Raw genomic sequence first — 57,671 nt, 5'->3', positions numbered from 1 at the left:
GCTCGAGAGCCTTCGCCGGGTGGCCGAGAACCGGAACGCGCTGGGCGCCCGGCTGGCTCTTGGCGATATCGGCGATGTCGCCGAGAACAGACGACGCCGTTGCGTTGCCACCGGCCCCGGGGCCAACCATCAGCAGTTCGCCGAGAATGTCGGATTCGATCGCCACGGCATTGGTGACGCCATCGACCTGGGCAATGACGGAATCGACCGGAACCATCGTCGGGTGAACACGCTGCTCGATGCCGGTATCGGTGCGCTGGGCGACGCCGAGGAGCTTGATACGGTAGCCGAGATCGGAGGCCGCACGGATATCCTCGATAGAGATATTGGTGATGCCTTCGAGATAGATGTCGTCGGCCGCGATCTGGTTGCCGAAGGCGAGCGTCGTCAGGATCGACAGCTTGTGCGCGGTGTCGTTGCCCTCGATGTCGAAAGCCGGGTCGGCTTCGGCATAGCCGAGGCGCTGGGCTTCAGCCAGGCAATCGGCGAAGGAGAGGCCTTCCTTCTCCATCTTGGTGAGGATGTAATTGCAGGTGCCGTTCATGATCCCGTAGATTCGGGAGATCGAATTGCCGGTCAGCGATTCACGCAGCGCCTTGATAACTGGGATACCGCCGGCGACAGCCGCTTCGAAGTTGAGCAGCGAGCCCTTCTCCTCGGCGATCTTGGCGAATTCGACGCCGTGATAGGCAAGCAGCGCCTTGTTGGCGGTCACCACATGGAGACCACGGTCGAGTGCTGCCTTGACAGAAGCCTTGGCCGCGCCTTCGGAGCCGCCGACGAGCTCGACGAAAACGTCGATATCGGCCTTGGCAGCCAGCTCTTCCGGCGTATCGTACCAGGTGATGCCGCCGAGATTGATGCCGCGGTCCTTGTTCTTGTCACGGGCCGTGACTGCCGTGATGTGGATCGGACGCCCGCACGTTGCGGCAAGCTCGTTGCTCTTCTGCTGGATGATACGGACGAGCGAGGCACCAACGGTACCGAGACCCGCAATGCCGATTTTGAGGGCGTCTGCCATGAAGCGATCCTGAATGTTCATGAGTGGCAGCCGCAGGGCGCGGCTGCCGATTGGGAGGTTTCTATCAGCGGTGTGCGTTGAGCGAGATGACGTTGTGCATCGTCTCGTCGGCCGTCGACAGGAATTTCTTGATGCTGCGCGCAGCCTGGCGGATGCGGTGTTCGTTCTCGACGAGTGCGAGACGAACGTAATCGTCACCCATTTCGCCGAAGCCGATGCCCGGCGCAACTGCCACATCGGCCTTCTCGACGAGCAGCTTGGAGAATTCGAGCGAGCCGAGATGGCGGAATTTTTCCGGGATCTTCGCCCAGGCGAACATCGTCGCTGCCGGCGGCGGCACTTCGAAGCCGGCCTTGCCGAAGCTCTCGACCATGACGTCGCGGCGGCGCTTGTAGACGTTGCGCACCTCGGCGATGTCAGAACCGTCGCCGTTCAGCGCGTGGGTCGCCGCGACCTGGATCGGCGTGAAGGCGCCGTAGTCGAGGTAGGACTTCACGCGCGTCAGCGCGGCGATCAGGCGCTCGTTGCCGACGGCAAAGCCCATGCGCCAGCCGGGCATGGAGAAGGTCTTAGACATCGAAGTGAATTCGACGGTGACGTCGATGGCGCCCGGAACCTGAAGAACAGAGGGCGGCGGCTCGCCGTCGAAGTAGATTTCAGAATAGGCCAGATCCGACAGGACGATGATGTCGTGCTTCTTCGCGAAGGCGATGACGTCCTTGTAGAAATCAAGCGTCGCGACGAAGGCCGTCGGGTTCGACGGGTAGTTCAGGATCAGCGCTAGCGGCTTCGGGATCGAGTGGCGCACGGCGCGCTCGAGCGGAGCGAAGAAGTTCTCATCCGGCTCGACCGGGATCGAACGGATCACGCCGCCTGCCATCAGGAAACCGAAGGCATGGATCGGATAGGTCGGGTTCGGGCAGAGGATGACATCGCCCGGCGCCGTGATCGCCTGCGCCATGTTGGCGAAGCCTTCCTTGGAGCCGAGGGTCGCAACGACCTGCGTATCCGGGTTGAGCTTCACGCCGAAGCGGCGGGCGTAATAGGCGGCCTGCGCGCGGCGAAGGCCGGGAATGCCCTTGGAGGACGAATAGCGATGCGTGCGCGGGTCCTGGACCACTTCGCAGAGCTTGTCGACGATCGCTTTCGGGGTCGGTAGGTCAGGGTTTCCCATGCCGAGATCGATGATATCGGCGCCGCCCGCTCGCGCGCTTGCTTTCAAACGGTTGACCTGTTCGAAAACATAAGGCGGCAAACGCCGGACTTTGTGAAACTCTTCCATTTCATTCCCCATGGAAATGCGGCCACCGCGGCCGCGCTCGAAGTTCGTCCTGTTCCCGGCTGCTTGCGATACGAACTTCAGAATCGCATGCGCCGTATTCATCAGACTGTCTGCAGGCGGCGATTCTTTGACGGATGCCGCAGCTGCGAAGCATTATCGGGAAAATTCATGTCTCCCGCCAGTGCGGAAGGCTTTGCGTGCAAATTGCCTGAAAGGCAAGGCCTACTTGGTGATTTCCGAGAGTGTGTCGGTGCCATGATCGGCGGCGAGCTTGCGGTATTCCGCAACGCGGCGCTGATACTCGGCCTCGGAAATCGTACCCGCCTTGCGCTGTGCGCCGAGCGCGGTCAGCTTTGCCTGCAGGCTCTTGGCTTCGTCGTCGTTCATCTGAACGTTGGCGGCAGTCAGGGGCGCGCCGAAGGACGGATAGCCGTCGGGCGAATGCGAAAGACCGCTTTCGGCCGGCGCTTCGCCCTTGGTGGCGGTCATCACGACCGCCGTGGGGGCCGCTCGCTTGGCGGCAAGCGCTGCCTTGTGCTCCGGCGTCGACGTGCAGCCGGCAAGCGTCATCGCCGCGGCCGCGGCAATAATTGCCATGCGGGTTGCGATTGCGATGCCAGAGCTGCCGCTGTTCGTCATGCCAGATCTTCCAAATCCTGAAGCTTCTGCGACTGTTAAATTTGTCGCAGCAACAAAGCAATAGCACGAGCGGCGTTGTGTTGAACTTGTTTTCTCGTTCCGGCACGATGTACAAATTGATTTCAGATGATTGCTGCCGCCGGAGGACATGCGTGACCGACAGCAAGAAAGGCGAGACGGACAAGCCGCAAGGCTTCGATGCGACCAACCTCGATCCCTATATGATGAAGGATCCCGAGGCGATGGCGGTGAACTTCGCCCGCGCGCTCGAAAATCTCGGCAAGGCCGCTTCTGCATGGCTGGCACCGCGCGAACGCGGCGACGTCAACGACAAGATCGCCGAGCCGATGACCGACATGGTCAAGACGCTGTCCAAGATCACCGAATACTGGATGTCCGATCCACGCCGCACTTTCGAGGCGCAGACGCAGCTGATGAGCAGCTATTTCGGCGTCTGGATGCGCTCGATGCAGCGCATGCAGGGCGAAGCCGCCGAGCCGGAACCCGACCGCAAGGACAAGCGCTTTTCGGATCAGGACTGGGAGAAGAACCCTTTCTTCGACTTCCTGCGGCAGGTTTATTTCATCACCGCCGACTGGGCGGAGAAGATGGTGACGCAGACCGAGGGGCTGGACGAGCACACCAAGCACAAGGCCGGCTTCTATGTGAAGCAGATCACCGCTGCGCTCTCGCCGACCAATTTCGTCGCCACCAACCCGCAGCTCTATCGCGAGACGATCGCCAGCAGCGGCGAGAACCTAGTGCGCGGCATGAAGATGCTGGCCGAGGATATCGTGGCGGGCCATGGGGACCTGAAGCTTCGCCATACCGACATGACGAAATTCGCCGTCGGCCGCGACATGGCGCTGACGCCAGGCAAGGTGATCGCCCAGAACGATATCTGCCAGATCATCCAGTATGAGGCCACGACAGAGACTGTGCTGAAGCGCCCGCTGCTGATCTGCCCGCCATGGATCAACAAGTTCTACATCCTCGACCTCAACCCGCAGAAGTCCTTCATCAAGTGGTGTGTCGACCAGGGCCACACGGTTTTCGTGATCTCCTGGGTCAACCCCGATTCGCGTCATGCGCAGAAGGACTGGACCGCCTATGCCCGCGAAGGCGTGGATTTCGCGCTGGAGACGATCGAGAAGGCGACCGGCGAGACCGATGTGAACGCCATCGGCTATTGTGTCGGCGGCACCCTGCTTGCGGCGACGCTTGCCCTGCATGCCAAGGAAAAAAACAAGCGCATCCGCTCGGCGACGCTGTTCACGACCCAGGTGGATTTCACCCATGCAGGAGACCTGAAGGTCTTCGTCGACGAAGAGCAGTTGCAGGCGCTTGAAGCGCATATGCAGGCGGTTGGTTATCTCGACGGCTCGAAGATGGCGACGGCCTTCAACATGCTGCGCGCCTCCGAGCTGATCTGGCCCTATTTCGTCAACAACTACCTGAAGGGCGAAATGCCGATGCCCTTCGACCTGTTGTTCTGGAATGCCGATTCGACCCGCATGGCCGCAGCCAATCACGCCTTCTATCTGCGCAACTGCTATCTCCGCAATGCGCTGACGGCAGACGAGATGGTGCTCGACGGCAAGACCCTGTCGCTGAAGGACGTGAAGATCCCGATCTACAATCTCGCCACCCGCGAGGATCATATCGCGCCGGCGAAGTCGGTGTTCCTCGGCAGCCAGTTCTTCGGGGGCAAGGTCGATTTCGTGCTTGCCGGCTCCGGCCATATCGCCGGCGTCGTCAATCCGCCCGACAAGAAGAAATACCAGTACTGGACCGGCGGCCCCGCCAAGGGCGACTACGATGTCTGGCTGACCAAGGCAGAGGAGGCACCGGGCTCCTGGTGGCCGCATTGGCATGCCTGGATCGAGGCCAAGGACGGCAAGCGGGTTCCCGCCCGCAAGCCCGGCGGCGCGTCGCTCAATGCCATCGAGGAAGCACCGGGCAGCTACGTGATGGAACGGGCCTAGGCTTTTTTTGAAACGGCGCCGTCCATTTCCTTTGCCGCATAAAGGAATTGGAAACCATAATCGCCCATAGTTACTAACAGCGGATTAGTTGCGCTGTGCCTCATTTAGGCCCTGTTGCTTCATTATCGGCTCCGGCTAAAGCGTCCTGCGTAAGCTGCCGGTATTAGTGACGCGTTGGGAAACCGAGTAATATGGCGTTTGCTGTCGAGGCGCGTGAAAGCGCTAACCCTTTCGGCTGGGCAATTTTCGGCTCTGCCAAGCTTTTCCGGGCTCTTCCGGTCATTGCTGCCATCGGCCTGGGGGCCGCTGTATCGACCTGGACACTGGCATCGGTTGCCACGATGCATTCGTCGGCAATGCCTGCCAACGAAGACAAGAGCTTGTTTGCCGATATCGCCATCGCTCCGAAGGCGCATGCGCATCACAATGCCGGCGCCGCGCAGGCCCTCGTTCACGTCAGCAAGTTTTCCCGGCTTCCCGGCCAGACGACCGTTTCCGACCGCATGACGGCGGATGTTCCCGCAAAATCCTCCAAGGACATGGTAGCGCTGATGCGGCGCCGCGGACTTTCGCTGCTTGCCATGCGCAACAATGGCAGCGAGATCGCTTCGGCGCTGAAGCAGCAGGCAGAGACACTCGCCAGCGCCGCGCCGGTCCCGGCCGTGACGACGCCGTCCGCCCTGCCCGCTCCGGTTCAGGTTCAGGTCGCAGCCGTCAAGGCGCCTGAACCCGCAACGACCATGGCCGCCGCCGAAGCAATGCCGCAGCCGCGCCCGACGCCCGCCGCTTCCCCGATCGAGACCGCGCTCGCCGATGGCGTCGCCGCCTCCGACGAACCTTTCGGCCTCGTTCTCTCCGACGGCGGCGAAGTACCGCTGCCGATGGCCCGCCCGAACCGTCCGAAGACGGCAGCCAATGCACCGGAGACGGCGCTTGCCTATGCCAAGGTCGACGACGAAGATATCGAAGACGACATGCCGAAGGTCGGCAAGCCGACGCTGACGCCGATCGCCCGCGCTGGTGTTGCCGTCTACGACATTTCGGCCGGTACCGTTTACATGCCGAACGGCGATCGCCTGGAGGCGCATTCGGGCCTCGGCAACATGCGCGACAACCCGCGCTTCGTCGATCAGAAGATGCGCGGCCCGACGCCGCCGCATACCTATAACCTTCAGATGCGCGAAGCGCTGTTCCACGGTGTCGAGGCGATCCGCCTGCATCCGGTCGGTGGCGCCGGCGCCATCCACAATCGCGTGGGTCTGCTTGCCCACACCTACATGCTCGGCAAGCGCGGCGACTCCAACGGCTGCGTTTCCTTCAAGGATTACAAGCGCTTCCTGGCCGCCTTCAAGCGCGGTGAGATCAAGCAGCTGGTCGTCGTTCCGAAATATAGCGGCACCTCTGCCGGTTCGCCGAAGTCGACGCTGGCGTCGCTCTTCTCGCGCCGCTCCTGATCGCAATTTCGATGCAAGACAGAAGAGGCGGCCGCGCCACCGGCCGCCTCTTCTGCGTTGAGATGACACAAATCGCCGACGCGCCCATTGATCGCGATGGACGAACCCGGCATAGCTGCATTATGTACGACAAGGACAATTTCCGCTAAGGCCCTGCAATGGTGAATTATATCGAAGCCGCCACGGCGCCGCCGAAGAATACCGGCGCAATCAGGCTCTATGGCCCCGACGCTTTCGAAGGCATGCGCAAGGCCTGTCAGCTGACGGCACGCTGCCTTGACGAGCTGGCATCCATCGTCAAGCCCGGCCTGCCGACGGATGCGATCGACCGTTTCGTGTTCGAATACGGCATGGACAACGGCGCCCATCCCGCGACACTGAACTATCGCGGCTATACCAAGTCGACCTGCACCTCGATCAACCATGTCGTCTGTCACGGCATTCCCGATGCCAAACCGCTGCGCGAAGGCGATATCGTCAACATCGACGTCACCTTCGTGGTCGATGGCTGGCACGGCGATTCCAGCCGCATGTATCCGGTCGGGCAGATCAAGCGCGCCGCCGAGCGCCTTCTTGACGTGACGCATGAATCGCTGATGCGCGGCATCGCTGCCGTGCGGCCGGGTGCGCGCACCGGCGCGATCGGCGAGGCGATCCAGACCTATGCTGAAGCCGAGCGCTGCTCCGTCGTGCGCGACTTCTGCGGCCACGGCGTCGGCCGGCTGTTCCACGATTCGCCGAATATCCTGCATTACGGCCGGGCCAACGAAGGCCCTGAGCTCCGCGAAGGCATGATCTTCACCATCGAGCCGATGATCAATCTCGGACGGCCGCATGTGAAGGTGCTGGCCGACGGCTGGACGGCGGTGACGCGCGACCGGTCGCTCTCGGCGCAGTACGAGCATACGGTCGGCGTAACGGCCACCGGCTGCGAGATCTTCACGCTGTCGCCCGGCGGTCTCGACCGCCCCGGCCTGGCGCCGCTCAACGGGTGAGACAAAGATGGCGAAAGGCCCCGTTCTGAATTCCGATGATGAACTGCCTTTCGACGATCTTCCCGTCGACGAACGCCTCTTCTTCGCAGAACAGCCTGCCAAGCCGGCGCCGGTCGCAAAGACCGCGCCGCCATCGATCGGTGGCGAGCAGCATTACCACGGCCATCGCGAGAGATTGCGCAACCGCTTCCGCGAGAATGGCGACGGCGCGCTGGCCGACTATGAAATCCTCGAGCTGCTGCTCTTCCGGCTGATCCCGCGCCGCGACACCAAGCCGATCGCCAAGGCGCTTCTCGACCGCTTCGGAACGCTTGCCGCCGTCTTCGGCGCGCCGGCCGCCCTTTTGCAGGAGGTCAAGGGTGTCGGCGAAGCTGTGGCGCTCGATCTGAAGCTCGTCTCCGCCGTAGCGCAGCGCACGCTGAAGAGCGAGCTGCGCAACAAGCAGGTGCTCGGCTCCTGGTCATCCGTGATCCAGTATTGCCACGCCGCAATGGCGCATGAGGCCCGTGAACAGTTCCGCATTCTCTTTCTCGACAAGCGCAACGCGCTGATCGCCGACGAGGTGCAGGGGCGTGGCACGGTGGATCACACGCCGGTCTATCCGCGCGAGGTGGTGAAGCGGGCCCTGGAGCTCTCCGCCACTGCGCTGATCCTCGTCCACAATCACCCTTCCGGCGATCCGACGCCCTCGCGCGCCGATATCGACATGACGAAGATGATCATCGATACGGCGAAGCCGCTCGGCATCACCGTTCACGATCACATCATTATCGGCAAGGACGGGCATGCCAGCCTCAAGGGCTTGCGCCTGATCTAACCCCTTTCAGGTATCTGTCAGTTTCAGCTCGCAGAGAGTGCGTGCTGCATATTCCGCAGCGCGATTCGAGCTAGAGATTTCGATGGCACTGGCATTTCCGCGTCTGACCGTTTCTCCGATCACCAAGCGCATCCTCAACGTCTTCGGCCTGCTCGCCGTCCTGATCGGCGGTTACTATCTCTATCTGCTGGCGACCGACAATTTCCATGCCGTCGTTGCCGGTGAGGTCTACCGCTCCTCGCAGCCGTCAGCCTCAGCGATCGCTCGCTTCGAAGGCAAGTACGGGATCAAGACGATCCTCAACCTGCGCGGCGAGAACGAGAAGCACGGCTGGTATGACAGCGAGGTCGCCCAGTCGAACGCGCTCGGCATCAAGCATATCGATTTCAGAATGAATTCGTCGACTGAGCTGACGCCGGATCAGGCAATGCAGCTGATCGCCATCATGCGCGATGCACCGAAGCCGCTGCTGATCCATTGCCAGGCCGGCGCGGACCGAACGGGCCTTGCCTCGGCACTCTATCTGGCCGCCATCGCGCGCAAGAGCGAGAAGGTTGCCGAGGGTCAGCTGTCGCTGCGCTACGGCCACATCCCCTACTCTTTCTCGCATGCTTTTCCGATGGACATAACATTCGAGAAAATGGAACCCCTGCTTGGCTTCGGTGATTCCTGATACCTGCCCCTTAAAGCATCTGTAACATTGACCAGATACCGGTGAATGCGCGACATTTTGCGGCGCAATATCTGATTCCTCTTCCAAGCCGGGGCTGAGCCATGTTCCAGTACGATCTCGTTGTTGTCGGCAGCGGCCCCGCAGGCCGCCGTGGCGCCATTCAGGCTGCCAAGCTCGGCAAGAAGGTTCTGGTCATCGAACAGGGCAAACGCGTCGGCGGCGTCTCGGTCCACACCGGTACCATCCCCTCGAAGACGCTGCGCGAGACGGCGCTCAATCTCTCCGGCTGGCGCGAACGCGGCTTCTACGGCCGCGCCTACCGCGTCAAGGATGAGATCAGCGCTGAAGACCTGCGCCGCCGCCTGCTGATTACCCTCGACCACGAAGTCGAAGTTCTCGAACACCAGTTCGCCCGCAACCGCGTGCAGCACATGCGCGGCAAGGCGAGCTTCGTTGACGCCTCGACGCTGCAGATCGTCAAGGACGACGGCGAGACCATTCAGGTGGCAGCCAACAGCGTTCTGCTCGCCGTCGGCACCAAGCCATTCCGCCCTGATTATATGCCCTTCGACGGCAAGACCATCATCGACAGCGACGAGCTGCTCGACATCGAGGAACTGCCGCGCTCGATGGTCGTCATCGGCGCCGGCGTTATCGGCATCGAATATGCGACGATCTTCAGCGCGCTCGACACCGCCGTCACCCTGCTCGATCCGAAGTCCACGATGCTCGATTTCATCGACAAGGAGATCGTCGAGGATTTCACCTACCAGCTGCGTGACCGCAACATGAAGCTGCTGCTCGGCCAGAAGGCCGACAAGGTGGAGAAGCTCGATAACGGTAAGGTGCAGCTGACGCTCGACAACGGCCGCCACCTCACGACCGACATGGTGCTTTTCGCTGCCGGCCGTATGGGCGCCACCGACACGCTGAACCTGCCGGCGATCGGCCTCGAGGCCGACAATCGCGGCCGCCTGAAGGTCAATCCGGAAACTTTCGAGACCTCCGTTCCCGGCATCTATGCGGCCGGTGACGTCGTCGGCTTCCCGAGCCTGGCCTCCACCTCGATGGAACAGGGCCGCATCGCGGCGCGCGTTGCTGTTGGCGCCGTCGCCAAGGAGCCGCCCAAATACTTCCCCTACGGCATCTATGCCGTTCCGGAAATCTCCACCTGCGGCCTGACCGAGGAGGAAATGAAGGAGCGCGGCATTCCCTATGAATGCGGTATTGCCCGTTTCCGCGAGACATCGCGCGGCCACATCATGGGTCTCGATACCGGCCTTCTGAAGCTGATCTTCTCGCTGAAGACGCGCCGTCTGCTCGGCGTTCACATCGTCGGCGAAGGCGCGACCGAGCTCGTGCATATCGGCCAAGCCGTCTTGAACCTGAAGGGCACCGTCGAATATTTCGTCGAGAATACCTTCAACTATCCGACGCTCGCGGAAGCCTACAAGATTGCCGGCCTCGACGCCTGGAATCGCATGGGCGACATCAAGTCGGAACTCTGAGCCGGCTCAGTTCGCCAGCATATTGTCGGGTTTCATCCAGTCGAGCTCGCCCAGAGCCGCCAAGAGATGCTGCGCGACGGCCTTGTTGCCCTCGCGCACCGCGATATCATAGGCGGTCAGGCAATATTTCACCAAGGGCCTTGTCAGCATCGGCTCTTCCGACACCGGACAGACGATCCCGGCATAGAGATGCGGAACGCCGCTGCGTTCGCGGAAGCAGCGGCCGAACACCATGACATAGGAATAGGTGCCATCGACCTGGCGTGTCCGGTAGCTCTGCTGCTCGGGCTCGCCGGTGGTGATCGTCTGGTGGATCGTGGCGGCGACGCCCGGCCGGTCTTCCGGGTGAATGCGCTCGATATAATTCTCGAGCGGCAACCCGCGCTCGGCGGTGTGATAGTCGAGCCCGAAGAGATCGGCCACCGCGCCATCTGCATAAAGCAGGTTGGAGGCTATATCCCAGGTGAAGAAACCGGATTCTGCAGCCAGGCCGCTATCGGCCTCGCCTTCGATGGCGCTGTTCTGGAAGGCCACGATTTTCCCCTCTGCATATCGACGCAATCCTGAAGTGTAGAGGATAGCCCTCACACCGCAAGACACTGATTAGCAAATATGAAACTTCTTCACAGCCTGTAAGTCAGTACGCTTGCCGACAAAGAAAAAGGCCCCGCCGCGAGGCGAGGCCTTTCGAAATCCTGATCGGATCAGCCGATTATTCGGCGTCGCCTTCGGAAGCCTTCTTCTTCGGAGCAGCCTTCTTCTTCGGAGCTGCTTCTTCGCCTTCAGAAGCTTCAGCCTTGGCAGCTGCCTTCTTCTTCGGGGCCTTCTTGGCGTCCTTGTCCGAGCCTTCGCCTTCTTCGTCGGCGAGCAGCTCTTCCTTGGTGACCTTCTTGTCGGTGACGTCGATCTCGGTCAGCAGATGGTCGATGACCTTCTCTTCGAAGATCGGAGCGCGGATCGAAGCGGCTGCACCCGGCTGGCTGCGGAAGAAGTCGAGAATCTGCTTCTCTTGGCCCGGGTACTGGCGCAGCTGTTCGTAGATAGCGCGCTGCATTTCGTCTTCGGACACTTCGACGCCGGCCTTTTCGCCGATTTCGGAGAGAACGAGGCCGAGGCGGACGCGGCGTTCAGCGAGCGTCTTGTACTCTTCCTGTGCCTTGTCTTCGGTCGTGCCTTCGTCTTCGAAGGTGCGGCCCGACTGGGCGAGATCGTTGTTCACCTGGCTCCAGATGCCGTTGTACTCGGCGTCAACCAGCGACTTCGGGGTCTCGAACTTGTACATCTCGTCAAGCTGGTCGAGGATCTGACGCTTCACCTTCTGGCGGGTCAGCGAGCCGTACTGCGATTCGATCTGGCCACGGACGATTTCGCGCAGGCGGTCAGCCGATTCCAGGCCGAGCTTCTTTGCGAGTTCGTCGTTGATCTCGGTTTCGCCCGGAGCAGCAACGTCCTTGACGGTGACGTCGAAGGTGGCTTCAGCGCCAGCGAGGTTCTTGGCCGGGTAATCGGCCGGGAACGTCACAGTGATGGTCTTTTCGTCGCCAGCCTTGACGCCGACCAGCTGGTCTTCGAAGCCCGGGATGAAACGGCCGGAGCCGAGAACGAGTTCAGCGCCCTGATCGGTGCCGCCGTCGAAGGCAACGCCGTCAACCTTACCGACGTAATCCATCGTGACGCGGTCGCCGTCGGCAGCCTTGCCCTTCTTGGTTTCGTAGGAACGGGCGCTTTCAGCGACCTTCAGGACCTGCTCGTTGACTTCGTCGTCGGAGATGTCGACGACTTCGCGGGTGATCTTGATGCCCTTGGTGGACTTCAGTTCGATCGGCGGCAGAACTTCGTAGGACAGCGTGAATTCGAAGTCCTTCTCTGCGGAAAGGATCTGTTCGGCCTCGTCCTTGTCCTCGGTCATGGCGACTTCCGGCTGGGTGGCGGACTTTTCGCCACGGCTGGAAAGGATCTGGGTCGGCTGTTCGCGAACGATCTCGTTGACGAGGTCGGCCATGATGGACTTGCCGTAGACCTTCTTCAGGTGAGCCGGCGGTACCTTGCCCGGACGGAAGCCGTTGATGCGGACCTTGTCCTTAACGTCGGCAAGACGCTCGTTCAGCTTGCTTTCCATGTCCTTGGCCGGGATAACGACCTTGATTTCGCGCTTCAGCCCTTCAGCGAGCGTTTCGATAACCTGCATGTCTTCCTACCTTCATTTCGTTGGCGGCCGTGCCCAGACGCCTTCGTTTCGATGAGCACGACGCCGGACAAACTTGGCCGCGCGTGGCTTGTTGTTCAAATTCCAATGCATCCCGCCGTTAAGGGGGACGGCGCCATCCTGCCGGGTAATCGGGATCTCCCGCCTGCAAGCCAGCTTTGGTGCGGGTAGAGAGACTTGAACTCCCACGCCTTGCGGCACCAGAACCTAAATCTGGCGTGTCTACCAATTTCACCATACCCGCGTTCGCAAAACCGCATGCATATGCCTGCGCATGAGGCCTTCCGGAGCGCGGCGTCTCTATATCACCCGATTTGGTAGAGGCAAAGGAAAAATGAAGACCGGATGACCGGGAGTTTCCACCCGGCGCGTGGCAATCCACAGGGCAATCGGCGCCTCAGTAAACCGGCTCCTCATAGGCGGGCTTTCCATCGACCAGCAGGCTGCGGATCTGGGCCGTTCCATCGGCCGAAACACGCACGGCGATGGAGACGTTTCCATCCTGGCGGGCCTCCTCCAGCGGCTTGCCCTCGCCTTCCGGAACATAATAGCGCTCGATGCCATATTCGACGCGGATCATGTCGCCGCTCGACGCGCCGTAGCTGTAGAATGGCTGGCTTTTGATGACGACGCTGCCGGTCTCAGGCATCAGCGCGGTGAAGGACGATTCGGCGATCGCCCAGAAGCCGTCCGGCTGCGGCCTGAGCCGCACCCACAGCACCTGCTCGCCCGCATCCTTGGGAAGGCCGCCCTTGAGGGTGCTGACCGGCACCGAGGAGATGTCGTAATTCAGGATGACATAGTCGCCGCGCAGGAAATCGCGCGGATCGACCGGCGCGGTCTTCAAGACGACATCGGCACCGCTGCGCAAGATCGCGGCGCGGCTCTCTATTATATAGCCGAGGATCGCCGTCTGCAGCACGGCTGCGATGATGGCGGCAACCAGATAGCGGCGGCCCGCACGCGGGCTCGAGAGGACGGCGCTCATCGGGCGACCTCCTGGCGCTTGCCGCCGAAGCGTCTCTCCAGGCGGATCACCAGCCAGGCGACGACGGCGACGAAGAGGCCCGACAGCAGGAAGAGACCTGACGTGCCCAAGATCGAGCCGACGGTCTCGGAGGCCAGATAAAGGATCTCTCCGGCAAACATCAGATAGGCGAGATAGCGCACCGCGCCGTTATCCCTGCCCTGCAGCGCGATCGCCAGCACGGAGACGCCGAGCGTCGCCAGGCTGAGCAGGATCAGCGCTCCACCCTGCTCCAATTGTATATTGAGAAGCAGCAGGCCGACGGCGGCGACCAGGAAGGCGTAGAAGGCGGGAGCGGCTCCGGCCGTCAGGATGAACTCGGTGACGCGCAGCGGCGGCAGGCTGACGGCAAGGAAGACGGCCATGCCACAGACGACATAGACCATCGCGAGCCACAGATCCTCGTTCAGCGTATAGATCCAGGCAAGCCAGGCGACGGCGAGCAGATAGGCGAGATGACGCACCCTGCCCGCATCGGTGGAGCGCACCAGAGCCACCGTCACCGCGCTCATGACGATCGGCAGCCAGGCGCCGATGCCGATCCAGCGGCCGTCATTATTGTTGAGATAGACTGCAAACGATGCCCAGGAGAGGAAACCGGCAATCGCGACGGCCGGCGCGGAACGAAAGAGCGCGGCGGAAATGACGGCGATTGCAAACCACAGATACATCACCACCTGCTCGTCGCCCGAAAGATGGTACATCTGGCCGATCAGCGAGATTGCGCCGCCGAAGCCGAGCACAGCGATCACCAGCAGCGCGTTGCCGGCCGCCTGCGCCCCGCGGGCGAAAAGAGCCGCGGCGCCGAGATAGGCCGCCCAGATTATGATCAGGATGGCGCCGACGCGCACGAGCCTCGGAATGGCCTCCCAGTTGGAGGCGATCAGCAGCAGGACCGCGGCGCCGAGCAGGACGGCGGCGAGCACCATCAGTACCCGGCCAAGACTGAAGCTTGCGGGACGGGCGTCGTATTCGCCGAGCATCTGCTCGGCAGCGACCTCCGTGATCAGTCCCTTGTCGACCCAGATAGAAAGGTCGCGCTCCAGCCTGCCTCGATACATTCCAGCCTCCGCCCCGGTGATGGCATTGCCTAGCGTTATAGGCGGCCAAGCCGTTAGGCAATCCCGGGCTGCAATGCAGGAATCTCACTGTGCGAAGTTGGGGCACTTATTAACTGCCAATTAACGAGGCATTGCTAATATGCGGATATTGCAGCAAGGCATGCATGAGCCGCATAGCCACCATGAAAATATTGCACTGCAAAATAATCAAAAGTCATACTATTTAAATGATCAAGAAGCACGGGCATGGCAGCCCGGCCCGGTTTACCGGACGCCTGCGGACATGATGTTCGTAAAAAGAATTCGGAGCAGCGCACTCCTCCTCCCAGCGCCCTCCGATAGACTGACAACACTCCTCCTCCCAGTTGTCAGTCACCTACATGACGCCCGCCGGATCCTCCCCCGGTGGGCGTTTTGTTTAACGGCAGGTTAAACGATTAAACATCAGCAAATCCGGATAAAGCCGCAAAGCGTCCGCAGGCGCCCGCGCCCATGCAGAATGCATGCCGGAGCGCCAAGTCGAGCGCCGCGAACAGACGACCCTACCCTTCACCTGAATCGCGCCTGGAAAGCCTCTCTCCGCCATCCTTCGACTGGCTTTTCACCTTCTGGCCGCAAATGGCGACATCTTGGCGGGCAAAGTGACCAAGAGAAAATCATTCTGCCTATTCGTTGACCACAAAGCGGCGAAAACTTGTAATTCACCGCCCGAGATCTGCATTTCATGCATGGGTGACTTGAATTCTTGTCTCTGTTAGTTCTTCGCGGCGCAACATATATTCAGCTCATCAAATAGAGGCCAGCGCGGAAAGGCTGCAGCTGGCAGATCGCAAGCCCTAGGAAAGGGGACCAACATGAACTTCAGCCGCTCTTTCAACAACTGGCGCAAGTACCGTCAGACGGTTTCTGAACTTGGCCGCATGACCAACCGCGAATTGCATGACCTCGGCATCGACCGTTCGGACATCCATCGCGTCGCTCGCGAGGCAGCTGCCCGCTAATCCAGGCGATCAGCGTCCTCCCAAGCTGATCTCCTCCCCAAAACGCCCGGTGCTCACGCAACGGGCGTTTTCTTTTGCCTGGAGTTTACACTTTCGTAAGAGTTGCAGGCAAAAAGAACTCACCTTTACCGCTCAAAAATTCACACCTGCGCATTTAGCGGGCAAATCATTGCACAAACGCATAGCAGATGCCTTTTCTTTGCACTGCACAATATGACGGCGATCCACTATATGAATGTGCAAGCGCAGAGACGGCGATGACGCCGGCCGCGAGACACCTTCAAGGATGATAGAAATGAACCCGATCCGCATTGCAAAGAGCTGGATTAGCTACCGCCGCACTCTCAACGAACTCGGCAACCTGTCCAACCAGACCCTCTCCGATATCGGTATCAACCGTTACGAGATCCGCAACATTGCATCCCGTTCGTTCCGCTAATCAGCGGCGAATGCGATACACCCAAAACGGCGCCGTTAGGCGCCGTTTTCGTTTTTGGGCAGCCGCCAGCGCCGCCAGGGCGCGTTCCATCGATAGGCGGCACGGCATGATGCCAGGCGATGCCCGTGACTGATTTCCGATTGTCCCGAGAGATATGGCGTTTGACTGCGCTCGCCATGCGCCGTTGGCTTTACGCCAGAAAGGCAGAAGCCGCGCTCCAGGCGCGGCCTGCTGTTTCAGGTGGTCGGGAAACGATCAGTTCCGCCATCTTCCCGAAGAGTTCGCTTCGCTGCTGAAGAAGCGGGATGCCGCCTCGGTGCGATTGCGGACATTCATCTTCTTGTAGATGTTGCGAACGTGAACCTTCACCGTGTTCTCCGAGAGATGGAGCTCGTCGGCGATGATCTTGTTCTGCGTGCCCTTGCAGATGAGATCAAGGATCTGGACTTCGCGGGTGGTCAGGGCGGACATGTCCCCCTGGCGCAGACGCAGCGCCCCTGCCCCGGCAGCTGCGACCGAACGGGTCTCGTAGAGCGACCGTTCAGGCTGCACCGCCTGGTTCGTCAGCCGGTTCAGCAATGCGGACGGGAAGTGTTCGCCGCCCTTCATCAAGAGATCGACCGCCGCCATGAACACGTCGAGCCGCAGATTGAGCGGCAGGACGCCGTCGATCACCCGTGCCTCGACCAGACGGTTGACATAGGGCTCCATCATATCGATCGCTTCGACCACGAGCGCAATCGACGTCGCGGGATGGTTTTCCCTGACGGCCGCCAGCGCCTCGCTGAGCTCGGCTCCGGTTATGTGGTAGAAGAGAACGAGCGTGGCATCATTCGCATCGTTTTCCAGCATGGCCTTGGAGTAGCCCTTGCTGATGACCTCACAGGTAGGAAACTTTTTCGCGAGAGCCTCGACGAGGCATTCGGAGAACAAGTCTGCATTGGCAATTACAAGTATCGTGTCCCCGGCCGGACCGAACTTTCGGCCCTGCTCGGCATCACCAGTCTTCGACGCAGTCATGAACATTTACGCCTCCCCATAGCGTTACACGTTACAAATGCTTTGAGTGATACTTCGGGCCGCCCGGACGGGCGCCCCTGATAATTCCCGTCTTCATTAGTTAGCCATTTCTTAATTATGGTAATACGAAGTTGCATTGAAGGAAATGGCCCAAACGGGTTAGTTTTTGTAAATATACAATGACATTTCCTATTGCAGCGGTTGTATTGCACCCTTCCTAGATAACTTATGGGGTATATTGCCGATTATTTTTTGGGTTCGATGGTATTTTCGCATCAATAATAGACATGCGGTCTTTTTCACTCTTTCGGCCAGCGCCAATTAACCGGAATGTTACTTGTGCAAGTCTTTTGACGTAGACTTGAGCCAAAGCGAAGCAGCGCGATCGCCCGCAAATGGGGGCGACCTCCGGCGCTTTCCGGTTCAACCTTGGGGATGATCGGAGCGCGCGCTTGATCAGTCCGGGCGAAGAGCACAAGGCTCCGAAGCGCTAGCCCGAATTGGTATCTAGGAAGTTCAGTATTTCTCCCCCAAAGTTCTAGGGTCGCTGACTGGCGGCACCCGAAACGCGGAATATCCCCTCACGACTGCGATATCTCTGCTTTTCTATTGGGGCAACTCAAACAACTGAAAGCATGAAGTCTTCAATCACATGATTGCGGAACTAGATCTGTGCGTCCTTGTACTGAGTTACGCGCAATCCAATACGTCAGGTTTGGCCAACAAATCGAAAATTGAACCGCAGATGATCAGGTAATGCATACATCTGCATACCAGTAACAGTATCGGAGTAAGCGCGAGTAAATCCCATTTGAGATGAGAGGGATTTCGCACACTGCTCCGAATTCCTTTGGAGGAAGCGAAATGTCTAATTATCAGCCCGGTGGCGACACCGAAACCAACAACATCGGTGCGCTTGCCGACGGTTTCCTGGGCAATACCGCAATCAATGATCCGGACACCTCGAACGGCTCGACCGCCTATATCGGCGGCCTCGCCAATGGCGACAACCGCGACAACACCACCAACACCGACAACAGTGATAACAGCGACAATAGCAACAACAGCGATAACAGCGACAACAGCTCGGATATCACTGTCGACGCTACGCTCGATCTGCTGAACGGCAACAATCGCGACAACAGCTACGATTGGGACTACGACAGCAAGACGACCAACACCAATATCAATGATGCGGACACCAAGACGACCACCATCACCGATACGGATGTGAAGTCGGACTATGACTGGAGCTACGACAGCAAGTCGTACAGCGACAACGATATCAACACGAAGACCGACACCGACATCAAGACGGTCACCGATACCGACGTCAAGACGACCACGACGAGCGACAGCTTCAATACGGCTGACAGCTTCAACAAGACCGACAACGACACCACGAATACGGCGGACAGCTTCAACAAGTCGGACGACGACTTCGCGACGGTTCATGACGTCAAGGACTTCGACAACCTCGGCATCGCCGGCGGTGACGTGAACTTCAACCTCGGTGACAACTTCTCCTTCACCCTGGATGTCGACAACATCCTGAACGGCAGCCTCGGTGGCGGCAATGCCTTCAATGCCATCCAGGCGAACCATCTTGCGGACCAGGATTCGGTCTGGAGCATGAAGATGGATGCCGCGAATGCGACCAATAACGTCTCCACCGCGGGCAATAGCGCGACCGGTGCGGAAGGTATCGATCTCGGCCACCATGGCGGCTGGACCGGCGGTGCCGGTGACGACGTCAACGGCTCGAGCGTTGCGGATGCGTCCTCGATCCTTGCGAATTCGGGTATCCATATGGAACTCGTGCAAGGCGCGAACATGCTCAGCAATACGTTCGACGCGATCGGCCACGACTCCAATACCGTGGGCCAGGACTCGCACGACGGCGCATAACCTCCAGGACTGTCCAAGACATCCTGCACCGGCGGTCCCGCCGGTGCAGTTTGGCGGCTTGATGCAGCACACGAGAGTATCCGTGACGGGCGGGTATGCTGTTGAGAGGCCGGGCACCGTGGCAAACGGGAGGGGCCACCATGCATACAGAGAAGCTTTCAGAAATCATTGCGCACTTCATCGGCCTATTCGATACGGCGACCGAAGAAGCGAAAATGCGCAATGCCTATGCCGAGGGTTCTCGGCCGACCGAAGACAGCGCGCTGCCGCATGACGAAGAAGCGGCCGCGCAGAAATTTGCCTCGGATCTCGAACTGAAAGACTACGATCCGAGCGCGCCTTACCGGTCACTCGCCTATGACATCAATTTCGCGCATCCGCGCTTCCTCGGCCATGCCTTCGAGGAAAGCATCGCCAAGCTGAACGAGCTGGCGCATCGCGACCTGACGGGGCTGCATTTCACCCCGCAGATCACCGTTCCGGGCGAAGATCCGCTGCTGCCGATCTATGCCGGTCCGGGCTCGATGATCGCACATGTCTCGCAGATCAACATCCTCTATGACGACGACTTCCTGAACCTGTCGGATCAGCAGGTCGATCCTCGCGACACCAGTTTCGTGACGATGAAGCTGATCGAGTATGAGGAGAAGGCCGAGGCGCTGTCGCCGTTCCAGGAGATCCACCGGACCGACAATGCCGAGGCGCTGACCAAGATTGCCGACAGCATGCACGACTATATCCGCTCGATGCCGGAAGCTTCCGACGAGACGCCGGATGGACAGCCGCTGCCGACTTTCGTGACCGACGGCGATGCCGACGGCCCGACCTATCTCTACAAGAGTGCGGGCGACGATCTCAGCAGTCCGTCCTACATCGTCAACGGCGTTGCCACCACGACGGCACCGGTGCTCGACGACATGATGCCGGACCGCGGCATCGCCAAGCCGCCGGCCGACCTTGAAGACAGCAAGAGCGATACACCGCAGGAAGAGCATGGCGGCCCGGGCAATACGCTAGACATCGCGGCCGGCGCCAACGTGCTCGCCAATATCGTGCAGATTACCGATACCTCGGTTATCTCGTCCGTGACCGCGGTGATGGGCAACTACCATCAGATCGACGCGATCACCCAGAGCTACATCTATAGCGACCACGACGATTTCAGCGGCGTCTTCGACAAGTCGCAAAGTGCTGCGACCGTCGCCAACAATATCGCTAGCTTCCAGCGCAGCGTCTATGACGACGGTGGCTCGCAGCATTCTGCCTCCACCGACGACGGACACGATCCGACCTTCCCGACCGCCTGGCGCGTCAGCGTCGTCAATGGCGACGTGTCCTTCGTCAACTGGATCGAGCAGTATCACTTCATCAACGACAACGACACGATGACGATCACCGCCACCGGCACGGATGCGACCGTGCTGACGGGTGGCAACTCGGCCGTCAATTTCGCGTCGATGTTCGGCATCGGCATGCAGTACGATCTGGTGATCGTCGGCGGCAACGTTCTCGACATGAACGTCATCTCGCAGATTTCGGTGCTCTACGACAATGATTGGGCCCGCGGCCAGGACGGTGCCCCCGGCGCCACGATCCAGGGCGGCAACAACCTGATCTGGAATCTTGCCGAGATCCACAATGTCGGCGCCAATGACCGCTTCCAGGCGATGCCCGACTACATGGCCGCCACCCAGAAGGCGATCGAGGAACGCGATCCCTCGATGCCGGAAGGGCTTGCCCATGACGCCAACTTTGCCGGCTATGCGGGGCTGAACGTCCTCTACATCACCGGCAACCTCTATGACGTCAACGTCATCAAGCAGGTGAGCATTCTCGGCGATTCCGACGACGTCACCCATGTCATCTCGTCGATCGCCCAGAACAATCAGAACGCCACGATCCATGTCGATACCGGCAGCAATGCCGTCGTCAACATCGCCCAGATCATGGATTACGATACGATTGGCCATACGACCTACCTGAATGGCCAGCTCTATTCCGATGCGATTCTGATCCAGAGTGGCCTTGTCGAACACGACACGACGCAGCCGCAGCAGGCACCGCTTGCCAATGAAGCCATCGCCTTCCTCGGCAACGACAGCGACCAGCATGCCAGCGGCTCCGACGACGTGACGATCAATGGCGGCCACGACTACGCATGGCACCTGACCCACCCGGATGTGATGCAAGGCGTCACCGCATAGTTTTGAGTAGAGGGAAGCGCTCCCATGAATCACATTCCAAAGAACACCTTCACCGGAAGCCGCACTTTGGGACTCGGCCGGCGCGGCAGCGCGTTCGACGAGGATATGACCGATGCCTGCATGTCGGCGATCGACGACGCTGTCGCCAATCTTCGCCTGCTGACCGAGAAGCGCGCCGCAGCGCGCGCCGCCGAAGCTGCTGCCTTCCGGGCCGCCGCCGCCGAGGATCTTGCACGGACGGTTGAGGTGCCGGAAGCCGTCGAGGCTGAGGAAGAGGTTGCTGCGGTCGAGATTGCCGCTGTGCCCGAAGCTGCCGCTCCGGTTGAACCGGAGATCCAGGCCGAAGAGCCGGCACCGGTTGAGCATGAAGACACAGAGGCGCAGGCGGAAGTGGAGGTCGCGGCTCCGACAGTAATCGAAGCAACGGCGGGAATCGAAACCGTTCAGCAGGCCGAGGTTCTGGAAGAGCCCAAGGCCGTAGAGGTAGAAACGCCTCCCGCACCGATCGAAATCGCGACAGCGGTGGTCGAGCCTCCGGCCGTGCAGGCAGAACCCGTAAGCGCTCCGGCAGCGGCCGAAGCCGAAGAGACAGTCGCTCGCCGCACACCGCAAACGCCGGAGATGCCGGAAGCCATTCCGCAGGAGCCTTCGGAGCTGAAGCAGAGCCCGACGATCCCGTTCGGCAAGACGATCGAGGGCAATACCGGCCCGCTGCAGGAAAACGACCGGCGGCTGAAGACCGGCGGGGGCGGCAATGGCAAGGATCCGGATTCCGGTGGTGGCGGAGGCGGTGGCGGCGGCAACGGCGCGAACTTCCACAAGCGCAGCGAGCCGGTGAATTTCGCGGCCAGCCTCGCCAAGGGCATTGCTGCAGTCCGCCGCAACATGGTGATCGTCATGGCCTTCACCATCGCCATCAACATTCTGCTGCTGGCGATTCCGCTCTACCTCTTCCAGATTTCCGACCGCGTGCTGACCAGCCGCTCGATCGATACGCTCGTCATGCTGACGATCGCGGTGCTCGGCGCCGTGCTGATCCAGGCCTTCCTCGATTCCATCCGCCGCTTCATCCTGATGCGCACCGCCGTCGAGCTCGAAGTGCAGCTGGGGGCGCCGATCCTTAGCGCCGCCGCCCGCGCCTCGCTGCATGGCACCGGCAAGGATTACCAGATCCTCCAGGACCTGCAGCAGCTGCGCGGCTTCCTGACGTCAGGGACGCTGATCGCCTTCCTAGACGCGCCGCTGATGCCGCTGTTCATCGTCGTGGTCTATCTCGTGCATCCGCATCTCGGCCTGATCATCATGGCCTGCTGCGCGGTGCTGTTCTTCATCGCCTACCTGAACCAGAAGTTCACGGCGCGGCAGTTCGCCGACGCAAACACCTATCTCAGCCGCGCCAACTTCCACCTCGATTCCATGGCGCGCAACTCGCAGATCATCAATGCGCTCGCCATGATCCCGGAAGCGGTGAAAATGTGGGGCCGGGAGACGGCCGGATCGCTGAAGAGCCATGTGGCCGCCCAGGACCGCAACATCATCTTCTCCGGCATCTCCAAGGCCTGCCGCATGATCACGCAGGTGGCACTGCTCGGCTGGGGCGCGCACTTGTCACTCTCCGGTGAATTGACCGGCGGCATGGTGATCGCCGCCTCCATCGTCTCGGGACGCGCGCTGGCGCCGATCGAGGGCGCGATTGAAGGCTGGCATCAGTTCAACCGCTCGGCCGCCGCCTATGGCCGCATCAAGCAGCTGCTGATCAACTCGCCGCTCAACTTCCCGCGGCTGCGCCTGCCCAATCCGGAAGGCCGTCTCGACGTCGAGCGTATCCTGTTCGTGCCGCCGCCGCAGAAGAAGGTCATCCTCAACGGCATCTCCTTCTCGCTGAGGAAGGGCGAATCCCTTGCCGTCATCGGCAATTCCGGTTCCGGCAAGACGACGCTCGGCAAGATGCTGGTCGGTTCGATCCTGCCGACATCGGGCAATGTGCGTCTCGACCTGATGGACCTGCGCAACTGGGATCAGCGGCAGTTCGGCGAAAGCATCGGCTATCTGCCGCAGGACGTGCAGCTCTTCCCCGGCACGATCAAGGCGAATATCTCGCGCATGCGCGACGATATCGACGATCACCAGATCTACGAGGCCGCGGTTCTGGCCGACGTGCACGAGCTGATCGCCAGCTTCCCGCAGGGCTACGAGACGATCGTCGCGGCCGACGGCGCGCCGCTTTCCGGCGGCCAGAAGCAGCGCATCGCGCTTGCCCGCGCCTTCTTCGGCAATCCGAAATTTGTCGTCCTCGACGAACCGAATTCCAACCTCGACACGCAGGGCGAGGCCGCGCTTGCCCGCGCGCTGATCCATGCCAAGAAGCAGGGCATCACCACGGTGACCATCACCCAGCGCCCCGCCCTTTTGCAATGCGTCGACAAGATCCTGCTTCTGAAAGACGGCTCGGTCGGCATGTTCGGCGAGCGCATGGAAGTTCTGCAGGCGCTGCAGGGCAACGGCAACAATCGTCCTCAGCCGCGTATCGAAGGGTAATCGAAATGGCTCATACCAGTCTGCAGACGGTCAACAATCCGGTCGAATGGTATAGCGAGGTTCCGCGCTCGATCCGCTATCACACGATGATCGGGCTTGCCGTGCTGATCATATCCTTCGGCAGCTTCGGCTTCTGGGCCGGCACTGCGCCGCTTGCCTCGGCAATCATCGCCCAGGGCAGCTTCGTCGCGACCGGCAACAACAAGATCGTCCAGCATCTCGAAGGTGGGATCATCAAGGACATGCGGGTCAGCGAAGGCGACGTCGTCAAGGAAGGCGACGTGCTGCTGACGCTCGATCCGACCGCAGCGCTCTCCAACGACCGCATGCTGAAGCTACGGCGTCTGCGTCTGGAAGCCGTCGTCGCCCGCCTGCATGCCGAGGCCGCCGGCGACCGGGATTTCAAGATCCCCGACATCGTCATGGCCGAAGCCAGCGACCCCGATATCGGCTCGATCATCCAGAGCCAGAACATCGTCTTTCACAGCAAGCAGGTGAAACTCGAGGAACAGCTAAACCTGATAGAGAAGAACATCGCTTCGCTCGAATACCGCTACAAGGGCTATAGCGGCCAGAAGGATTCCTTCGACCGGCAGCTGGCGCTTTTGACCGAGGAGCGCGATTCCAAGGCGCGCCTCGTCAAGGTCGGCTATATGCGCAGGACCGACCTCCTGGCGATCGAGCGCGCCATGGCGGATGCGATGGGCGATATCTCGCGCCTGCAGGGCGAGCTCAACGAGAGCGAGGCTGAGATCGCCAAGTTCCGCCAGGAAGCGATCATTGCCGTCAACTCCAACAAGCAGGCGGCGCTCGATGCGCTGGAAACCGCTGAATCGGATCTCGACAGCGTGCGCGAGCAGGTGCGCGAGGCACAGGGCGTGCTCGAGCGAACCGTCATCCGCTCGCCGGTCAACGGCACGGTCGTGCGCGCCTATTACCACACCGCCGGCGGCGTCATCACCACCGGCAAGCCGATCATGGAAATCCTGCCGGCCCATGTGCCGCTGATCATCGAAGCGCAGGTGCTGCGCACCTCGATCGACCAGCTGCATGAAGGCCAGACGGCGGCGATCCGGCTTTCGGCGCTGAACCGCCGCACGACGCCGGTACTCAATGGCAAGGTCTTCTATGTCTCGGCAGACTCGATCGAAGAGAATGCCGGGCTGCAGACCAAGGACGTCTACATCGTGCGCGTCGAAATCCCGGATTCGGAGATCGCCAAGGTGCATAATTTCCACCCGGTTCCCGGCATGCCGGCCGACGTGTTGATCCAGACCTCGGAGCGCACCTTCTTCGAATATATCACCAAGCCGATCACCGACAGCATGTCGCGTGCCTTCAAGGAGCGCTGAGATTTATAATACAAAGAGACTAGGAGCTTCCGCCGCGGATCTGCAGTATTCTCGCTCGCAGGATCGGTTGGTGGAGGCTTCTATGGCGGCCATGTCTGACGTGCTCTTGCGGGTTGGGCGGCTGAACTATGTCTGGACCAATACCGAGAGCCTGCTGATCTATGTCATCGCTCACCTTCTCAGGGTGGAGAAGGATGCGGCGATCGTGGTGTTCCTGACGCTGAACACCACACGGGCGCGCATCGACCTTGTCGAGCGTCTCGCCAAGCTGCACTCGACCCCTGCTTCCGATCGCAAGACTATCCTTCACATGATGATGCGGCTGAAGAAGGAATCGAAGATGCGCAACAAATACAATCACTGCATCTATTCCTTCGACGACAAGGGGCAGATCTCCTCCACGCAGCTGATGCGGCTCGTCGAGGACGACAAGGAAATCCGCTACGGCAAGGTGGAGCAGCTCGACCAGCGGGAGCTCGATGCGCTTGAGCGCTCGATCGGCGAGATCGTGGCGATCAGCAATTCGCTCTGGGAATTCATCCATGCCAGCGAGCATGCCTCGGCGCATATCTAGGCCTTCGGCATCGGCCGCGTGATCCACCAGAAAACCAGCGCCATCACACTGAATGAACAGCCGAGCGCACAGACGCCCGGCCAACCGGCATGCGCGTAGATCATCGTCGAGGTGATGGCGCCCAGTGCGCTGCCCGCGGAGTAGAAGACCATGTAGCCGCCGACCAGGCGGCTTCGTGCTTCCGGGCGGGCGGCGAAGATCAGCGTCTGGTTGGTGACATGCACGGCCTGAACCGCGAAATCGAGCGCGACGACGCCAAGCAGGAAGACCGGCAGGGAAGCCGGCAGGCAGAGGATTGCCGCCCAGGAGATTGCCAGCAGTGCCAGCGAGGCGCCGGTGGCGGGTTGCGCTAGGCCTCGATCCGCAAGCCGACCGGCGCCGCTTGCCGCCAGGGCACCGGCAACGCCCGCCAAGCCAAACAGGCCGATAGCCGTATGCGACATGAGATAGGGCGAAGCGCTCAACGGCAGGACCATTGCCGTCCAGAGCGTGCTGAAGCTTGCGAAGATCAGGAACGCCAGCACGGCCCTTGCGCGTAACAGAGGATCGCGCAGGAAGAGCTGCGGGACGGACCGGAGGATCGCGACATAGCCTTCCTTCGAACCGGATGGCATTTCACGCGGCAAGGTCTTGGCCAGGAGCATGCTCATGATCAGCATCAGCATTGCCGATGCCAGATAGACGGTCCGCCATCCTCCGAGATCGGCGAGCAGCCCGGCCCAGAGGCGTGCGGCGAGGATGCCGATAACGACACCACTCGTCACCAGCCCCACGGCCCGGCCCCGCTCCTCGGGTCCTGTCAGCGACGCGGTCAGTGCGACCACCACCTGAACGACGACGGACAGCAGCCCGAGAGCAATCATCGCGACTAACAGCATGAATGTTGATGGCGCCAGGCCGACGGCAGCGGCGGCGGCCGAAAGCAGCATCGTCTGTGTAATCACCAGCCGGCGTCGGTTGGCGATATCGGCGAGCGGCACGATCAGCAGCAGACCCGCGGCATAGCCAATCTGCGTCAGCGTCACGACGATACCGATATCGGCAGTCTCGAGGCCGAAATCCGAGGCAATCGAGCCGAGCAGCGGTTGGGCATAATAGACATTGGCGACGCTTGCGCCGCAGGTCACCGCGAAGAGAAGCAGCGTCCAGGAGCCGAGTTTCGATTTTACCCCGGCAGACGATGGGGTGTCCTTGAGGAAGTCCATAAGCGTGATCCCGATTGAATCCAGTTCAATGATGAGACCACTTGAGGTGCGAACGTTCTAGTTCTATTTTAGAACCAGAATGGAGGACCGATAATGAAGCGGAAGAGCTTTCGCGAGGCCGAGTGCCCGGTTGCACGTAGCCTCGATGCGATTGGCGACTGGTGGTCGCTGCTGATCATTCGCGACGCTTTCGACGGCATCACCCGCTTCACCGCCTTCCAGCAGAATCTCGGGATTGCCAAGGGCATGCTGGCAACCCGGCTTCGCGACCTGGTGGAAGCCGGCGTTCTCGACCTCGTGCCTGCCTCCGATGGCAGCGCCTATCAGGAATATGTGCTGAGCGCAGCAGGGCGCGACCTCTTCCATGTCATCGTCGCCCTGCGCCAATGGGGCGAGGCGCATCGCTACAGACCGCAGGAGCGCCGCTCGGTTCTCGTCGATACCGAGAGCGGCGCGCCGGTTTCCCGGCTGGAACTCCGCGCCGCCGATGGCCGGCGGATTGCCTGGCCGGATACCCAGGTGATTGCGCCTAGCTGAGCAGCCATTCCCTAACCCGCAAGGCTAGCCCGATTTGATGCCGGTTTTTATCCGAACGGCATATTTGATGCCTGCCGTTTCCCCGTAGAATGCAGGTTCCCGAACTGTGTAAGGGGTGTTGGGAGGGGGATGATGCGCATTGACGTGATCGACACGGAGGCCGGTTTCGACGGGCTCCGCGAACAGTGGGAGCGGGTCTATGGAAACGATCCCTACGCCCAGCACTTCCTCTCCTGGATCTGGCTGAAGCCCTATCTCGCGCGGCGAAACCGCTGGTTCGTGCTGGCGCTACGCGAAAAGCCGGAAGGTTCACCCTACGTCGCCTTCTTCCCGTTACGGGTGGTCACACAGCACGACGAGAAGACCGGCCAGTTCATCGACGAGATCATCATGGCCGGCAACTGCTCGGCCGATTATACCGGCTTCCTCGCCGAACCTGCCTATGAGCAGAACGCTATCGAAGGCTTCTCTCAATATCTCAAGCAGCAGAACTGGACGCATCTGAAGGTCGAGTTCTTCTACGGGCCGCAGGAGCGCCGCGACGCATTCCTGCGGGCGCTGGAGGGGCCTGACGTGATGTTTCGCGACAGCTCGCCGAAGAATGCCGAGAATATCGACAATTGCATCTGCCCGGTCGTCCATCTGCCCGACAGTTTCGACGTCTATCTCGACACCAGCATGAGCAGCCAGACGCGGCAGAAGCTGCGCCGCTTCATGCGCAAGGTCGAGGCTGACGAGAACTACCGGATCACCATGGCGACGGCGGAGACGATCGAGCGCGATCTCGACATTCTCTTCAGGTTCTGGCGGATCAAGTGGCTGGCGAAGAAGGGCGAGGAACGGACCGACCGGCTGGTCGCCGGGACGCGGACCCTGCTGATGGACAGCTTTGCGACCGGCAATCTCGATGTCCCGGTTCTCTGGCATGGCGACCGGCCGCTCGGCGTGCTGGCCAACATGATCGACAGGCAGAAGAAGTCGGTCCTATTCTATATCACGGGCCGAGACGAGGAGTGGAAGACGCCCTCTCCCGGTCTCATCCTGCACGCCCACTGCATCCGCAAGGCGATCGCCGAGGGTTTCAAGACCTACGACTTCCTGCGTGGAACCGAGCCCTACAAGTATATGTTCGGGCCACAGGAGCGGCAGCTCTCCTGCACCATCTTCCGCAGCCGCACCGGCCGCAATCTCGGCGAGGTCATCAACCGGCGCAGCGTCGATTTCATCTATGAGCGGGCGCTCGACATGTACCGGCGCGGCGACAAGGCCTATGCGGAGTCCTCCTTCAAGCAGCTGCTCGCCACAGTGCCCGGCCATATCGGCGCCGAGTTCGGCCTCGCGAGCCTGACCTTCGACCGCGGCATGCTGCCGGAGGCCGAAGCGGCCTTTGCGGGGCTGATCGGCCGCGTCAAGGACCCCGCCCCCGTCTATCTGAAGCTCGGCGAGACACAGCTGGCGCTCGGCACCTATGATCAGGCCGCCAAGACCTTCGGCAAGATCATCCAGATCGCGCCCTATGATGCACAGGCCTATTACAAGCAGGGCGTGGCGCTGGCCGGCGCCGGGCGGAAGGACGAGGCCGCCCGCTCCTTCTCGATGATCGAGCAATTCAACTACGACGACCCGAAGCAGCAAGCCTATGCAGAGAAGGCGCGCGATGCCCTGCGCCGGATCGTCACCGAGCAGGTGCCGGAGCCGAAGGTACGGGCGAAGAAAGCAAAGCAGGCAAAGCGGGTGCTGCCGCTACCGTCACGGCCGAAATTCGAGCGGGAGCCGGCCTTCTCCTGATCGTGGTGCGAAGCCCTGCCTTTTTGAACGCGGGAGTTTCCTGCGCTGACGAGGCGTGATAATCAGCCGCCCATGACCAAGACCTCTTCCCACTCCCCCATCCATGTCATCGGCGGCGGCCTCGCAGGCTCCGAAGCTGCCTGGCAGATCGCCAATGCCGGCGTTCCCGTTGTCCTGCACGAGATGCGCGGCGTTCGCGGCACCGATGCGCACAAGACGGATAGCCTTGCCGAGCTCGTCTGCTCCAACTCCTTCCGCTCCGACGATGCGACCAGCAATGCCGTTGGCGTCATCCATGCGGAAATGCGCATGGCCGGGTCGCTGATCATGGCCTGCGCCGACAAGCATCAGGTTCCGGCAGGCGGCGCGCTTGCCGTCGACCGCGACGGCTTCGCGGAAGCCGTGACCAAAGCGATCGAGGAGCATCCGCTCGTCACCGTTGTTCGCGAGGAAGTCGCTGGCCTGCCACCGAAGGAATGGGATCAGGCGATTATCGCCACCGGACCGCTAACGGCGCCGTCACTTGCCGAAGCCATCCAGGCCGAGACCGGCGCCGATGCACTCGCCTTTTTCGATGCCATCGCGCCGATCGTCTATCGTGAGAGCATCGACATGGATATCTGCTGGTATCAGTCGCGCTACGACAAGGTCGGCCCCGGCGGCACCGGCAAGGACTACATCAACTGCCCGATGACCGAAGAGCAGTACAATGCCTTCGTAGACGCGCTGATCGCCGGCGACACAGTCGGCTTCAAGGAATGGGAAGGCACGCCTTATTTCGACGGCTGCCTGCCGATCGAGATCATGGCCGAGCGCGGCCGCGAAACGCTGCGCCACGGGCCGATGAAGCCGATGGGCCTCACCAACTCCCATAATCCTGGTGTCAAGGCCTATGCCGTCGTGCAGCTGCGCCAAGACAATGCGCTCGGCACGCTCTACAACATGGTCGGCTTCCAGACGAAGCTGAAATACGGCGCGCAGGCCGATATCTTCCGGATGATCCCCGGCCTGGAGAATGCAGAATTCGCCCGCCTCGGCGGCCTGCACCGCAACACCTACATCAATTCGCCGACGCTGCTCGACCATTCGCTGACGCTGAAGTCGCGCCCCGGTCTGCGCTTCGCCGGTCAGATCACCGGCTGCGAGGGCTATGTCGAAAGCGCCAGCGTCGGTCTTCTGGCGGGACGCTTCGCGGCTGCGGAGCGCAAGGGCGAAGCGGTATCGCTGCCGCCTGTCACGACGGCACTCGGCTCGCTGCTCGGCCATATCACCGGCGGCCATCTGGTGACTGACGAGGAACCGGGCAAGCGCTCCTTCCAGCCAATGAACATCAATTTCGGCCTCTTCCCGGAGCTGCAGCCGGGTTCGATCGTCAAGCCGGAGGGCGTCAAGCGCTTCCGCGGCAAGGACAAGACGATCATGAAGCGTCAGCTGATCGCCAAGCGGGCGCTTGCCGATTGCGCCGCGTGGCTCGGCCAGAGCGTACCGCTCGCCGAAAGCGCCTGATCAGAGATCAATGATTGTTGGCTGCCGGCTTTTCGGCCGGCGGCAGCATCAGATCGGCATCGGCGACATAATTGCCGAGCAGCCAGAGCGAGACTTCGGACGCCTCCTTGGCGGAAACGAATTCGAAGGTGCCGTTCTGATGCGGATGGTCGAGGAAGTCGATCACCAGTCCCTTGCCCGTTTCCGAGCTTGCGACCCGCACCCTGCCCGGCTGAAGCACGTGGCAAGAGAAGTGGCGGTGCATGCTGCGCATGAAACCAGCCTTGTTGTCATGCAGGCGCACGAAGACCACCTGGCCATCGGCCGTTGCCTGCAGCTGGCGGATCGCCTCGTGCGGGAAGGCGCGATTGAACTCGAGGATCGCCAGACCCATGTCGCGCAAACCCTCTTCATCGCGGTTCTGCGATGCCATCCGCGTCGCCACGAAGGCAAGGAGGAACAGGGCTGCGAAAATGACGATCCAGACGATAATGCTCAACGCCGTTCTCCAAAAGGACTTGCGGTTGCCGCCTTATAATGCCTGAGCCTTGCGCGAGTTTGAACTCGGCTCAGATTTTCTTGCGCATCATCGCCATGGTCATGGCGAATTGGCGGCGCCATTGGGCGGATTGCAGCGGCTGATCGAAGAGGCCTGCCCCTGCCTTCTGTGCCTTCTTCAGCACCGGCTCGGCGATCGTCGCCGGCAGGAAGGCCGGGAAGACGCTTGCCGGAAGCGTTGCCGCCCGTGCCTTTGCAAGATGATCGCGGCCAAGACCGGCGAAGGCCTCGATGGCCGCCGAAATCCTTGCCTTGTCCTCGCCCGCAAGGAAGCTGTCGCGGTCGAGGCCGGTGGCGCTCAGGATTTCAAGCGGGATATAGACCTGCCCGCGGTGGCGGTGCAGCGGCATCAACAGCAGCATGCCGGCGATCGCCTGCGCGACGCCTGCATGGCCTGCCGCATCGGCAGACTTCGCGGCATCCTCGGGCGACAGGACGAGGCTTGCGAGCTGGATCAGCGCCGAGGCGGTTTCGCCTGCATAGCCTTCCAGCGCACTGCGGCTCTCCATCGGATCGTCATAGAGATCAAAGATGCGCGCCTCAATCATGTTGATCAGCGTCTGGCGCGGCAGTCGGTGCGCCTCGATGGCGGTCAGCAGTTCGGCGGCAACCGGATTGGCTTCGGTCGAGCCATGGGCGCTGCCTTCCAGGAGGTCGCGCCAATATTGCATGCGCACTTCGCCTGGCAGCGGCTCATGGACGAGATCGCGCACCTTGGCGAGTTCGGCATTGAAGGCATAGAGGGCAACGAGTGCGGCGCGCTTGTCGTCCGGCGACAGCAGGCTCGCGAGATAGCGGTCGCGATCATTGTCGCGCAGCATCGCCAGGCAGATCTCCTGGTTTCCAGGCTTCGTCTCGGACATGGTCAGACCGCGATCAATGCCGCTGCGACTGCGCGGGATTCGGCAAGCATGATGTTGTAGGTGCGAACCGCAGCGCCGGTGCTCATCGGATCCGACGAGATGCCTCGCGCCTTCAGCGCCTGCTTCAATTCCGGCGGCAGGCGGCGAAGCTCGGTACCGGTGCCGACCAGCAACACCTCGATATCGCCGGCTTCATCGAGAACCTTCGTGAAATTCTCCACCGACAGCGGCTTGGTCATATCCATATCCCAGCCGTGGATGCCCGAGGGCAGGCACAGGATGGAGCCGCGATGCGACATGTCGGCGAAGCGGAAGCCGCCATTGCCATAGGTGTCGATGGGCGCGCGGCCCGGGAAATGGGCCTCGCGGATTTCGATGCCTTTTGCCATGATTTTAGACTGTGGCCTTTCCAGGTGTGCCGCCGGCCGTCTCGTTCTCATCCTCGTCGTCGTAGGATTTCGGGCGAAGCCTGAAGAGAATCAGGACCGGCGCAGCAATATAGATGGAGGAGAAGGTGCCGACGGCAACGCCAAAGAGCATCACCAGCGCGAAGGGCCGGATCACCTCGCCGCCGAACAGCGTCAGCGCCAGCAGCGCGAGCAGCGTCGTTGCGGCCGTCAGGATGGTGCGCGACAGCGTCTGGTTGATCGAGGCGTCGATCAGGATCGGCAACGGCATGCGCGTATAGCGTTTCAGGTTTTCGCGCATGCGGTCGTATACGACGACGGTATCGTTCAGCGAATAGCCGACGATGACGAGCAGCGCCGCGATACTGGTCAGGTTGAACTCGATGCCGGTCACCACGAAGAAGCCTAGCGTCAGGATGACGTCGTGCAGCGTGGCGATGATCGCGCCGATCGCGAACTGCCACTCGAAGCGGATCCAGATATAGATCAGGATTGCCAGCAGCGACGCGAGAACGCCGAGCGTCGCGGTGCGGGCAAGCTCGCCCGACACAGCCGGGCCAACCACTTCCAAGCGGCGGAAATCATACTCGTCCTGCAATTCGCTGCGCACCAGCGAGATCGCCGACTGTTCGGCGTTGTCGCCGCCGCCCTGGGACTGCAGGCGGATCATCGCGCTTGCCGGATCGCGCAGCCGCTTGACCTCGACATCGCCGAGATTGAGCTCGCTGAGGCGCGAACGGATATCGTCAGCATCGGCAGTACCGTCCTTCGAGCGGGCCTCGATCAGCGAGCCGCCGGTGAAGTCGACGCCGAGATGCATGCCTGCGGTCGCGACACCCAGCATGCAGACGAGCGAAAGGGCTGCGAGCGCCGTGAAAGTGTAGCGGCGGATGCCGATGAATCGGACTGCGGTGCCGTCGAAGACGTCGGTATGGACGCTCTTCGGCAGGTGCCTCAAGCGGCGGCGGCGCACCCAGGCCTCGACCAGCGGACGGGTGAAAAGGAAGGCGGTGAAAGCCGTGGTGATGATCCCGGCCGCCAGCGTCACGGCAAAGCCGCGGATGGCGTCGCTGCCGAGATAGAAGAGGATGGCGGCGGCCACCAGCATGGTGATGCTGGCATCGACCACGGTCATGAAGGCGCGCGAATAGCCGGCGGAAATCGCCTGATCCAGATGCAGGCCGGCCTTCAGCTCCTCGCGGATACGCTCATAGATCAGCACGCAGGCATCCACGGCGATGCCGATCATCAGCACCATGCCGGCAAGGCCGGGCAGCGTCAGCGGCGCCCCGAAGACGGTGAGCACGGCGACGATCATCAAAAGGTTGACCAGCAGAGCAACGCTGGCGATGACGCCAAGCATGCCGTAGAGGCCGATCATCAGCCCGGCCACCAGCACGGCGCCGATGATGCCGGCAATCAGGCCGGCATGGATCGCATCACCGCTGAGGCCTGGATCGATCGTCCGCTCCTCGACGATGGTGAGCGCCGCAGGCAGAGGGCCGGAGCGCAGCATGGCGGCGAGGTCTTCGCTTTCGTCGGGCGAATAGTTCAGCGGAATGCGGCTGCTGTCACCGACCGGCAGCTTGCTGAGCTCGGGCGCCGTCAGCACCTGATCGTCGAGCAGGATCGCCAGCGTGCGCCCGGCATTCTTCTCGACGAGATCGGTAAAGCGGCGCGAGCCGTCGAGATTGAAATTGAAGGTCAGGAAGGACGTATCCGGCGTCGGGCCTGGTTCGATGGCGAAATCGCCGAGATCGGACGCATGCAGCACTTCGGCGCGCTCGACGAGATAGGCGATCGGCGGATCGTCCTGCGAATAGACGATCTCGGATCCGGGCGGCACGCTGCCGGCCATCGCATCCTGTGCGCTGACGCTCGAATCGACGAGGCGGAAGGTCAGCTTGCCCGGCTGGCTCAGCAGGTCCTTGAAACGCTGCGGATCGCCGAGACCCGGGATCTGGACGACCAGCCGGTCGCGGCCCGCGGGCGTGATGATGGGATCGATGCCGCCGGCTTCGATGGCGCGATGGGCAACGATCGCGACCGAGCGCTCCAGCGCCGAGGCGAGCGTACGATCGATCGCCTTGTCGCTGATCTGCAGGTTGATCTGGCCGTCATTCGCCTTGGTGATCGCGATATCGGCATCGGGAACGCCGCCGGCCGGCACGGCGAGCGGTGCAAGCAGAGACAGCGCACGGTCGATCTGGGCGGCGTCGGTAATGCGCACCTGGACCGTCTGAGCGTTTCCGGCAAGTCCGGTATAGCGGATATTGGCATCGCGCAGCCGTGTGCGGACGCTGGCAACGGTGCTTTCAAGCCGGCTCTGGACGATATCGGCGCGGTCGATCTTGACGACGAGATAGGCGCCGCCCCTGAGATCGAGGCCCGGCGTCAGTGCCTTGTGCGGTAGCCATTGCGGCAGGGAAGCAAGTGTATTGGGGGAGAAAAGATTTGGCGCGGCGGCCAGTGCCGCCGCGACGATGGCAAACCAGATCAGAAGAGTTTTCCAAAGGGAAAATTGACGCATTCTGCCTTTCCGATCTGGCTGCCGAAAGCAATGTTATGCAGCGTCGGCCTTAACCGGCTCGCCCTTGACGCGAACATCGGCGATACCGCTGCGGACGACGCGAACGCGAACGCCATCAGCAATTTCCACTTCAACTTCCTTGTCGTCAACGACCTTCGTGACCTTGCCAACGAGACCACCGGCGGTGACGACCTGGTCGCCGCGGCGGATTGCGGAAAGCGTGTCGGCGCGCTTCTTGGCCTGGGCGCGCTGCGGACGGATCAGCAGGAAATACCAGACGACCATCAGCGGCACGAACAGGATGATCATTTCGAAGCCGGAGCCGAATGGCGACGCGGCAGTATCCGTTGCGGCCTGGGCAAATGCCGGGGTGATGAACATTGATAAACTCCTCAGCTGCGGGCGGCGAAATTCCGCCTCTCTTTTCAGTGGCCGGACTATAGTTGCGGTAAGAACGAATGCAACAAAAACAGCCGTGAGGCGTACCGAATCCGCTGCCTGATAACCTTTCGGCTGTGGAAAGGCCATGCTACCCCGCCACGAAAGACGACAGGCGGCGTCCTGCCGCACGAAATTCAGGAGGACATCGCATGACTGACGAGATCAACAGCGTCATTCTGCAGGAGCTCAAGAGGCTGACGGCGGCCGTCGAACGGCTGGCAGGTCCGCCACCGGCGGTCAATGACTGGACGGCGGCAGACTGCTTCGTATGGTCCCCTGCCCGCCAGCATCTGCAGCCGGTGGCGCGGCCGAACCGGGTGGCGCTGAAGCTGATCCGCGGCGTCGATCATGTCCGCGACATCCTGCATGAGAACACCGTGCGCTTCGCCGAAGGCTTTGCCGCCAACAACGTGCTTCTTTGGGGCGCGCGCGGCATGGGCAAGTCGTCGCTGGTCAAGGCCGTGCATGAGGATGTGCGGCGTGAGAGCGGCGTATCGCTGAAGCTCGTCGAGGTTCACCGCGAAGACATTGCCAGCCTGCCCGCCCTGCTCGACCTGATGAAGGATGTGCCGCACCGGATCATCGTGTTCTGCGACGACCTCTCCTTCGATCATGACGACACCGCCTACAAGTCGCTGAAGGCAGCGCTCGACGGCGGCGTCGAGGGGCGGCCGGACAATGTGCTGTTCTACGCGACGTCGAACCGCCGCCACCTTCTGCCGCGCCACATGATGGAGAACGAGCAGTCGACGGCGATCAACCCGTCAGAGGCTGTAGAGGAAAAGGTGTCGCTCTCGGATCGCTTCGGCCTGTGGCTCGGCTTCCACAAGTGCAGCCAGGAAGATTACCTGACGATGATCGACGGCTATGCAGATCACTTCAAGCTGCCGCTCGAGCGCGAGAAGCTGCATGCCGAGGCGCTGGAATGGGCGACGACCCGCGGCGCGCGCTCCGGCCGTGTTGCCTGGCAATACGTGCAGGACCTCGCCGGGCGCATGCGTATCAACCTCGCCCGCGATTGAGACGAGACAGTCCCCATAACGCAAAAAGCCCGGCTCGAAGCCGGGCTTTCGCATTTCCCCGTACGCGCTAACTATTCGAGGAACGTGATCGGATTGACCGGCGAAGCATCCTTGCGGACTTCGAAGTGGACCTGCGGCTGCTTGACGTTGCCGCTCATGCCGGAGACCGCGACGGTCTGGCCGCGCTGGATCTTCTGACCGCGGGTGACGCTCAGCGTATCGGCATTGCCGTAGACGGTGACGGTGCCGTCGTCGTGGCGGACGAGAACCGTGTTGCCGAGTTCCTTCAGGCCGTTGCCGGCATAGATGACGACGCCGTTTTCGGCGGCCTTGATCGGCGTGCCCTGCGGAACCGAGATGTCGATACCGTCGTTGCGGCTGCCGTTGACGTTGGCGCCGTAGGCGGCAATGACCGCACCGCGAACCGGCCAGCGATACTTGCCGATACCCGTTGCTTCCGGAGCCGCGGAGGCGACATCGGACTTCTTCTCGACTTCGTCGACGGTCTGCGTCGCAGCCGGTGCCTTGTAGGCGGCAGGCTGGTTCGATGCGGTTTCGGTTGCCGCCGGAGCAGCAGCCTTCGGCTCGGCGGCCTTGGCCGGGATCGAAGCCGTCTTCATCTGGTCGGTACCGGCAGAGCCGCCCGGAATGGTCAGCGTCTGACCGATGCGGATCGAGCTTGCCTGCAGGTTGTTTGCGGACTTGATGGCATCGACGCTGGCGCCGGTCGACTTGGCGATCTTGGCAAGCGAGTCACCCTGCTTGACCGTGTAGCTGCCGCTACCGGCCGGAGCCTTGCCACCAGCTGCCGCGACCTTGCCCAGAGCACCGTCGGCGGTGACCTGCGACTTGTCGCGGACCGTGTTGGCGCCCGGCAGAACGGCAACGTTCTGTTCCGGTGCCTTGTAGGGCTCGGGAGCCTTGCCCTGCTTGGAAAGATCCGCCGTCTGCGCCGCCGACTTCGCAGCATTGCTGCCGCCGTTGAAGGTTGGGATCAGGATCGTCTGACCGGGCTGAATGGCCGAGGCAGATTTCATGTTGTTGACGCGGAGGATTTCCTTCTCCGGAACGCCGTAGCGGCGGGCGAGAACGGCGAGGCTTTCGCCCGGACGAACCGTGACCGACGGAGCGTTGGAGGAAGACCAGCCGCTTGCCTTCGGCGTGGAACCGGTCGTCAGATTGTCCGGAGCCGCAAGCTTCGGTGCAGCCTGCATCTTGCGCGGAGCGGAAGCCGAGGGCGACGCCGGGAACGGCTGAGCAAGCGCTTCCTGACGTTCGCGGGAAGCGGACGGTGCAGCACCCGTCGGAGCCGAGAGCTCGGAACGCTGAACGGTGACCGGAGCCGATGCCATGCGGGCATTGGAGCGGATCGCGCCAGTCGAAGCCGGGTAAGGCTGATTGTAGGATTGGTTGTTATAGGCCTGATTGTTGTTGCCGTAGGAAGGCTGCATTGCGCCGCCGCCCTGCATGTCAGCCTGCGGAACCGGATCACCCTGCAGACCGCTCATGCTGCGGCGCGGGACCGAACCCGTCGTCATCTGATCCTGACCGGAACTGAAAAGACCGCCGCTGAAGCGCGACACATCGGAACTGCAGCCTGTCGCCGCACTCGCCAGCAAGGCGACAGCCAGAAGATTGAAGGCCGACTTTCCGAACTTTGGCGAAACACAAAAACTCATGACACGACCCACTCACAACGCAACCATTTGTGGGAGTATTAAAGCGCGTTAGTATTACCACGCGGTTAAAGCGCTGGAATTGGAGCGTTTTTTTAGAGGAATTGATAACCATAGTTTTGCGGGTGAGATATCGCAGCCCGCAGGCACCGGCGCGTGGCGCCTGAGATCAAAGCTGCGAAGCCAGCCGCGGAACGATGGGCAGGTAGGGAACGGTGAAGAGCTCTTCGCGCTCGAAGCGGCTGCCGGTCTTCGTCAGACGCACCATCCGGCACTCGTCATCTGAGATCATCAGCGGCGCGATCATGGAGCCGCCCGAGACCAGCTGGTCGGTATAGAATCGCGGCATCGAGGCGAAAGCGGCAGTGACCAGAATACGATCGAAGGTGCCCTCGCCCTGCAGGCCGTTGCTGCCATCGGCCTGGCGGACGATGATGTTGCGCAGGCTGAGCTGGTCCATGCGCTTCTGCGCGTTGACGACCAGCGTCTTGTAGCGGTCGATCGTCAGAACGCGCTCGGCCATACGGCCCATCACCGCGGCCATGAAGCCGCTGCCCGTGCCAACTTCGAGCACGCGCTGGCCCGGCTTGACCTTCAGGTGATGCAGGATGCGGACGGCTGTATCGACACCTTCAACGAACGAACCGCATTCGATCGGGATCGTCCGTGTCGAATAGGCGTCTTCAGCAAATTGCGGCGGTACGAAGAGCGAGCGCGGCGTCTGCTCGACTGCGGTCAGCAGATCGATGTCGGAAATACCTTCGGCGCGCAGCCGCAATACGAGGGCCGCAAAACCTTCCTTCTCGACCAGCCGTGCTGACAATGCCTGATTACTCCGTACCTGAAAGCGTCCGCTCCACGCGGTCTTTCACGGAATAATCGGTCAAATCCAGTTTCAAAGGTGTTACCGAAATCTTATTATGCTTCAAAGCGTGGATATCGGTGCCTGCGGCAAAGGCGCCGGCACGCTCGCCGAACTTCAGCCAGTAATAGGGAAAACCGCGGCCATCCGAGCGCGCATCGACCTGCAGGTTGAAGGCGAGCTTGCCCTGAGCGGTGACCTCGACGCCATCGACTTCATCCGGACGGCAGTTCGGGAAGTTGAGGTTCAGGAACGTGCCTTCGGGCAGATCGACCTTCATCAGCTTTTCGAGAAGTGCCGGCGCATGCGCCTCGCAGACTTCCCAAGGGACGATCCGCGCGCCATCGGCATAGACATAGGCCTGACTCAACGCGAAGGAGCGCACGCCCTGCATCGTGCCTTCGATGGCGCCGGCGATGGTGCCGGAATAAGTCACATCGTCGGCGACATTCGAGCCGGAATTGACGCCCGACAGGATGAGGTCCGGCTTGATGTCCATGACCTGCTTGACGCCCATGATGACGCAATCGGTCGGGGTGCCGCGCAGGGCGAAATGCTTGTCGGAGACCTTGCGCAGCCTGAGCGGCTCGGAGAGGCTCAGCGAATGCGCCAGGCCGCTCTGGTCCGTTTCGGGTGCAACGATCCAGACGTCGTCGGACAGAGTACGCGCAATCCGCTCAAGCGCTGCGAGGCCTTCGGCATGAATGCCATCGTCATTGGTGAGCAGAATGCGCATCTCTTCAAGCCGCCCGTTCGATCTTCTTCAAACCGCCCATATAGGGCAGCAGCGCGTCCGGAATAGTCACCGAGCCGTCTTCGTTCAGGTAGTTCTCCAGAACGGCGATCAGGCAGCGACCGACGGCGGTGCCCGAGCCGTTTAGCGTGTGAACGAACTTTGTGCCCTTTTCGCCCTTTGCGCGGTAGCGTGCATCCATGCGGCGGCCCTGGAAATCGCCGCAGACCGAGCAGGACGAGATTTCGCGGAACGTGTTCTGGCCAGGGAGCCAGACTTCCAGGTCGTAGGTCTTGCGCGCGCCGAAGCCCATGTCGCCGGTGCAGAGCGTCATGGTGCGGAAATGCAGGCCGAGGCGCTTCAGAACTTCTTCGGCGCAGGCTGTCATGCGCTCATGCTCTGCAACAGCGCTTTCGGCGTCGGTGATCGAGACGAGTTCGCATTTCCAGAACTGGTGCTGGCGCAGCATGCCGCGGGTATCGCGGCCGGCAGAACCAGCTTCCGAGCGGAAGGACGGGGTCAGCGCGGTGAAGCGCAGCGGCAGCTTTTCGTGCTCGAGGATTTCGGACGAAACCAGATTGGTCAGCGTCACCTCGGCCGTCGGGATCAGCCAGCGGCCATCCGTCGTCTTGAAGAGGTCGTCGGCGAATTTCGGCAGCTGGCCGGTGCCGAACATCGCCTCATCGCGCACCATCAGCGGCGACGAGACTTCGGTATAGCCGTGCTCGCCGGTGTGCAGGTCGATCATGAACTGGCCGAGCGCCCGCTCGAGACGGGCAAGCGGGCCGGTCAGCACGGTAAAGCGCGAACCCGACAGCTTGGTGGCGCGGTCGAAATCCATGTAGCCGAGGGATTCGCCGATTTCGAAATGCTCTTTCGGCGCATGGTTCCAGCGCGGCTTTTCGCCGATCGTGCGGGTGACGACATTGCCGCTCTCGTCGGCGCCGACAGGAACGTCGTCGAACGGCACGTTCGGCACGCGCGACAGCACGTCGTTGAGTTCGGCGCTAAGCTGGCGCTCCTCCTCTTCGGCGGCGGGCAGCGTCACCTTGATGTCGGCGACTTCGGCCTTCAGCTTTTCGGCGAGCTCGCTGTTCTTCTGCGCCATCGCCGCACCGATCTCCTTGGAGGCGGCGTTGCGGCGCGACAGCAGGTCCTGCGCCTTCTGCACGGCGGAGCGGCGCTTTTCATCGAGGGCAACGAGGGACTGGGCCAAAGCCTCCGCACCACGCTTTGCAAGCGCGGCGTCGAGCGCCTCGGGGTTCTCACGGATCCATTTGATATCAAGCATTGTCGTTCCGGGTCGTTGCAAAACAGGAACCGGCCGAAGCCTGACCTGGCTGCGGCCGGAAGATACGGAAGCGTATGGGAAGAGATTGCGAAGCCGCTCAGACGCTGTCCGTGTTGGCAACGTCCGCGGATCGTTCCGCCTCTTCGACCGCCTGCCGCGCACGCTGGCGCTCGACGAGTCGAGCCGCGTGGATGGCAATCTCGTAGAGAAGGATCGTCGGCAGTGCAAGACCGATCTGGGACATCGGATCGGGCGGCGTCAGCACCGCGGCGACGATGAAGGCCATGACAATGGCGAACTTGCGCTTCTCGGCAAGCCATGCGGACGTCAGCAGGCCGACACGGGCGAGCAGCGTGGTGATGACGGGAAGCTGGAAGACGAGACCGAAAGACAGCACCAGCGTCATGATCAGGCTCAGATATTCCGAGACCTTCGGCAAGAGCGAGATGGCGACATCGCCATGACCCGGCGTCTGCTGCATGGCCAGGAAGAACCACATGACCATCGGCGTGAAGAAGAAATAGACGAGAGCCGCGCCAAGCAGGAACAGGATCGGCGAAGCGATCAGGAACGGCAGGAAGGCCGCGCGTTCGTTCTTGTAGAGGCCAGGAGCCACGAACTTGTAGATCTGTGCCGCGATGATCGGGAAAGCGATCACCACGCCGCCGAACATCGCCACCTTCACCTGCGTGAAGAAGAACTCCTGCGGGGCGGTATAGATCAGCTGCGCCTTGTCGACATCCATGCCCGCCCAGGTGACGGCGAGCTTGTAGGGGTAGACGAGGTAGTTGAAGAGATGCTTAGCGAAAAAGAAGCAGACGATGAAGGCGATGAAGAACGCGCCAATCGACCACATCAGCCGCCTGCGCAGCTCCATCAGGTGCTCGATCAAGGGCTGCGGCTTGTCTTCGATATCACCGCTCATGCCTCATCCTTTTTCTTTGCTGCTGCCTTCTTCGGGGCAGCTGCGACCTTCTTTGCAGGCGCAGCCGTCTTGGCTGCTGCCGTCTTAGCCGGGGCAGCCTTGGCTGCAGGCGCAGCCGCTACGGCCTTTGCTGCGGGCGCACGCTTTGCCTTGGCCGCGGGAGCGGCAGCCACAGGCTCGGCCTTTGCCTCAGCGGCAGCACGCGGCTTGCGCACGGCCTTCGGCTTTTCAGCAACGACAGGCGCAGCAACCGGTTCGGCTGCGGGTGCCGGCGTTACGACCGGAGGCGTCTCCGGCAGGCTCATCGAGGGAGCCGGCACGCTGACCGGCACCTCGGTCTTGTTGTCGACCTTCGTCGCGTTCTGAAGGTCGGCCTTGATGTCGTTACCCATCTGGCGCAGCGGGTTCATCGCGTCGCGCAGCGTATTGGCGGGGTTGAGACGCTGTGCGTCGGCGAGCGTCTGGCGCACCTCGTCGAGATCGGCCTCACGCAGCGCCTCGTCGAATTGCGCACGGAATTCACCGGCAACCTTCTTGGCGCGCTGCGTCATCTTACCGAACGCACGCAACATCGGCGGCAGATCCTTCGGACCTACCACCACAATCAACACGACCGCGATGACAAGCAGCTCGGTCCAGCCAATATCGAACATTCAAGGCTCCTGGAGGGGAAGCGGGGCAAGCCACCCGTCCCCGGACTGATTACTTCGTTTCGTCGGCCTTGTGATCGACGGTCTTCGACGCCGTTTCCGGCGCATCTTCGTCGTTCATGCCCTTCTTGAAGCTCTTGATGCCCTTGGCAACGTCGCCCATCAGCTCCGGAATCTTTCCGCGGCCGAACAACAACAGCACGATGACCAGGACGATCAGCCAGTGCCACATGCTAAAAGAACCCATTACGCATACTCCCTGTTGCGATGTCTCTTCGATGTAAGAGTTTCCGACATCGTTTCCAACATCAAAATTCCCCTTATATTGACGCTTAATGTCACGGCTTTGACCTTTGTGACAAGCCACTGCGCCATCGAATTGTGGTGATGAGTATTGTTTTCGCCCTCAGTGGCAAAACAAAGACAAGCCGGTGCTAATCTTCCGATGCGCCACCCGGCGCAAGAAGCCCCAATTCCTCAAGATCCATCTGGGTGATCGGATCCTCGTCCTCGGTCAGCTCGTCATTCATCGACGGCGACGGGATGTTGAAATTTGCAGGGATGCGGCCGGAGAGCAGCCCTGCCCCCTTGAGCTCTTCAATACCAGGCAGATCGCGCAGTTCCTCAAGGCCGAAATGGTCGAGAAAATCGCGGGTGGTGCCGAGTGTTACGGGGCGGCCGGGCGTGCGGCGGCGGCCGCGGAAACGCACCCAACCGGCCTCCATGAGAACGTCGAGCGTGCCGCGCGAGGTCTGCACGCCTCTGATGTCTTCAATCTCTGCACGCGTCACCGGCTGGTGATAGGCGATGATCGCCAGCACTTCGAGAGCAGCGCGCGAAAGCTTCTTCGTTTCGTTCTCATCACGGCGGATCACAAATGAGAGATCGGCGGCCGTGCGGAAGGCCCAGGCGTCATCCACCTGCACCAGATTGACGCCGCGCGGCGCATATTGCTCCTTCAAGCGGAGCATGATCGTGTGGACATTGAAATGCTTGGCGATGCGATCGGCAATGAAGGCTTCGGAGACCGGCTGCGCCGAGGCGAAGACCAGTGCCTCGGCGATGCGTTCGGCCTCGAGCTCTGCCTGGAAGTCCTGGCTTTCCGCGCCCTCGCCTTCGTCTCCACCGATATCGTCCTCAGGATCGATCACAGCGGCGTCTCCTGCTCGATGACCTGCAGCGTGGCATGCTTCGGCCCGCGGCGCATGTAGAGCGGCTCGAAGGCGCCGTCCTGGCGGATTTCGAGCTTGCCCTCGCGCACCAGCTCAAGCGAGGCGGCAAAGGCGCTGGCGATCGCCGTGACGCGCTCTTCCGGCGAAGTCATGTAGCGCAGCAGATAGTGCTCCAACGCCGTCCAGTCGGAGACATCGCCGATCATCCGGGTCAGCAGCTCGCGCGCCTCGGTGAGCGACCAGACGGTGCGCCGGGCGATCGTCACCTGGGTGACAGCCTGGCGCTGGCGCAGCGTCGCATAGGCGGTCAGCAGATCGTAGAGGCTGGCTTCATAGGCGGACTTGTGGCGATCCGGGATATGCTCTGGCGCGCCACGCGCGAAGATATCGCGGCCGAGGCGGTTGCGGTTGACGAGGCCGCTCGCGGCCTCGCGCATCGCTTCCAAGCGCTTCAGGCGGAAGGCGAGCGTTGCCGCCATTTCCTCGCCGGAGGGACCGTCGTCCTTGATCTGCTGCGGGATCAGCAGGCGCGATTTCAGATAGGCAAGCCAGGCCGCCATGACGAGGTAGTCGGCTGCAAGCTCGATGCGGATGCGGCGGGCGCTCTCGACGAACTGCAGATACTGCTCGGCAAGCGCCAGGACCGAAATACGCGACAGGTCGACCTTCTGATTGCGGGCGAGATAGAGCAACAGGTCAAGCGGGCCTTCGAAGCCGGCGACATCGATGACCAGCGCCGGTTCATGTGAACCGCGCTCGGTGCCGCTGTCCTGCCAAAGCTTGTCCATCGGCGTTGCCGCCTGCGACCGCTCCGGAGTCTTGATTATGTTCAACCGGGCCTCTCTTCCGTTTCTTAGGCGGCTGCAAACATCGCGTCGAATTCACTGCGGATCGCAGCTTCGTCGGACTGATCGGCCCGCGGCATGCCCGCGAGCACGGCGTCGGCCCGCTTCAGCGAGGCGCCCGTTAGCGCCGGCACATTGGCGACCACCTGCCGCATCTCGTCCATGTGGCCATTGCAATGCAGCACGATATCGCATCCGCCCGCAATGATATTCGCGGCGCGCTCGCCGATCGTCCCGGCCAGCGCGTTCATCGATGTATCATCCGAAAGCAACAGGCCGTTGAAGCCGATATGCTGGCGGATGACGCCGTCGATCACCTTGCGCGACGTGGTCGCCGGATTGCTGTCGTCGATCGCCGTGAAGACGACATGGCAGGTCATGGCGGCCAGCTCGTCCTTCATGGCGATGAAGGGCGGGAAATCATGCGCTTCGAGCTCCGCGCGCGAAACGGTGACGACCGGCAGCTCGTGATGGGAATCGGCAAAGCCGCGGCCGTGGCCCGGCATATGCTTCATCACCGGCAAGACACCGCCGGCCTTCAGACCCTCGCTTGCGGCGCGGCCCATCTCGGTCACCGTGCGGGGATCACCGCCATAGGCGCGGTTGCCGATGACATTGCTGCTGCCTTCGACCGGAACATCGAGAACCGGCAGGCAATCGACATTGATGCCGAATTTCAGGAGATCGAAGGCGTGAAGGCGCGACATCAGCCAGGCGGCTCGAAGCCCCTGCTCGCGGTCCTGGCGATAGATATCGCCGAGCGCCTGACCGGACGGATAGTGCTGGAGGATCGGCGGACGGATGCGCTGGACGCGTCCGCCTTCCTGGTCGATCAGGACCGGCGCATGCCAGCCGACGCTCTCGCGCATTTCGGCGACGAGATCGGCGATCTGCTGCGGCTCGGAAATGTTGCGTCCGAAAAGAATGAAGCCCCAAGGGCGTTCCGCCTTGTAGAAGGCCTTTTCTTCCGGGGTCAGGGACAGGCCGCTACAGCCCAGGATCATCGCTTTTGATTCGGTCATACCCGAATCATAGAGGTGTGCGCTCGAATTGCGATAGGCCGGTCAAGCGGCATTCACAGGAAAGGCACTGCAAAAACGAAAACGGCGGACCTAAGCCCGCCGTTTCGATGCTGTGTGAAGCCGATTACTTCGAGATCAGGCAGCTTCCACCTGCAGCGCGATACTTCTCGCAGATCGCAGCGGCTTCATCCTTGGAGGAAGCCGGGATGCGGACGCGGTAGAAGGTGCCCTTGCCGGCGATGTCGGCCTTGCGGATCTCATAGCTGCGGCCGGAAAGAACGCTGGCAAACTTCTTGGAGAGGCTTGCGTAGGACTTGTTGGCTTCAGCTTCCGATGGCAGCGATGCGATCTGGACGCCATAGGCACCCGACGGCGCAGCGGCCTGCGGCTGGGTGGCAGCCGGGGCGACGGAGGCGACTTCGGTCGGCTTCGGCTGTTCTGGTGCAGCGGCTGCGGCAGCAGGCTTTGCGGCCGGGCGGGCAGCCGGGACCGGTGCCGTGTCGGCCGGCTTTGCGGCGGCCTGCGGCTGAACCGGCGTCGACTGGACCTGACGGACCGGAGGCTCGACATTGGCCGGGTTGCTAGCGGCAACCTTGGCAAGGACCGATTCGGAAGCGGCAGGCTGAGCCGGCGTATTCTCGACCGGGGTCGAGCGGATATCGGCAGAGGCCACTTCCGTGCTTGCCGGGAAGTTCGCAGCAGAACCGTTCGGCTTGATGGTCGTGGTCTTGACCTGGTTCACGGCAGGCGCGTCAACGGGTGCCTCGTCTTCACGGGCAACCAGCGTGCCATCAGGCTTGACGATCATAGTGCGGACCTTGCGCGGCGAAACGGCCGGAACGCGGTCTGCATCGTTGTTGGCAGCGGCGTCCTGCTGCTCCTGGCCTGGCAGCAGGCGCGGATCCTCGGTATCGCTGACCGGCGTGCTGACGGCCTGATCGGTGATGTCGCCGTCGTTATCCTCAGGTGCGACCTCAGGCGTCAGCGTGCGCTGAACGACGTCGACGGGCTGTTCGTCGGACGACACCAGCGCAGTCTGCTTCGGCGTCTCGGTGGCGCCGGCAACGCGGTCATAGACGGCCTTGTCCTGGTTCGGAACGGTCTTGCCGCCCGGATTATCCGGAACGACCTTCACCGGCTCCTTGTCGGCAGCGATGATGCGCGGCTCGCCGGAACCGCCGGCAATGCCGGTATCGGCAACGACGGTGTAGAGGCCATAAGCGCCACCCGCGAAGACGACGACCATGGCAGCAGCAGCCAGCATCCGCTTCATCGAGCGGGCGCGATGCATGTCTTCGGCAGCACCGGCAGACTGGATGTGAACCTCGGCAAGCTGCTCGGTCCGCTGGACCGGCTCGCGCATGCTGCGGCGCAGATCTTCCTCCAGAGCGCGCTCAAGATCATCGAGACCGGCAACGGCAGGTGCTGCAGGCTTCTGAGCCGCGGGAGCGGAGGCTTGCGATGCCCAGGCGGGCGCAGCAGCCGGAACGGCTTCCTTGGACTTGATCGGATCGAACAGGCTAGCGATCTCGGCATCGACGTCGAAATCGAAATCGTTGACCGGAGCGGCAGGCTTGTGCTGCTCGACCGGCGGCAGCGCCGGAACGTGCATTTCGCCAACTGCTTCCGGATGACCGTCGGCGTCGGTGATCATCGACGGATCGAAGGGAAGTTCTTCGACGGGTTCGACAACAGCTGCACGGACAGGAGCCGCAGGCTGCGGCGCAGGCGTGAAGACGGCTGCCGGCGAATAGGAAACCGGTGCAGGCGTATAGGCCGGCTGAACCGGACGCGGCGCTTCTGCAACGACAGGCGCAGGCGCGATCGGGCGCGGAACGACAACCGGTGCCGGAGCGGCGGCAACAGGTGCGGGCTGAGCGCGAACAGGAGCCGGAGCCATTGCGACCGGCTCTTCCTTGACGGGCTCTGCGAAATCGAGATCGGCAAGTTCCAGCTCGATACCTTCGAGATCGAGCTCGAAATCATGACCTGCGAAGGGATCTTCCTCTTCGGCCGGAGCGGGCTTGGCGACCACGACGGGTGCCACCGGCTTTACCGGTTCCGGCTGGTGAAACTGCACTGGCTCTTCGCGAACCGGCTCCGGAGCGCGCTGCGGCACCGGGTAACGGGAAACATCAGCCAGAAGGTTGTCGATATCGAAGGCGGTTGCTTCATCCTGGGGCAGCGCCTCGGTCAGCGCTGCGTCGGAAGCAACGATGCCATCCTTGGCGGCAGCGGCGAGATCGAAGGCCTCGTGCGATACTGGCTCGGCATAGACAGCTTCGGCAACCGGCGCCTGCTCGACGACTTCAGGCTCTTCGTGGCGATCGATTTCGGCCGGGAAGCCGGAAGCGACGGGAGTGAACTCCTCGGCAACGTCAAGCGCTGCGAGTTCCTGCAGGGTTTCTGCGGATGCCACCTCGGCAACCGGCTGCGGCGCAGCGACAACGACAGGCTCGGGCTCGACCGCAACCGGACGGGCCGGCTCTTCGCGGCGGGCCGTATGGAAGTTGGCGAGCGGCAGCTTGATGCTGGCGGCAGACCACTGCGGCGCCTTGGCAACCGGAGCAACCGGCTGGGCAACCGATGCAGCACCGATCGACATTTCGAGTTCTTCGATCAGATCGCGGGCGCCGCCGTTGGAGACTGGTTCGGAGGGCTGGACCGCCCATTCGGCGGCAGCAACCTGACCACCGGTCCAGGCCTGCGGTTCCTCGGGCTCATAGGCCGCTGCGACCGGCTCAGCCTCGTAGGCTTCCGGCTCGGCGTAGACAGGAGCCTCTACGGGCTCCTGCGGAGCGGCAGCGTGCTCGTAGGCAACGGGCTCATAGCTTGCGGCTTCCTCAACGGGCTGCTCGGCCGGATGGTCGAGTGCACCCAGCGGGCGCGGCGCGTCGTAGCGCTCGAATTCCCGCAGCAATTCGTCTTCGAGATCGAAGGCCGGCTCCTGCCGGACTGGCTCTGAGACAGTATTGGCCGCTACCCGCGGCTCGAAGCCAACGATGCGCGCGAGTTCCGCGAGCGGATCGTTTTCATCGAACAGCTCCGTCTTCTGTCGCGCGTCATACGCAAGTTGTTTGTCTGCCATACCCATCCCACTCAAAAGCCAACGCGGTCAATGCCAGCGCAATGTGGGGATTTGGTGACGTTTATCGCATTTCATCCGGTGCGGCGGTACCAGTAATGGCAAGACCCGACTTCAAAACCGAAGCGACAGCGTACACCAGCCCTAGTCTGGCAATACTCGATTCTCGGCTCTTATCGTTAACAAATCGTAATTCAGTCTGGTCTTTACCTTTGTTCCAGTGTGCATGGAACGAACTGGCGAGGTCGTAGAGGTAGAAAGCGACCCTGTGAGGCTCCTGCGCCTGGGCTGCAGATTCGACGACGCGCGGGAACTCCGCAGCCTTCGCAATCAGCTGCAATTCCGCGGGATCCGAGATTCCGGACACCGCTTTTGCGAGGTCTGCCGGGCTGACATTGAGGTCCGGAAACGCCTCCTTGGCCTGCCGGAAAACCGACATGCAACGGGCATGCGCATATTGCACGTAAAAGACCGGATTATCTTTCGACTGTTCCGTTACTTTGGCGAAATCGAAGTCCAGCGGCTCGGAGCTCTTCCGGTAGAGCATCATGAAACGCACCGAATCGCGGCCGACTTCCTCGACCACGTCGCGCAGCGTGACGAAGTCGCCGGAGCGCTTCGACATCTTCACCGGCTCACCGTTGCGGAACAGCTTTACCAGCTGGCAGAGCAGCACCGTCAGCTTCGAGTTGCCCTCGGAAACCGCACGGGCGACCGCTTCCAGGCGCTTGACGTAGCCGCCATGGTCGGCGCCGAGCACGTAGATCATCTCGTTGAAGCCGCGATCGAACTTGTTCTTGAAGTAAGCAACGTCGGCGGCGAAGTAAGTATAGGACCCGTCGGACTTGATCAGCGGGCGATCGACGTCGTCGCCGACTTCGGTCGAGCGGAACAGCGTCTGCTCGCGATCTTCCCAATCCTCGGGCAGCTGACCCTTCGGCGGCGGCAGGGAGCCCTTGTAGACAAAGCCCTTGAAGGTCAGGTCGTTGATCGCAGTGCGAATGGCAGCAGCGCCACCATCGTGCAGCGTGCGCTCGGAGAAGAAAACGTCGTGATGGACGTTCAGCGCTGCGAGATCCTCGCGGATCATCGCCATCATTGCCGTGATCGCCTTGTCCTTTACGATCGGCATCCACTGCTCTTCCGGCATGTTGTGCAGCCTCACGCCGTATTCACTGGCCAGTGACTGGCCGACCGGAACGAGGTAATCGCCCGGATAGAGGCCGGCCGGGATCTCGCCGATCTTCTCGCCGAGGGCTTCGCGGTAACGCAGGAAGACCGAGCGTGCCAGCACGTCGATCTGCGAGCCGGCATCGTTGATGTAATATTCCTTCTCGACGGCATATCCAGCGAAGGCCAACAGGTTTGCCAGCGCGTCGCCGACAACGGCGCCGCGGCAGTGGCCGACATGCATCGGGCCGGTCGGGTTTGCCGAGACATATTCGACATTTACCTTACGGCCAGCGCCGAGCGTCGAGCGGCCGTAATCGGTGCCGGCTTCGATCATCGAGCCGAGCAGCCGCTGCCAGTATCCGACGGACAGCTTGATATTGATGAAGCCCGGACCGGCCACCGAAACCTCGGCGACATCAGGATCTTCGTTCAGCTTGCCGAGGATGATTTCGGCGAAGGCGCGCGGGTTGGTGCCGAGCGGCTTGGCCAGCACCATCGCGGCATTGGTCGCAACGTCGCCATGCGTCACATCGCGCGGCGGCTCGACGGCGATGCGGCCGAAATCGAGCTCGGATCGCTTTTCCTTGACCAGATCGATCTGTTCAAGGGCGGTTTTAATCCTGGCTTCGAAATCGGTAAAAAGGTTCATCGCACTCTTCCATGCATAGGCTGTGCCACAAGGCATCGACCGGCGCTCTCGCCGGGCGCGTGCTGCCTATCGCAAATCGGGAGTGTGGTCAAACAATCGCCTGTGGGCGCTGATGGCATAGGTGTCCGTCATGCCGGCCAGATAGTCGCCGACATGGCGGGCCTTCGGGGCATCGGCAAGGCCGGCGATGTGATCCACCCAGTAGTGGCTCTGCATCTCCTTGGGGTTTGCCATATAGGCGCCGAAGAGGTCGGTGACGATCTGTGCGGCACCGGCGCGGATGCGCATGATCTCCGGGTGGCGGTAGATGCGCTTGAAGAGCATCTGCTTGATCAGCCTGTCGGTTTCGGCCATCGCCGGCGAGAAGGTGGCGATGACGCGATCGGCGTGGCGGATATCGTCGGCGCTCTTCGGATTGACCTGTGCAAGGCGTTCCTGCGAGACCGAAATCACATCCTCGACCATGCGGGTGATCTGCCGGCGCATGATTTCATGGGTGAAGCGGCTGGCTTCGAGGTTCGGATAGCGATCGCGAACTTCCGCCATCAGCCCGGCGAGGAACGGAATTTCCTCCAGCATGTCGAAGGTCAGATAACCGGAGCGCAGGCCATCGTCGATGTCATGTGTGTTATAGGCGATATCGTCGGCGATCGCCGCGACCTGTGCCTCCAGGCTGGCATAGGTCGCGAGCTGCAGGTCGTGGAGTTCGCAATAATCGAGGATCGGCTGGGGAACCGGCCCGCGCGTGCCCTGCCCGTCCGGCGTCAGCAGCGGGCCATTGTGCTTGACGAGGCCTTCGAGGCTCTCCCAAGTCAGGTTGATGCCGTCGAACTCGGCATAGCGGCGCTCGAGCTTGGTGACGATGCGCAGCGACTGGGCATTGTGATCGAAGCCGCCATAGGGCAGCAGCACCTCGTGCAGCGCATCCTCGCCGGTATGCCCGAAAGGCGTGTGGCCGAAATCGTGGACGAGCGCCACGCCCTCGGCGAGATCCTCGTCGAGCTTCAGGGCGCGTGCCAGAGCGCGCGCGATCTGCGCCACCTCGATCGTATGGGTCAGGCGCGTGCGGTAGTGATCGCCGTCCTGGGCGATGAAGACCTGGGTCTTGTGCTTCAGTCGGCGAAACGCGGTCGTGTGGACGATGCGGTCGCGGTCGCGCTGGAAGTCGGATCGCGTCGGGCTGGAGCTCTCCTGATAGAGCCGCCCGCGGGTCGTCCAGGGATCAGCCGCATAGACTGCCCGTTCGCTGTTGCCGAAACCCAATGCACGCCTGTCAATCGTCATTCTTCACCGTCATTCGAACCGCGCGGCCGGATCGCCCCATTGACGCCGCTTCACGCTCTTCATACCTATAGTCAGTATATCAGGCAAAGCGGCGCTTTCTTAACCGCTTTCCGCAATAATGCGCTCCGTGAGCGCCCGTGATAAATTCTTTTGATATCAGCCGTTTGAACGCTCAGCGGCTTTTATCAATTCTCTCCGGATCTTGACCCCGGCAGGAGGAAACATGACAGAGACTTCAGTAACCCTCTCCGATGCGGCCGCAAAGCGAATCGCCGCAATCGTCGGTGCCGAGGCGGGAAAAAGCGCGCTGCGCGTTTCCGTCGAAGGCGGCGGCTGTTCGGGTTTTTCCTACAAGTTCGACCTTGCCGACGGCGTTCAGGACGATGACGTGATCGTCGAGAAGAACGACGCCAAGGTGCTGATCGACAGCCTCTCGCTGGTCTATATGGCCGGCTCCGAGATCGACTTCGTCGACAACCTGCTCGGCCAGTCCTTCCAGATCAAGAATCCGAACGCGGTTGCCAGCTGCGGCTGCGGAACGAGCTTCTCGGTCTAAGCTTTCCACCGATCTCAGACCCGACCGGCCGAAGAAATCTCTTCCGGCCGGTTTATCGTCTTGTCCGGTTGCTACCCATCACGATACAAGATCGGCACGAAGCAAGAGGTGATGGATGAAGATCGCGACCTGGAACATCAACGGCGTCAAGGCGCGTATCGACAACCTGACGCAGTGGCTCAAGGATTCCAATCCCGACATCGTCTGCCTGCAGGAAATCAAGACCGTCGACGAAGGCTTTCCGCGCCTCGAGATCGAGGCGATGGGCTATCATGTCGAGACGCATGGCCAGAAGGGTTTCAACGGCGTCGCGATCCTCTCCAAGAGCAAGCCGGACGAAGTGAGCCGGGGGCTGCCCGGCGATCCGCTGGACGAGCAGGCGCGCTTCATCGAGGCGGTGTTTTCGCTGCCTGGCAACAAGGCGCTGCGCGTCTGCTGCCTCTATCTGCCGAACGGGAATCCCGTCGAAACCGAGAAATACACCTACAAGCTCGCGTGGATGGAGCGCCTGCAGCAATTTGCGGCGCAGCGGCTGAGCTATGAGGAGCCGCTCATTCTGGCCGGCGACTATAACGTCATTCCCGAGCCACATGATTGCTTCGACCCGAAGGTCTGGGCCAATGACGCGCTCTTCCTGCCGCAGACCCGCGAAGCCTTCCGCAGGCTCGAAAGCCTCGGCTTCACCGATGCGGTGCGCGCCACGACGGATGCGGTTCAGCTCTATTCATTCTGGGATTATCAGGCAGGCGCCTGGCCGAAGAACAACGGTATCCGCATCGACCATCTGATGCTGTCGCCTGAAGCGGCAGACCGGATGACCTCGACGGCCATCGAGAAACACGTCCGCGCCTGGGAAAAACCGTCCGACCACGTTCCGGTGGTCGCCTATTTCGACTTCGCGGCTTAAGCGGAGATCAGTCGCCGCTGGTGGCGATATTGTGGGAGAGCGAGACCGCTGCACGGCGGTCTCCTTCGGTCGCGACCGAGAAAGCCTGCTCCTGCAGCGATTCCATCCAGCCACAGTCCTTCGGCTTGCAGCGGTCGAGTGCCGCCGTCATCATCGCCAGACCACGGGCCGACTGGCCTTCCTGGAAGAGGATGTTGCCGAAGACCGACATGGCGCCCGGATGGCCGCTCTTGCGGGCCTGATTCAGCCACTTCTTCGCCTGCAGCGGATTGGGGCTGCCGCCCTCGCCCGAAAGCATCATCTGCGCCAGCTGGAACTGCGCTTCCGGCACGCCGAAGGTCGAGGCGACCTGGAAATAGAGCTGGCGGGCCTGGTTGAGATCGACCTTCACCGGACTACCGGCAATGCCGTGCTTGTAATAGCTCGCGAGCGACAGCAGCGCATTGATGAAGAAGCCGGTATCTTCGGAACCCGGCTCGACGCCCTGCTGGGCAATCTCGCTATAAATCTTGAAGGCTTCGAAATCGTCCTGGGTCACGCCGTCGCCGTCGGCATACATGTTGGCCAGCGCCCAGCGCGAGCCGGTATGGCCCTTTTCGGCGGCGTATTTGTAGGCTTCGACAGCTTCTTCCTTCTGGCCGCTCTTGTAAGCCTTGAAGCCGAACTTGAAGAGATCGAAGGGACCGGATTCCTTGGTGACGCCGGCATTGATATCAAAAGCGCCGGCTGGGGAGGCAACCGCTGCTGAAAGCGCGATCGACAGCCCCATGAGAGCAAATCTGAAAAGTCTGAACTCGGATGTCAGCATTTCAATCAGTTTCTTTCGCTTCCATCGCAGACCAGCCCGGCAGCAAAAACTCCGCTGCCACGCGTCCCGGCGTATCTCCTCCAGGCGAGCGATCCCGCGGCGAGCTCTCTGGCTCCTTTGCCCGCGTCGCATCCAGCCTTCCGCCCTTCTTCGAGGGCCTGAATTTCCTGCGCATCGCGATAGACCACCCGGTTTCCGGCCTGGCCCGCCTGCAATGCCTGCGGCGTCACTTTCGCGGGAGAAACGTCTGTCTCTCCGCCTTCCCAATATCCGTAAACACCAAATGTGACCAAACCGGTATCGGCGTGATCGCGGTACTCGTCAGCGCCCGTCATGGACGCGGAAACATCGGAGAACGGACAGATGGAAGACACGACTTGAGAGCGAAATTTTCCGGCGGAATCGCCTTGCGGGAAAAGCTGAATCGCAAATGGAGCGGAATGAAATCCGGTCTCCGATCGGCTCTCGCCTGTCCCTGAAAAAACTCGACCCATCTTACTTTTCAAACGCACCCTACGCCTGCCATTCCCTTGCCCGCAAATACCGCTGCGCCCTGTTTGTGGCGGGAAATGGACAAATTCGCCCTGCAGAGAGCTTACGCCAACTGTCGTAAAAAACTGTTGCGGATTCGTCACAAAATGGGATGTCCAAAAGGCATGATTAATATGGCATCAAGCAAAGAAAAGCCCGGCACTGGGCCGGGCCTTTGACTTCGATAATCAGAACGAGATCTTGTAGGAACCGGATAGACCGACTGCCCAGTCTCCATTTGCGGTCGCGTTAAAGAGCGCTCCCTGAGAAAGGGACTGGCTACCAGCCGTCAGGTAGCTGATGCCGGCCCCGAGTCTGAACTCGCCAGGGCCAGCCTTGATCGAGGCGCCCGTTGCCAACGTCCATGTATCGGACATGATGTCAGCACCAGTACCTACGCCACGGTCCCAGGTAAGATTGACCGTACCAGCAACGGTGTCCGTGAACGCGTGCGCGACACCTGCCTGGATAGTCCAGCCGTCACGGTAGAAGAAGTCCAGCTGCTGAGGGCCGAGCAAATCGATGTTGTAGTTCAGCGACTGCAGAACACTCCAATCAGTCCACTCGACCGATCCGTAAACCAGCCATCCCGGCGCAACACCGCTCTGCAGGCTCACCTTTACAGACTGAGGAAGAGATCCCGATCCATAGGAATAGAGGTCATCGGTTCCCACGAGCGGTGCAAGAGCGCCAGGCGTGAAAGCTCCATCTGCCTTGTGATCGACCTGTGAGCGATACATCACCTGCGCCCGCAAAGCGTATTCAGGAATTTCGTAAGCGACACCAAGACGATATCCGGGCGCAGCTTCATCCTTCAGCTCAAGGTTACCATAGAGCGTATCCTGATTGTATTTGAACGACTGCAGGAATCCGCCGCCGATGAAGTGCAACTGCCCCTTGCCCATGTCGACATTAACGTCGCATGCGAGGCCATATTCATTCGTGATGAACTTCTTGCTGCGTGTACCGTTTCCGCCGTCAGCGGCGATGTCCGCCAGATATGCCTGATTGCCGTAGGTGCTCGATCCACCGAAAGGCTGCGTATAGGTGGCAGCACAGGCGAAGTTGTCGCTCAGCTTCAGCTTGGCTGCGAAAGACGGGATCGCATAATTATTGGAATAGCGGCCATCCGTGCCCTCGGCACCGGCGACAGTGTCGAAATCGCGATGCGGCGACACCCAAGTGACGCCGCCGCGCCATACGAAGGTACCATCCTCAAACAGGATATCGGTGTCGGCTTCGCCACGCGAAAAGCCACCGGCGTAGGACACCGAGGCCATGGACGAAAGGATAACGAGCGATGCTACGCCCTTGGAAAACATACGAGATGCCATTGTGTCTCCCCCACTCAAGCAATGCAGATGGCTGCACCTTGCAAAGGAATGGCGCGGATGACAATGCGCGCCTTCATGCCGCCACAATGCATGCAAGAAGTTAAATTGACGTAAGAAATTGACGAGCACGTCAAAAATTTGGGTATGGTAAAATTTTATCCTAACAAACTAATCATTTCGGATTATTTTTAAACGATCGTTCCAAGCCACCTAGCCCCTGTATCAATCTGACAACAGTCGGTCTTTTCGGCCTCTTCCACTGAAAATTTCGCAGATTCGTCAAACTCCACAGGGTGGAAACGCTAATTAAGGCATGCGTTTTCGACTCAAGTTGCTGGAAATGAAAAACGGCGCCCGGAGAGTTCCGGACGCCGTTTTGGAATAGTTTGCTACCAAGAGTGGATTAGGCCTCGATCACCCTTGCAAGCGCTACTTTCAGGCTGGCCATCTGGCTCTCGAATTCCGCAAGGCGCTCGCGCTCGGCCTCCACCACTTCAGGATTGGCGTTGGCGACGAACTTCTCGTTGGAGAGCTTGCCCTTGACGCGGGACATCTCGCCCTCGGTTTTGGCAATCGCCTTTTCGAGGCGGGCCTTTTCTGCGGAGAGATCGATCAGCGAGCCGAGCGGCAGGCAGGCTGTTGCCTCACCGATGACGATCTGCGCCGCGCCCTTCGGTGCGGCGTCGGCGAGCGAGACGCTCTCGACACGCGCCAGACGCTTGATCGCCGCGTCGTGACGCGACAGGCGCTCCTTGGTCTCGGCATTGGCGCTGACGAAGACCAGCGGTGCGGTTGCAGACGGCGGAACGTTCATCTCTGCTCGGACCGAGCGGATTCCCGAAACGAGGTCGATCAGCCAGTTGATCTCATCGGCTGCGGCATCATCCGAGAAGGAGGGCGACGGCCAGTCGGCATGGCAAACGAGCGTATCGCGCTCCACGCCTTCGCCGGCCGTATGGGCCCAGAGCTCTTCGGTCATGAAGGGCATGAAGGGATGCAGCAGCTTGTAGATCTCTTCGAGAATATAGGCGCTGCAGGCCTGTGCTTCCTTCTTGGCGGCCTCGTCTTCGCCGCTGAAGACCGGCTTCAGCAGTTCGAGATACCAGTCGCAGACCTGGTTCCAGACGAAGCGGTAGAGAGCGCCGGCAGCGTCGTTAAAGCGGTAGGCTTCGATGGCTTCCGTTACGTCACGTTCCGCACGGGCAAGCTCTGTTAGGATCCAGCGGTTGATCGTCAGCTTGACGCCTTCAGGCGCAAAATTCGGATCGCTCTTAGCACCGTTCATCTCGGCAAAGCGCGTGGCGTTCCAGAGCTTGGTACCAAAGTTGCGGTAGCCGGCGATGCGGGCCGGATCGAGCTTCACGTCACGGCCCTGCGCCGCCATGATGGCGAGCGTGAAGCGCAGCGCGTCGGCACCGTATTCGTCGATCAGCTCGAGCGGATCGATGACATTGCCCTTCGACTTTGACATCTTCTGGCCGTTCTTGTCGCGAACCAGAGCGTGGATATAGACCGTGTGGAACGGCTCGACCGGATTGCCATCGGCGTCCTTCATGAAATGCAGACCCATCTGCATCATGCGAACCACCCAGAAGGGAATGATGTCGAAGCCGGTGACCAGCACGTTG

The 57,671-nt window shown here is 61.4% G+C and carries 50 protein-coding genes and 1 tRNA gene (2 of these 51 only partly in view); 19 read left to right on the top strand and 32 right to left on the bottom strand.

Annotated features, from left to right (window positions below; genetic code table 11):
- From ACQZ5H_RS04695 to ACQZ5H_RS04685, 3 genes are all read right to left on the bottom strand, one after another.
- A protein-coding gene (locus ACQZ5H_RS04695; RefSeq protein WP_449096838.1) for a homoserine dehydrogenase crosses the window boundary here: on the bottom strand, positions 1-1,021 show its 5' portion. Its footprint begins 302 nt before the window's first position; the window shows 1,021 of its 1,323 coding nt (coding positions 1-1,021); the start codon lies at positions 1,019-1,021; the stop codon falls past the left edge of the window.
- Positions 1,022-1,085: 64 nt separating this feature from the next.
- The gene (locus ACQZ5H_RS04690) at positions 1,086-2,303 is read right to left on the bottom strand and encodes an LL-diaminopimelate aminotransferase (RefSeq protein ID WP_112388164.1); all 1,218 of its coding nucleotides are present in this window, start codon (positions 2,301-2,303) and stop codon (positions 1,086-1,088) included.
- Between the two features lie 222 nt (positions 2,304-2,525).
- Positions 2,526-2,942, bottom strand: coding sequence for a hypothetical protein (locus ACQZ5H_RS04685; protein WP_449096837.1), 417 nt, complete (start codon positions 2,940-2,942; stop codon positions 2,526-2,528).
- Positions 2,943-3,094: 152 nt separating this feature from the next.
- Here ACQZ5H_RS04685 and phaC point away from each other — a divergent pair, with 152 nt between their 5' ends.
- The 6 genes from phaC (at position 3,095) to sthA (ending at position 10,374) form a co-directional block, all read left to right on the top strand.
- Complete coding sequence (phaC, locus tag ACQZ5H_RS04680) at positions 3,095-4,927, top strand: class I poly(R)-hydroxyalkanoic acid synthase (RefSeq protein ID WP_130278421.1); 1,833 nt, start codon at positions 3,095-3,097, stop codon at positions 4,925-4,927.
- Positions 4,928-5,118: 191 nt separating this feature from the next.
- The gene (locus tag ACQZ5H_RS04675; RefSeq protein ID WP_449096836.1) at positions 5,119-6,381 is read left to right on the top strand and encodes a tlde1 domain-containing protein; all 1,263 of its coding nucleotides are present in this window, start codon (positions 5,119-5,121) and stop codon (positions 6,379-6,381) included.
- Positions 6,382-6,539: 158 nt separating this feature from the next.
- Positions 6,540-7,376 (top strand): type I methionyl aminopeptidase, encoded by an 837-nt coding sequence (gene map / locus ACQZ5H_RS04670; protein WP_449096835.1) that lies wholly within the window; start codon positions 6,540-6,542, stop codon positions 7,374-7,376.
- Between the two features lie 7 nt (positions 7,377-7,383).
- Positions 7,384-8,193, top strand: a complete 810-nt coding sequence (gene radC, locus ACQZ5H_RS04665) for a RadC family protein (protein WP_112711605.1) — start codon at positions 7,384-7,386, stop codon at positions 8,191-8,193.
- An 82-nt stretch (positions 8,194-8,275) separates the two neighbouring features.
- A complete protein-coding gene (locus ACQZ5H_RS04660; protein WP_112711604.1) occupies positions 8,276-8,866 on the top strand; it encodes a dual specificity protein phosphatase family protein in 591 nt (196 codons plus the stop codon).
- Positions 8,867-8,967: 101 nt separating this feature from the next.
- Complete coding sequence (gene sthA, locus ACQZ5H_RS04655) at positions 8,968-10,374, top strand: Si-specific NAD(P)(+) transhydrogenase (RefSeq protein ID WP_449096834.1); 1,407 nt, start codon at positions 8,968-8,970, stop codon at positions 10,372-10,374.
- Positions 10,375-10,380: 6 nt separating this feature from the next.
- On the opposite strand, the gene ACQZ5H_RS04650 is transcribed toward sthA, so the two are convergent.
- The 5 genes from ACQZ5H_RS04650 to ACQZ5H_RS04630 all read right to left on the bottom strand — a co-directional run bounded on the left by ACQZ5H_RS04650 (position 10,381) and on the right by ACQZ5H_RS04630 (position 14,668).
- Positions 10,381-10,908, bottom strand: a complete 528-nt coding sequence (locus ACQZ5H_RS04650; RefSeq protein ID WP_449096833.1) for a PAS domain-containing protein — start codon at positions 10,906-10,908, stop codon at positions 10,381-10,383.
- Between the two features lie 178 nt (positions 10,909-11,086).
- Entirely contained in the window at positions 11,087-12,562 is a 1,476-nt protein-coding gene (gene tig, locus ACQZ5H_RS04645) for a trigger factor (protein WP_112711602.1), read from the bottom strand.
- Positions 12,563-12,739: 177 nt separating this feature from the next.
- Positions 12,740-12,824, bottom strand: a tRNA-Leu gene (locus ACQZ5H_RS04640).
- A 153-nt stretch (positions 12,825-12,977) separates the two neighbouring features.
- Positions 12,978-13,568 (bottom strand): GDYXXLXY domain-containing protein, encoded by a 591-nt coding sequence (locus ACQZ5H_RS04635; RefSeq protein ID WP_449096832.1) that lies wholly within the window; start codon positions 13,566-13,568, stop codon positions 12,978-12,980.
- A complete protein-coding gene (locus ACQZ5H_RS04630) occupies positions 13,565-14,668 on the bottom strand; it encodes a DUF2157 domain-containing protein (RefSeq protein WP_449096831.1) in 1,104 nt (367 codons plus the stop codon). Before ACQZ5H_RS04630 ends, ACQZ5H_RS04635 begins: the two co-directional genes overlap by 4 nt.
- 854 nt (positions 14,669-15,522) lie before the next feature.
- Between ACQZ5H_RS04630 and ACQZ5H_RS04625 the strand changes: the two genes are divergently transcribed.
- Complete coding sequence (locus tag ACQZ5H_RS04625) at positions 15,523-15,669, top strand: DUF1127 domain-containing protein (RefSeq protein WP_112711599.1); 147 nt, start codon at positions 15,523-15,525, stop codon at positions 15,667-15,669.
- A 295-nt stretch (positions 15,670-15,964) separates the two neighbouring features.
- Positions 15,965-16,108: a DUF1127 domain-containing protein gene (locus ACQZ5H_RS04620; protein ID WP_112711598.1), complete on the top strand. Its 144-nt coding sequence runs from the start codon at positions 15,965-15,967 to the stop codon at positions 16,106-16,108.
- 255 nt (positions 16,109-16,363) lie between these two features.
- Here ACQZ5H_RS04620 and ACQZ5H_RS04615 read toward each other — a convergent pair whose 3' ends face one another.
- On the bottom strand, positions 16,364-17,134 hold the full coding sequence (locus ACQZ5H_RS04615; RefSeq protein WP_199629369.1) for a response regulator transcription factor: 771 nt from the start codon (positions 17,132-17,134) through the stop codon (positions 16,364-16,366).
- 858 nt (positions 17,135-17,992) lie between these two features.
- Between ACQZ5H_RS04615 and ACQZ5H_RS04610 the strand changes: the two genes are divergently transcribed.
- From ACQZ5H_RS04610 to ACQZ5H_RS04590, 5 genes are all read left to right on the top strand, one after another.
- Entirely contained in the window at positions 17,993-19,036 is a 1,044-nt protein-coding gene (locus ACQZ5H_RS04610; protein WP_130278428.1) for a fibrinogen-binding protein, read from the top strand.
- 140 nt (positions 19,037-19,176) lie between these two features.
- On the top strand, positions 19,177-21,240 hold the full coding sequence (locus ACQZ5H_RS04605) for a hypothetical protein (protein WP_449096830.1): 2,064 nt from the start codon (positions 19,177-19,179) through the stop codon (positions 21,238-21,240).
- A 24-nt stretch (positions 21,241-21,264) separates the two neighbouring features.
- A complete protein-coding gene (locus ACQZ5H_RS04600; RefSeq protein WP_449096829.1) occupies positions 21,265-23,778 on the top strand; it encodes a type I secretion system permease/ATPase in 2,514 nt (837 codons plus the stop codon).
- 5 nt (positions 23,779-23,783) lie between these two features.
- A complete protein-coding gene (locus ACQZ5H_RS04595) occupies positions 23,784-25,130 on the top strand; it encodes an HlyD family type I secretion periplasmic adaptor subunit (protein WP_112711594.1) in 1,347 nt (448 codons plus the stop codon).
- 82 nt (positions 25,131-25,212) lie between these two features.
- Positions 25,213-25,704: a hypothetical protein gene (locus ACQZ5H_RS04590; protein ID WP_112711593.1), complete on the top strand. Its 492-nt coding sequence runs from the start codon at positions 25,213-25,215 to the stop codon at positions 25,702-25,704.
- Here ACQZ5H_RS04590 and ACQZ5H_RS04585 read toward each other — a convergent pair.
- Positions 25,701-26,909, bottom strand: coding sequence for an MFS transporter (locus tag ACQZ5H_RS04585; protein WP_449096828.1), 1,209 nt, complete (start codon positions 26,907-26,909; stop codon positions 25,701-25,703). The genes ACQZ5H_RS04590 and ACQZ5H_RS04585 overlap by 4 nt on opposite strands.
- A gap of 90 nt (positions 26,910-26,999) precedes the next feature.
- On the opposite strand from ACQZ5H_RS04585, the gene ACQZ5H_RS04580 reads away from it, so the two are divergent.
- The 3 genes from ACQZ5H_RS04580 (at position 27,000) to trmFO (ending at position 30,740) form a co-directional block, all read left to right on the top strand.
- Positions 27,000-27,446: a winged helix-turn-helix transcriptional regulator gene (locus ACQZ5H_RS04580; protein WP_354541068.1), complete on the top strand. Its 447-nt coding sequence runs from the start codon at positions 27,000-27,002 to the stop codon at positions 27,444-27,446.
- Positions 27,447-27,578: 132 nt separating this feature from the next.
- Positions 27,579-29,234 (top strand): GNAT family N-acetyltransferase, encoded by a 1,656-nt coding sequence (locus tag ACQZ5H_RS04575; RefSeq protein WP_449096827.1) that lies wholly within the window; start codon positions 27,579-27,581, stop codon positions 29,232-29,234.
- A gap of 72 nt (positions 29,235-29,306) precedes the next feature.
- Positions 29,307-30,740, top strand: coding sequence for a methylenetetrahydrofolate--tRNA-(uracil(54)-C(5))-methyltransferase (FADH(2)-oxidizing) TrmFO (gene trmFO, locus ACQZ5H_RS04570; protein ID WP_449096826.1), 1,434 nt, complete (start codon positions 29,307-29,309; stop codon positions 30,738-30,740).
- A 7-nt stretch (positions 30,741-30,747) separates the two neighbouring features.
- Here trmFO and ACQZ5H_RS04565 read toward each other — a convergent pair whose 3' ends face one another.
- The 5 genes from ACQZ5H_RS04565 to yajC form a co-directional block, all read right to left on the bottom strand.
- Positions 30,748-31,218 carry a hypothetical protein gene (locus ACQZ5H_RS04565; RefSeq protein ID WP_449096825.1) on the bottom strand — a complete coding sequence of 157 codons (471 nt, stop codon included), beginning with the start codon at positions 31,216-31,218 and terminating at the stop codon, positions 30,748-30,750.
- A gap of 70 nt (positions 31,219-31,288) precedes the next feature.
- A complete protein-coding gene (locus tag ACQZ5H_RS04560) occupies positions 31,289-32,140 on the bottom strand; it encodes a phytoene/squalene synthase family protein (protein ID WP_449096824.1) in 852 nt (283 codons plus the stop codon).
- Between the two features lie 2 nt (positions 32,141-32,142).
- Positions 32,143-32,529 (bottom strand): Mth938-like domain-containing protein, encoded by a 387-nt coding sequence (locus ACQZ5H_RS04555; protein WP_112711586.1) that lies wholly within the window; start codon positions 32,527-32,529, stop codon positions 32,143-32,145.
- A gap of 4 nt (positions 32,530-32,533) precedes the next feature.
- Positions 32,534-35,077 carry a protein translocase subunit SecD gene (gene secD / locus ACQZ5H_RS04550; protein WP_449096823.1) on the bottom strand — a complete coding sequence of 848 codons (2,544 nt, stop codon included), beginning with the start codon at positions 35,075-35,077 and terminating at the stop codon, positions 32,534-32,536.
- Between the two features lie 33 nt (positions 35,078-35,110).
- The gene (yajC, locus tag ACQZ5H_RS04545; protein ID WP_112711584.1) at positions 35,111-35,458 is read right to left on the bottom strand and encodes a preprotein translocase subunit YajC; all 348 of its coding nucleotides are present in this window, start codon (positions 35,456-35,458) and stop codon (positions 35,111-35,113) included.
- Positions 35,459-35,667: 209 nt separating this feature from the next.
- On the opposite strand from yajC, the gene ACQZ5H_RS04540 reads away from it, so the two are divergent.
- A complete protein-coding gene (locus ACQZ5H_RS04540) occupies positions 35,668-36,540 on the top strand; it encodes an ATP-binding protein (RefSeq protein WP_130278440.1) in 873 nt (290 codons plus the stop codon).
- A gap of 71 nt (positions 36,541-36,611) precedes the next feature.
- Here ACQZ5H_RS04540 and ACQZ5H_RS04535 read toward each other — a convergent pair whose 3' ends face one another.
- From ACQZ5H_RS04535 to ACQZ5H_RS04475, 13 genes are all read right to left on the bottom strand, one after another.
- On the bottom strand, positions 36,612-38,219 hold the full coding sequence (locus ACQZ5H_RS04535) for a LysM peptidoglycan-binding domain-containing protein (protein WP_449096822.1): 1,608 nt from the start codon (positions 38,217-38,219) through the stop codon (positions 36,612-36,614).
- Between the two features lie 166 nt (positions 38,220-38,385).
- Complete coding sequence (locus ACQZ5H_RS04530) at positions 38,386-39,039, bottom strand: protein-L-isoaspartate(D-aspartate) O-methyltransferase (RefSeq protein WP_112711581.1); 654 nt, start codon at positions 39,037-39,039, stop codon at positions 38,386-38,388.
- Between the two features lie 7 nt (positions 39,040-39,046).
- Positions 39,047-39,814 carry a 5'/3'-nucleotidase SurE gene (gene surE, locus ACQZ5H_RS04525; protein ID WP_449096821.1) on the bottom strand — a complete coding sequence of 256 codons (768 nt, stop codon included), beginning with the start codon at positions 39,812-39,814 and terminating at the stop codon, positions 39,047-39,049.
- A gap of 4 nt (positions 39,815-39,818) precedes the next feature.
- Positions 39,819-41,102 carry a serine--tRNA ligase gene (gene serS / locus ACQZ5H_RS04520; RefSeq protein WP_449096820.1) on the bottom strand — a complete coding sequence of 428 codons (1,284 nt, stop codon included), beginning with the start codon at positions 41,100-41,102 and terminating at the stop codon, positions 39,819-39,821.
- 97 nt (positions 41,103-41,199) lie between these two features.
- On the bottom strand, positions 41,200-42,027 hold the full coding sequence (gene tatC / locus ACQZ5H_RS04515; protein WP_112711578.1) for a twin-arginine translocase subunit TatC: 828 nt from the start codon (positions 42,025-42,027) through the stop codon (positions 41,200-41,202).
- Positions 42,024-42,680: a Sec-independent protein translocase protein TatB gene (gene tatB, locus ACQZ5H_RS04510; protein WP_449096819.1), complete on the bottom strand. Its 657-nt coding sequence runs from the start codon at positions 42,678-42,680 to the stop codon at positions 42,024-42,026. The genes tatC and tatB overlap by 4 nt, the downstream gene beginning before the upstream one ends.
- 49 nt (positions 42,681-42,729) lie before the next feature.
- Entirely contained in the window at positions 42,730-42,924 is a 195-nt protein-coding gene (locus ACQZ5H_RS04505) for a twin-arginine translocase TatA/TatE family subunit (RefSeq protein ID WP_112711576.1), read from the bottom strand.
- 187 nt (positions 42,925-43,111) lie between these two features.
- Positions 43,112-43,828 carry an SMC-Scp complex subunit ScpB gene (gene scpB, locus ACQZ5H_RS04500; RefSeq protein ID WP_449096818.1) on the bottom strand — a complete coding sequence of 239 codons (717 nt, stop codon included), beginning with the start codon at positions 43,826-43,828 and terminating at the stop codon, positions 43,112-43,114.
- On the bottom strand, positions 43,825-44,637 hold the full coding sequence (locus tag ACQZ5H_RS04495) for a segregation and condensation protein A (RefSeq protein WP_449097019.1): 813 nt from the start codon (positions 44,635-44,637) through the stop codon (positions 43,825-43,827). The genes scpB and ACQZ5H_RS04495 overlap by 4 nt, the downstream gene beginning before the upstream one ends.
- A gap of 65 nt (positions 44,638-44,702) precedes the next feature.
- Entirely contained in the window at positions 44,703-45,716 is a 1,014-nt protein-coding gene (nagZ, locus tag ACQZ5H_RS04490; RefSeq protein WP_449096817.1) for a beta-N-acetylhexosaminidase, read from the bottom strand.
- 124 nt (positions 45,717-45,840) lie between these two features.
- Positions 45,841-48,804 (bottom strand): SPOR domain-containing protein, encoded by a 2,964-nt coding sequence (locus ACQZ5H_RS04485; protein ID WP_449096816.1) that lies wholly within the window; start codon positions 48,802-48,804, stop codon positions 45,841-45,843.
- A 61-nt stretch (positions 48,805-48,865) separates the two neighbouring features.
- Positions 48,866-50,623: an arginine--tRNA ligase gene (gene argS / locus ACQZ5H_RS04480; RefSeq protein ID WP_449096815.1), complete on the bottom strand. Its 1,758-nt coding sequence runs from the start codon at positions 50,621-50,623 to the stop codon at positions 48,866-48,868.
- Positions 50,624-50,689: 66 nt separating this feature from the next.
- Complete coding sequence (locus tag ACQZ5H_RS04475) at positions 50,690-51,907, bottom strand: deoxyguanosinetriphosphate triphosphohydrolase (RefSeq protein WP_199629389.1); 1,218 nt, start codon at positions 51,905-51,907, stop codon at positions 50,690-50,692.
- 223 nt (positions 51,908-52,130) lie between these two features.
- Here ACQZ5H_RS04475 and erpA point away from each other — a divergent pair, with 223 nt between their 5' ends.
- Together erpA and xth are read left to right on the top strand one after the other, a co-directional pair.
- Positions 52,131-52,463 (top strand): iron-sulfur cluster insertion protein ErpA, encoded by a 333-nt coding sequence (gene erpA, locus ACQZ5H_RS04470; RefSeq protein ID WP_112711569.1) that lies wholly within the window; start codon positions 52,131-52,133, stop codon positions 52,461-52,463.
- A 115-nt stretch (positions 52,464-52,578) separates the two neighbouring features.
- Complete coding sequence (gene xth / locus ACQZ5H_RS04465; RefSeq protein ID WP_199629390.1) at positions 52,579-53,370, top strand: exodeoxyribonuclease III; 792 nt, start codon at positions 52,579-52,581, stop codon at positions 53,368-53,370.
- A 7-nt stretch (positions 53,371-53,377) separates the two neighbouring features.
- Here xth and exoR read toward each other — a convergent pair whose 3' ends face one another.
- The 4 genes from exoR to ACQZ5H_RS04445 all read right to left on the bottom strand — a co-directional run.
- Positions 53,378-54,178, bottom strand: a complete 801-nt coding sequence (exoR, locus tag ACQZ5H_RS04460; protein ID WP_112711567.1) for an exopolysaccharide production regulator ExoR — start codon at positions 54,176-54,178, stop codon at positions 53,378-53,380.
- A gap of 5 nt (positions 54,179-54,183) precedes the next feature.
- Complete coding sequence (locus ACQZ5H_RS04455; protein ID WP_449096814.1) at positions 54,184-54,813, bottom strand: hypothetical protein; 630 nt, start codon at positions 54,811-54,813, stop codon at positions 54,184-54,186.
- Positions 54,814-54,897: 84 nt separating this feature from the next.
- The gene (locus ACQZ5H_RS04450; RefSeq protein WP_449096813.1) at positions 54,898-56,043 is read right to left on the bottom strand and encodes an OmpP1/FadL family transporter; all 1,146 of its coding nucleotides are present in this window, start codon (positions 56,041-56,043) and stop codon (positions 54,898-54,900) included.
- A gap of 403 nt (positions 56,044-56,446) precedes the next feature.
- Positions 56,447-57,671, bottom strand: the 3' portion of a protein-coding gene (locus ACQZ5H_RS04445) for a valine--tRNA ligase (protein WP_449096812.1). The gene runs 1,616 nt beyond the window's last position; the window shows 1,225 of its 2,841 coding nt (coding positions 1,617-2,841); its start codon lies beyond the right edge, outside the window; it ends in the stop codon at positions 56,447-56,449.

Source organism: Rhizobium sp. 21-4511-3d (genome assembly GCF_053522545.1).
The sequence above is the reverse complement of the archived record's forward strand: the minus strand, read 5'-3'. Positions and strand labels throughout refer to the sequence as shown.

Excerpts from the sequence above, each read along its gene's own strand:
- sthA (WP_449096834.1), top strand. The coding sequence starts at position 8,968 with ATGTTCCAGTACGATCTCGTTGTTGTCGGCAGCGGCCCCGCAGGCCGC.
- ACQZ5H_RS04620 (WP_112711598.1), top strand. The coding sequence starts at position 15,965 with ATGAACCCGATCCGCATTGCAAAGAGCTGGATTAGCTACCGCCGCACT.
- ACQZ5H_RS04660 (WP_112711604.1), top strand. The coding sequence starts at position 8,276 with ATGGCACTGGCATTTCCGCGTCTGACCGTTTCTCCGATCACCAAGCGC.
- ACQZ5H_RS04635 (WP_449096832.1), bottom strand. The coding sequence starts at position 13,568 with ATGAGCGCCGTCCTCTCGAGCCCGCGTGCGGGCCGCCGCTATCTGGTT.
- yajC (WP_112711584.1), bottom strand. The coding sequence starts at position 35,458 with ATGTTCATCACCCCGGCATTTGCCCAGGCCGCAACGGATACTGCCGCG.
- map (WP_449096835.1), top strand. The coding sequence starts at position 6,540 with ATGGTGAATTATATCGAAGCCGCCACGGCGCCGCCGAAGAATACCGGC.
- xth (WP_199629390.1), top strand. The coding sequence starts at position 52,579 with ATGAAGATCGCGACCTGGAACATCAACGGCGTCAAGGCGCGTATCGAC.
- ACQZ5H_RS04560 (WP_449096824.1), bottom strand. The coding sequence starts at position 32,140 with ATGTCCGAGACGAAGCCTGGAAACCAGGAGATCTGCCTGGCGATGCTG.
- ACQZ5H_RS04610 (WP_130278428.1), top strand. The coding sequence starts at position 17,993 with ATGTCTAATTATCAGCCCGGTGGCGACACCGAAACCAACAACATCGGT.
- ACQZ5H_RS04675 (WP_449096836.1), top strand. The coding sequence starts at position 5,119 with ATGGCGTTTGCTGTCGAGGCGCGTGAAAGCGCTAACCCTTTCGGCTGG.
- ACQZ5H_RS04600 (WP_449096829.1), top strand. The coding sequence starts at position 21,265 with ATGAATCACATTCCAAAGAACACCTTCACCGGAAGCCGCACTTTGGGA.
- tatB (WP_449096819.1), bottom strand. The coding sequence starts at position 42,680 with ATGTTCGATATTGGCTGGACCGAGCTGCTTGTCATCGCGGTCGTGTTG.
- ACQZ5H_RS04575 (WP_449096827.1), top strand. The coding sequence starts at position 27,579 with ATGCGCATTGACGTGATCGACACGGAGGCCGGTTTCGACGGGCTCCGC.
- ACQZ5H_RS04615 (WP_199629369.1), bottom strand. The coding sequence starts at position 17,134 with ATGTTCATGACTGCGTCGAAGACTGGTGATGCCGAGCAGGGCCGAAAG.
- ACQZ5H_RS04585 (WP_449096828.1), bottom strand. The coding sequence starts at position 26,909 with ATGGACTTCCTCAAGGACACCCCATCGTCTGCCGGGGTAAAATCGAAA.
- ACQZ5H_RS04505 (WP_112711576.1), bottom strand. The coding sequence starts at position 42,924 with ATGGGTTCTTTTAGCATGTGGCACTGGCTGATCGTCCTGGTCATCGTG.
- radC (WP_112711605.1), top strand. The coding sequence starts at position 7,384 with ATGGCGAAAGGCCCCGTTCTGAATTCCGATGATGAACTGCCTTTCGAC.
- nagZ (WP_449096817.1), bottom strand. The coding sequence starts at position 45,716 with ATGACCGAATCAAAAGCGATGATCCTGGGCTGTAGCGGCCTGTCCCTG.
- ACQZ5H_RS04475 (WP_199629389.1), bottom strand. The coding sequence starts at position 51,907 with ATGACGATTGACAGGCGTGCATTGGGTTTCGGCAACAGCGAACGGGCA.
- ACQZ5H_RS04625 (WP_112711599.1), top strand. The coding sequence starts at position 15,523 with ATGAACTTCAGCCGCTCTTTCAACAACTGGCGCAAGTACCGTCAGACG.
- ACQZ5H_RS04535 (WP_449096822.1), bottom strand. The coding sequence starts at position 38,219 with ATGAGTTTTTGTGTTTCGCCAAAGTTCGGAAAGTCGGCCTTCAATCTT.
- ACQZ5H_RS04590 (WP_112711593.1), top strand. The coding sequence starts at position 25,213 with ATGGCGGCCATGTCTGACGTGCTCTTGCGGGTTGGGCGGCTGAACTAT.
- ACQZ5H_RS04605 (WP_449096830.1), top strand. The coding sequence starts at position 19,177 with ATGCATACAGAGAAGCTTTCAGAAATCATTGCGCACTTCATCGGCCTA.
- tig (WP_112711602.1), bottom strand. The coding sequence starts at position 12,562 with ATGCAGGTTATCGAAACGCTCGCTGAAGGGCTGAAGCGCGAAATCAAG.
- ACQZ5H_RS04485 (WP_449096816.1), bottom strand. The coding sequence starts at position 48,804 with ATGGCAGACAAACAACTTGCGTATGACGCGCGACAGAAGACGGAGCTG.
- ACQZ5H_RS04540 (WP_130278440.1), top strand. The coding sequence starts at position 35,668 with ATGACTGACGAGATCAACAGCGTCATTCTGCAGGAGCTCAAGAGGCTG.
- ACQZ5H_RS04555 (WP_112711586.1), bottom strand. The coding sequence starts at position 32,529 with ATGGCAAAAGGCATCGAAATCCGCGAGGCCCATTTCCCGGGCCGCGCG.
- exoR (WP_112711567.1), bottom strand. The coding sequence starts at position 54,178 with ATGCTGACATCCGAGTTCAGACTTTTCAGATTTGCTCTCATGGGGCTG.
- trmFO (WP_449096826.1), top strand. The coding sequence starts at position 29,307 with ATGACCAAGACCTCTTCCCACTCCCCCATCCATGTCATCGGCGGCGGC.
- argS (WP_449096815.1), bottom strand. The coding sequence starts at position 50,623 with ATGAACCTTTTTACCGATTTCGAAGCCAGGATTAAAACCGCCCTTGAA.
- secD (WP_449096823.1), bottom strand. The coding sequence starts at position 35,077 with ATGCGTCAATTTTCCCTTTGGAAAACTCTTCTGATCTGGTTTGCCATC.
- ACQZ5H_RS04450 (WP_449096813.1), bottom strand. The coding sequence starts at position 56,043 with ATGGCATCTCGTATGTTTTCCAAGGGCGTAGCATCGCTCGTTATCCTT.
- serS (WP_449096820.1), bottom strand. The coding sequence starts at position 41,102 with ATGCTTGATATCAAATGGATCCGTGAGAACCCCGAGGCGCTCGACGCC.
- ACQZ5H_RS04685 (WP_449096837.1), bottom strand. The coding sequence starts at position 2,942 with ATGACGAACAGCGGCAGCTCTGGCATCGCAATCGCAACCCGCATGGCA.
- surE (WP_449096821.1), bottom strand. The coding sequence starts at position 39,814 with ATGCGCATTCTGCTCACCAATGACGATGGCATTCATGCCGAAGGCCTC.
- ACQZ5H_RS04495 (WP_449097019.1), bottom strand. The coding sequence starts at position 44,637 with ATGGACAAGCTTTGGCAGGACAGCGGCACCGAGCGCGGTTCACATGAA.
- ACQZ5H_RS04630 (WP_449096831.1), bottom strand. The coding sequence starts at position 14,668 with ATGTATCGAGGCAGGCTGGAGCGCGACCTTTCTATCTGGGTCGACAAG.
- tatC (WP_112711578.1), bottom strand. The coding sequence starts at position 42,027 with ATGAGCGGTGATATCGAAGACAAGCCGCAGCCCTTGATCGAGCACCTG.
- erpA (WP_112711569.1), top strand. The coding sequence starts at position 52,131 with ATGACAGAGACTTCAGTAACCCTCTCCGATGCGGCCGCAAAGCGAATC.
- ACQZ5H_RS04595 (WP_112711594.1), top strand. The coding sequence starts at position 23,784 with ATGGCTCATACCAGTCTGCAGACGGTCAACAATCCGGTCGAATGGTAT.
- ACQZ5H_RS04690 (WP_112388164.1), bottom strand. The coding sequence starts at position 2,303 with ATGGAAGAGTTTCACAAAGTCCGGCGTTTGCCGCCTTATGTTTTCGAA.